Below are 57,671 nucleotides of genomic sequence, written 5' to 3' on the forward strand. Positions count from 1 at the left end.
AGGATTTCCTGTTTACCGTCTATGGTATTTGCCTGCCAATGCTAAACCTGACACGTAGGAAAGGATACGACATCGAACGATATTATCTTACCAATACCAATGATAGAGACAAGGAAGCGGCGAATCATATCATCGAATTTCAGTATCTCATTCCTATCCAGCATTAGCGTTGTAATTCATCCAGTGCGGGCGTATCCAGATGTGTGATATCGCCTGCCGTTTCTACAATCCAGCCCGACGCTAGCCACGGACTGTGCTGATAATCCACTCTGGACAGAGAGCAATTTCGCAAGCGAAGACGACGTTCAGCATGTGCGGGCAATCCCAGTATTGTGCCAACCAAACATCCCAAAGCGATGCCATGACTGACTAACAACGGTCGGCTACCAACAGGCAGATTACGACAGCCCTCCAGAGCAGCCCTCATACGCACAGCCAGTTCATCCATAGATTCGCCTTTGGGGATACGTCCACCAGGTGTGCCATCAAGGACTTTCTTACGCCAGTTCTCTTCTTCCGATGTTAATGAATCAATATTTCTGCGTTCAAGAACCCCCATGTGCAATTCACGCAAACGTGGCTCCAGAATAATTTCACAACCACAAACCTCAGCAATGATTTCCGCCGTTCGACGTGTACGTCCAAGGTCACTGGTAATAATATGGGTAATACTTTCAGATTTTACTCTTTGCGCCACTAATCTGGCTTGATGTTCGCCTGTTTCAGTCAAAGGGCTGTCAGATTGTCCCTGAATACGACGTGCTGCGTTCCATTCAGACTCCCCATGCCGAACAAGATATACCTGTAACATTTTCATTTTCCGTTATACTGCGTAAATACTCGTTCAAAGGATAACTCATCTATTATGTATCACGTTATTGCTGCAACCACCAACCCTGCAAAAATTAAAGCCATTAGTCTCGCCTTTGATGATGTTTTTGGGCCAGGTACTTATCGGATCGAAGATATCAATGTAGACAGTAGCGTCCCACAACAACCTATTGGTAACACAGAAACCCGTACTGGCGCCCGTCAGCGTGTCATGGCGGCCAGACAAGTTCGCCCTGAAGCAGACTTTTGGGTAGGTGTGGAAGCGGGTATTGAAGACGATATGACATTTGCCTGGATGGTTGTGGAATATCAGCAAATTCGCGGAGAATCTCGTTCAGCCAGTCTGATGCTACCAGAGAAAATTCTTGATGGTATCCGCGAAGGTCGGGAATTAGGCCATGAAATGGCTTACCTTACAGGTATTGATAACATCAAGCAGAAAGATGGTGCAATTGGCTTTTTCACTGATGGCACCCTGACTCGTACCAGCGTGTACCACCAAGCTCTGATATTGGCTTTAGTGCCCGTACATCATGAAATGTATAAAGAGCTGAACGCCCGTTAAACAAACATTCCGCCTAGGCCGCAATTGGCGGCCTGCTATTTCAGTAATTGCTGTTCCAACCAAGCCTTAACATCGTTTGAGGCAAATTTCAGGCTATTAGAGCCGCGCGTAATCGTCGCAATACCCACTCCAAGTTCATTTTTCAGCTCACGCTGGCTCATTTTTCCACTCATCAACTCCTTGATAATGCGTACCCTGGTAGCCAGTGCTGTCCGTTCATCTGGTGTCAATAATAACTGCAAAATCGGATGCTGTAGATCTTCAGCAAAAGCCTGTTGGAGTAATGTCACGAAACATTGCCAATCTTCATGATCTTGCGGCGAAAGTGCTGGATCTGTCAGATGATTTGTCGTCATAATTAATCAGTCATCATACTATCTAACTAGTACAGCAGCATAACATAGTTTGCCATAAATCAATAACGCCTTTGCCATTCCGCGTTAGTCAGCACATTTGATGCTTTGCCCATGAAATGACTATAGAAAACATCATAAACCAAAACACTTTTGACATAATTGCGGGTCTCAGAAAATGGAATGCTTTCAATAAAGGCTATCGCATCGAGTCGCCCACCACTGTCAGATAACCAGCGATCTACCCGAGTTGGTCCGGCATTATAGCCAGCGCTGGCAAGTATCCGATTATTTCCAAAACGCTGATAAACCGATTCGAGATAAGCAGTACCGATTTCGATATTCGTCAGCGGGTTTATAAGTTGGCTACTGTTCATATATCCTTGGATTCCATTTTTCTTAACCGTATCCTCTGCCGTTTCTGGCATTACCTGCATCAACCCAATTGCCCCAACTGGCGAATTAGCTTGCGGATTCCAGGCACTTTCCTGGCGGGCTATCGCCATTGCATAACTTTGAGAAATTCCTTTATTTACAGTGAAGTGACTAAATTCCCGCAGCCATGCTAATGGAAAACGCTCTTCAAGGTAGTCCCACATTTTTCCGGTTATTGTCGCCTGTACACTAAGCGCTGCCCATTTTTGATTGAAAGCATAACGCGCCAGTTGCTGTTGTTTTAATTTAGCCTGGCTGGCGACCAGATAGCTCCACTCTATGCGAGCAAGATTATCCATTTGCCAATATATCAATTCCCTGACTCTCTGCACTTCAGGTATTGAAGCAATGGCAGCATCTGGCTTTTTTGCGATACTTATCGTCAGCGGATAGTTGACATTCAGTTTTTGCGCAGCAGCCATTGGATAAAAACCACGGCCTTCTATCAGCTTACGTAGTATCGCTTCACCTTCACTTTTATTACCCTGTGCCAATAGAATGTTGGCTCGCCAATAACGCCATTCCCCTTTGCCCTGGTCCTCTAACGGCAGCAATTTTATCCATTGAGCCAAACCACGCTTATCTGCATGACCCAATGCCAACCGAACACGACGCTCAAGCAATGCAACAGATTGACTACCGCGGATCGCATCATCACGCCACTTTTCCTGTTCATCGCTCACATCCCCCATTAACTGCCAGGCAACAATATCTTTCAACCGCTGACGTTCACTTGCATTCATCTTTTGCACTCTGACAATTGATGGAATGATCGCTCTTGCCTGCTCCGGATCTTGACGAGCGAAACGCGAGAAAGCCGCTAAAGTAGCTACACGGGTAAAATCAGTCGGCCCGGTATGATTAGCAAAATCCGCCACGGTAGCCGGATCATTCTGCAACTTAATCAGGTCTTCACTGATACTTTTGTATCCCAGTGGCAATTGTTTAGCGAGGTAACTGACCAGTGACGTATTCCCCGCTTTTAACGCGAGACTAATACGCTGTAATATCAGTTTCACTGATAAATGACCAGTTTGCTGCCAAACATCAAATAACTTATCGCAACTGGCTGGTAAAGAACGCCCATTCAACCAAATTTCTTTTGCTCCCTGCCAGGCAACCTGTTCCTCACCTGTAGACCATTTAGCAAAATAGTAATGACAGCGAGCTGTAATAGATTTCGGTGCTGTAGGAGTGAACGCCAGTATCCCACGCCACTCTTCGCGGCGTGCAAGCTCATTGATAAAACGGGATGGTAAAGAACGTGCAGGGGGCAGATTAGGGTAACGATCAATAAAATCACGGATCTGCGTTGGTGTGACAAGTGCCAAATCCTGAGTCAGCTCCCGGTATTCTAGATAAGGATAAAGAGGATAGTCTTTCAATGTCGGCATCAGCCTCGCGATTTCATCCCTATCACTGACATTCCACGCTTGCTTAATCTGCTGATATCTCTGCCGCTGATTTTCCAGAGAATCAGCATTTGCTGCTACAGAGATAAAAATCAACCCTATAGCCATCGCAAGGTATTGCCACTTAGCCATTATCACGTTCCTCTGGGAGATAAAATCAAACAGGTTAATATTACGAATGCATAAACACCATAATAATATAATTACCACCTCTTACCACATTAATTTTCCATATGATGAGATATATAAACACATATTCATAATAGGTTAGTTTTTTATATAATAAATTGATTCGCTTTAACAAACTCAACCTAGGATCATTTTATTCGAGCAATTGGGTTATAGAGTTTATTGACTTAAATCGGGTAAACTGTGATAAATCGTGCTCAGACGAGCATAAATAACCTAACTTGATATAATCAAATACCAACACGCCCTGTTCATGCGACTTGCTTCGCAAAACAGGCACTATAACAATCAGAGATAGCGAGGCTTATAGCAACGTGGCTCAATATGTCTACACCATGCATCGGGTCGGTAAAATTGTTCCCCCGAAACGTCATATCCTGAAAAATATCTCCTTAAGTTTCTTTCCGGGAGCAAAAATTGGTGTTCTTGGCCTTAATGGCGCCGGTAAATCGACCTTACTGCGTATTATGGCTGGCATCGATAAAGACATCGAAGGAGAAGCTCGCCCACAATCAGGAATTAAAATTGGCTATCTACCGCAGGAACCTAAATTAAACCTTGAGTACACTGTCCGCGAAGCAGTGGAAGAAGCGGTTAGCGAGGTAAAACATGCGCTGACCCGTTTGGATGAAGTCTATGCAGCCTATGCTGATCCTGACGCCGATTTTGACAAACTGGCTAAAGAACAAGGTGAGCTGGAAGCAATTATTCAGTCCCACGATGGCCATAACCTTGATAACCAGCTTGAACGCGCCGCTGATGCCCTGCGTCTACCGCCGTGGGATGCAAAAATCGAGCATCTATCTGGAGGGGAACGCCGCCGTGTGGCAATTTGCCGCTTACTGCTGGAAAAACCCGACATGCTGCTACTGGACGAACCCACTAACCACCTTGACGCCGAATCTGTCGCATGGCTGGAACGCTTCCTGCACGATTACGAAGGTACCGTTGTTGCAATTACCCACGACCGTTACTTCCTTGATAACGTTGCCGGCTGGATTCTGGAACTTGATCGTGGTGAAGGCATTCCGTGGGAAGGTAACTACTCTTCATGGCTGGAACAGAAAGATGCTCGTCTGGCTCAAGAAGCCGCAACAGAAGCCGCACGCCGTAAATCCATTGAGAAAGAGCTGGAATGGGTTCGCCAAAATCCGAAAGGCCGTCAGGCAAAAGGTAAAGCACGTCTGGCCCGTTTTGAAGAATTAAATAGCGTTGAATACCAGAAACGTAACGAAACCAGCGAACTGTTCATTCCACCTGGGCCACGCCTGGGCGACAAAGTTCTGGAAGTGGAAAATCTAACCAAATCCTATGGCGACCGGGTTCTGATTGATAATCTGAACTTCTCTCTGCCCAAAGGGGCGATTGTTGGGATTATCGGGCCTAATGGTGCGGGTAAATCTACCCTGTTCCGTATGATCTCCAACCAGGAACAACCCGATTCCGGTACCATCACGTTAGGTGAAACCGTCAAACTCGCTTCTGTCGATCAGTTCCGTGACAACATGGATGATAAGAAAACCGTTTGGGAAGAGATCTCCGGCGGCCAGGATATCATGCGTATCGGTAACTTTGAGCTACCAAGTCGCGCCTATGTTGGCCGTTTTAACTTTAAAGGTGTTGATCAAGGCAAACGTGTCGGTGAATTGTCTGGTGGTGAAAGAGGACGGCTACATTTGGCTAAACTGCTGCAAGTCGGCGGTAACATGCTGTTGCTTGATGAACCAACCAACGATCTGGACATTGAAACTTTGCGCGCACTGGAAAACGCCTTGCTGGAGTTCCCAGGTTGTGCAATGGTTATTTCCCATGATCGTTGGTTCCTTGATCGTATCGCAACCCACATCATTGATTATCAAGATGAAGGTAAAGTCACTTTCTTTGAAGGTAACTTTAGTGAATACGAAGACTATAAGAAGCGGACTCTCGGAGCAGAAGCACTGGAACCGCATCGCATTAAATATAAGAGAATCAGCAAATAATCATATTGAAAATGGCCTGGTAACAGGCCGTTTTCCACTCAATTATTTAGATATAAACTCATAGTCTTATTCATTATGCTATGTGTAAGATAAGTATCATGGATAATCTTTCCTTCTTTCAAAGTAATAATACGATCTGCATGTTTAATAAGCCTATTATCCTGTGAAGCCACAACAACTGTACCTCTTTGGTTATAAGCAATAAAACTTAAGATATCAATAGCTGTTTGGCAGTCATAATTATTAAGATGACGGGTTGGCTCGTCAGCAAACAAATACCGAGGGCTTTTCACAATGGCACCAGCTATTGCCACCCGTTGTTTTTCATTATCACGTAATTCCTTGGGATATATATCTTTCTTGTGTTTCAGGCCAACAATATTGAGTGCCTTAGTTGCCCTGACTATTGCTTCCTGATGAGAGGTCGTGATTCCACAAGAGAGAGATAATAGCAAATTATCCAAGACCGTAAGTTCATTAGATAAATTAATTCTTTGAAAGATAAAACCACAATTTATCAAATGGAATCTATCTAACTCGAAGTTATTCATCCTCCCCAATTCATTATCAGCAATTAATATTTTTCCTCCGTCGAGAGGCAATAACCCAGAAATCATTGCCAGCAAAGTACTTTTTCCTGAACAAAGATCCCCATTAATCAAAGTAAATTCACCTGGGAAAATAGAAAGAGTGATGTCTGAAATCATTTTCTGGTTAGCTTTACTTTTCGAAAAACCATATGAAATATCAATGGCTTCAATCGTAGCAATTTGATTCAAATTCATTATCTCAGCATAATTAATAGTGTAAGAAATCTGGCATTATCAGTAACTCTTACAGCCAGAGCAATCCGTAAAAATACAGATATTCATCATTATAAGATTACACAAACGAGGGAAAATCATATAAGAAATATCTCAATTGAAAGTATATCAATATTTCTACCAGTGACTATTTCAAATGACTATCTGTATGCTAAAATCAAAATTTTACTAAACAAGATCAACCCATTCCTATCAACCATTCATTAGCAACAGGCCATTATCTTGTTTGTACAAATAAAAAAATAACATCAGACAAATAATTTTTTATAGATAAAAACACCTTAATATCATAACAACATGTTAAAATTAATATTTAATTACCATAATAACAATGATACTTCTAACATTAAATTATTAATAGAAAAATCAACCTTATCCTTATTCTCCAACCAATCAAAAACACAAAAAATTTTATTTAAAAATCAACAGGGAAGTATTTAATTATTAATCTTGTTTTTATTCAAGAAATAAATAATCAATAGAAGTATCAAAAATATTAATAGCTGTTATATATTTTATTACTTACAGGAAATAAAAATATCCAGCCACAATGCATATTGTGATTAGATATATATTTACTAATTTATCATATAAAATATTATATATACCCTATGGATTTCAAGATGCATCGCGACGGCAAGGGAGCGAATCCCCGGGAGCATAGATAACTATGTGACCGGGGTGAGTGAGCGCAGCCAACAAAGAGGCAACTTGAAAGATGACGGGTATAGATTTAATTATAAACGATTCAACTAACGTATCATTTAGGATTAGCCGCTAAAAGTTGCTGAATGAGTTCAATACAACGTAGGAAACGCTGATCATAATCGGGTGAATCCACATTGACATATTCAATATTATTACTTTTCAGCATATCCTCCAGCAGTTGCTGGAACTCTTTACGATCCTGCTCGCTGCCAAGGCTACGCAAACCGTCAGCAACCCAAGGGGTATTGTTTTCCAGTAGAATGACCAAATCAAATCGATATTCATCAATTAATGCCTGAACAAACGGGTGTTCACGTCCTTCATATCGCTTACAAAATGCTTGGGTAGTGACAAAATCGGTATCTATAAATGTAACCTTATTCGCATATTTTACAGCAAAATCAATATATTGGGCTTGTCCCAATGCAATCTTGTCATAGTCCGAATATTGTAGCGCCATCTCATCTCCCCCCAGATGAGAAAAAACATAATCACGACCATATTCCCAAGCACTTGTCGTATTAAAAATATTTGCCAATTTATTAACTAACGTAGATTTACCACTGGACTCTCCACCAAGAATCGCTACGGTACGAACAAAGAAAGGTTTCACTTCCGTAGGAATATATTCCCAATGACGGAATGGGTCTTGGCGAATATGCCGACCACTGATTTTCATAAACGAACGTTGTGGATCGATAAGAATTGTCTCAATTCCTAAATGTTCTTTATATCGGGGAGAATCCTGAGTTTCGCTGGAATATATATAAGTTGGATTAATGCCTTTTTTTGACATAAAGGCTTTCATGCCGTCACTCCACACATCCCAACCATGTGGATAGGACTCAATTCCCTGTTCATCAAAAGAATGAATATGAATATTTTTCTGATACTTAAACGTTTGGAGCAACCAGCGCAGACGATCACTCACCGTAGGTTGCTGAGACATGGAACTGCTCATAAACAGCTCCCGATCTCTCGGCTCATCATGGCAAAGGATAATATGCAACTCATCCACCTGACTACAGGCCCGTTGAATCAGATAGATATGCCCAGTATGCAATGGATAGAATTTGCCGAATACCACTCCAACAGTTTTATTTTGCACAGGATATTGCAACCTCAGATAGTGATGGAGAGCAGCCAATTTTTGGGCACTGGGACTTTTAATTTTGTCATTAATTAACTGGCTGAGATAACCTTTGGTCATACCACTTGCATCAGCAACCTGCTGCAACGTATAACCTGTCTGTTTAATCGCTTCTTTAAGGTAGTCAAATTGCCCCATATCTCCTCCCTGTTTAACCAAAATCTTCCATAACAGATAACGCATCCGCCAACTTTTTCACACCAAAAACTTCCATCGCTGGCAGCGCTTTTTTCGGCATATTGGCATAAGGCACTATCGCCCGTTTAAAACCATGTTTAGCGGCTTCGGATATGCGCTCCTGTCCACTGGGCACAGGACGGATTTCCCCTGCTAGCCCCACCTCTCCAAATACAACCAAATCACGGGGTAACGGCCGATCCCGAAAACTGGAGACTAAAGAGAGCAGTAAAGCGAGATCCGCGCTAGTTTCCGCAACTTTAACGCCACCCACAACATTCACAAACACATCCTGATCGGACATTTGCAAACCACCATGGCGATGAAGGACAGCCAACAGAATAGCCAACCGGTTTTGCTCCAAACCCACAGCCACCCGCCGTGGATTGGTCATCATAGAATGATCCACCAGCGCTTGAATCTCTACCAACAGAGGACGAGTCCCTTCCCACACCACCATGACAGAACTGCCAGCGGTAACTTCATCACCACGGCTCAGGAAAATCGCTGATGGGTTACTAACCTCACGCAATCCTTGTTCTGTCATGGCGAATACGCCAAGCTCATTAACGGCCCCAAACCGATTTTTATGACTGCGTAAAGTGCGAAAGCGGGAATCTGCTTCACCATCAAGCATCACTGAACAGTCAATACAGTGTTCCAACACCTTCGGACCCGCCAACGAGCCATCTTTGGTCACATGACCAACCATAACAATGGCAACACCACGAGTCTTAGCAAACCGAGTAAGATAAGCGGCAGTCTCTCTGACCTGAGCGACACTCCCCGGCGAAGATTGAATATCCGCCATATGCATCACTTGAATGGAGTCAATCACCATCAACTTTGGCTGCTCCTGCTCCGCAATCAGACAAATTTGTTCAATACTGGTTTCTGACAACATATTCAGATTATCAGCCGGCAATCCCAACCGGTGCGCACGCATTGCCACCTGTTGTAACGACTCTTCCCCAGTGACATATAAAGTTTTCATCTGTGCAGACAACTGACACATCGTCTGCAACAATAAGGTACTTTTCCCTGCTCCCGGATTACCGCCAATCAGAATCGCGCTACCGGGAACAACACCACCGCCAAGCACCCGATCGAACTCTTTAAATCCCGTAGAAAAACGAGGAAGTTCTTCCAGACTGATCTCTGATAATTTCTGAACCCTGCTGACACCAGCATCTCCCGCATAACCACTGAACCGCTCATTACGGGAGGAAGGTGCTGCGGCTAAGCGCACCTCCGTAATGGTATTCCAAGCATGACACGCACTACATTGCCCCTGCCAGCGCGGATAATCCGCCCCACACTCATTACAGACAAATGCCCGCTTTGCTGCTTTTGCCACTCTGCACTCCTAAAGATTCTATACCCGTCATCTTTCAAGTTGCCTCTTTGTTGGCTGCACTCACTCACCCCGGTCACATAGTTCTCTATGCTCCCGGGGATTCGCTCCCTTGCCGTCGCGATGCATCTTGAAATCCATAGGGTATATTAACGCTCTTCGTGTTTAAGACCGCCACTTAACACACACAATACTCCCATGAGATCAGCATGACGGATGGTCACTTTCGACTGTGCATAAACTTTCGGCTTAGCATGGTAAGCAATACCTAACCCTGCTTTGCGGATCATCTTCAAGTCATTAGCGCCGTCACCAATCGCGACAGTTTGCTCCAATGAGATATCCAGTTTTTTTGCCAGTTTCACCAATGTGGCAGCTTTATATTTAGCATCAACAACTGGTCCTATAACCTTACCTGTCAACTTACTATTTTTTATTTCTAACTGATTGGCTACCGCAGCCACCAAACGTAAATTCTGGCGCAAATGGTCAGCAAAATAGGTAAAACCACCCGATGCGATTGCCACATGCCAATCAAAAGATTGTAACTTACGCACCAGACTGGTCAGCCCCGGCATAAGTGGTAAATTTTCTACAACCTGTCGCAGAATATCAGCATCAGCCCCTGCCAACTGGGCAACTCGCTCCCGCAGACTATCAGAAAAATCCAGCTCTCCTTGCATTGCCCGCTCGGTAATCTCGGCTACTTTGTCACCTACGCCAGCCAAACGGGCAATTTCATCAATACATTCAATTTGAATTGCTGTTGAATCCATATCCATCACTAGCAAACCTGGTGACCGCAACCGTGGGATCTGCCCCAAAGGAACCACATCTAACCGACACTCATCAGCTAGCCGTTTAATACGAGCCGTCAAATTTCCGGCAATACGTACTACCTGATAATCATCAATACGCCATGAAGAAACGATGACAATAGCAGCACCAAGCCGATGTTGAAAATTACTAATACGTTGTTTATCCAGGCCACGGCCATATATCAACCAACCACTGTCACCCGCTCGGTAATCCAACGGCATAACTTCTTCACCACTTAACGAAAGCGGTAATCCCGGCCACTTATGGACCTCTTCCGGCAAATAGTGATAAGCCAGGTTATTAGACATTAATCCCTACTCCTGTAATCCCACATGATTTGACAGCAAAAAATTGTGCTTCAAACTATCCTCTCTGTACTGCATCTGGCAACATTGCGTTGACCAAAGCTTGGAAGAGATAACTATGATCAAAGCTAAATTAAAATTCCGACTGCATAAAACAGCTATCATCTTGATTTGCATTGCTTTATTAGTATTTCTAATGCAGGGTGTTTCTTATTTTAGCCGTTCTCACCAACAAGCCCAGATGGATCAATTTGAGGAATTGGCAAAAACCTTGGCAAAACAAGTCGCATTCAGCTTATCTGATTATATGGAGAGTGGCAGCAAAGATCTTAATAATGAGCGGATACTGGCTAATTTGCATCATCTAACGACAAACAGCCGCATACTTGATGCCAGTGTTTATCTTAACAATGGAACACAGGTTGCCCATAGTGGAGAGAACGTCTCGGTGCGGGATCGTCTATCTTTGGATGGTAAAAAAGCGGGCAGCTACTTTAACTACCAGATAGTCGTCCCCATCCCAGGAAAAGATGAGCCCAAAGGTTTTCTGCGCCTGACATTAGATACCCACAAATTGGCAACCGAGTCCAAGCAGGTGGATAACACGACTAATTTACTCCGGATCATGATCTTACTCGCTTTAGCAATTGGTTTTATTCTGGCACATAACCTATTGCAATTAACGCCAAGTCGATGGCAACAATCGCCTTATTTACTGACAGCCAACAGTAAATCAAGTGCAAATGAAGAAGAAGAGAAATAAGATGAAAATTTCTTACTAAATCATTTTGATATTTAAACTAATAGAGGCGGTTATTTCTACCATCCCATTATCTCAGTCACTTCGTAGATGGAATTAGGGCATGGCTCGGAACATTTAATTGTTGCTAGAGCCTCCTTTGCCAAGAAATTTCATAGCCGAATAAACACGCTGTAACTAATAAAAAATCATCAATCTTAACTGAAAGAAACAAGCTCTCCCATTATTTAATAACCAAAGTAATAGTTTATTATGTTACTTTAACTTCAATTACATAATAATATTATCAGTGACATATATCACATATTTACCAATATATAGAATTAAATTAGAGCATCTGGCAACGCCCACATAACCAATTAATTAATAAAGTATTTTTTATTATCGCTCATTTTATAACAAATCATATCCAATTGTTTTTATTGATAATTTATAACAATCCATATTTATGAATTATAGCATTAAGTAATATCTACATATTGATTGTTAAGTCAAATTCATGACTAATAGCGCCCCAAAAATTATATGAAGCGTGCGGGATGCCAAAGAATAATGAAAAAAAAGATTATTATTTTTACTAGTTTTCTTATTGTTACTACCGATGTTAAAGCCGCCGAAATTTCAGATCAGCAACTCATTCATCAACAAGAACGACAGAAAGCACTGGAAGCTCAATTAACACCACCACCGGCGGATATTCGTCTGTCTGTTCCTGAAACAGCAGTACCTTCTAAATTTCCTGACGATACGCCCTGCTTTCCCATTACGCATGTTGTTCTTGAAGGCACGGAACATTTTCCTCACTGGTTACCTTTAAAACGTTTAGCCCAACAGGGAGAAAACCAATGTCTGGGCACCCAGGGGATTAATATATTAATGACTCGGATACAAAACCGGTTAATTAATCATGGCTATGTCACTAGCAGAGTATTAGCTCCCAGTCAGGATCTTAATTCCAAGACATTAAAACTCATGATCATACCGGGCAAAATTGGGCATATTCGCTATACCGCTGAAAGTGGCAATTATATTCAACGGATAACCACATTTCCTCCCCGCGAAGGAGAGCTGCTTGACTTACGGGATATTGAGCAGGGATTAGAAAATTTACAACGTTTTCCTACCGTTCAAGCCAGTATGGAAATTGTACCAAATGAACAGTTAGGAGAAAGCGACATTGTGCTGAACTGGCGTCAGTCAAGACATTGGCGACTGGCTAGCTACCTGGACGATTCAGGTTCTAAAAGTACCGGGCGTTACCAAGGCGGATTAACTTTATATCTGGATAATCCTCTTGCGTTGAGTGATCTATTTTATATCTCCGGTGGACGCGATATTCGCTCCCCTTCCGGTCGCAGCAGCAAAAACTACACCCTCCACTACTCCCTACCGGTGGGATACTGGATGGCGGGCATCACTGCCAGTAATTACGATTACAACCAAAAAGTAGCCAGTCCAAATAAAGACAACAAATACAGCGGCGAAAGCAAAAACCTGAATATCCAACTCAGCCGACTCTTACATCGTAACGCCAATCAGAGAACCTCGATTAACGGTGAAATTTATCGCCGCACATCCAAGAGTTTTATTAATGACCAGAAAATCGACGTACAGAGCCGGGAAACGGCTGGCTGGAAATTAGGATTATCTCATCGTCACTACATTGGTAGAGCGACCCTGGATGCCGGAGTAACTTACCAACAGGGAACCCGCTGGTTTGGCGCTCAGCCCGCACCAGAAGAGGCCCGTGGTGAAGCCACTGCCTTACTTAAAACAACCCAGTTTTCTGCAGCACTTTCGGCACCATTTACCCTATTTTCTCAGCCATTCATCTACAAAACCCAGTACCTGCGCCAAATAAGCGCCAGAACGTTGACAACACAGGATCAATTTTCAATTGGCAACCGCTGGACAGTACGCGGGTTTGATGGTGAACGCACATTAAATGGAGATCATGGTTGGTACAGCCGTAACGAACTGGAATGGCAAACGCCACTGAATGGTCACTCCCTGTATATGGGCATGGATTATGGCGAAATTGGTGGGCCGGGAAATGAGCGGCGCCTGGGAAAACACCTGGCGGGTGGCGTTTTGGGCTGTCGCGGCAGTCTTAAAGGCGTGAGCTATGACCTGTTTGCCGGTATCCCGCTATCCAAACCGGATGGCTTTCAAACCTCATCAGTCACAACTGGATTCAGTTTGTACTGGCAGTACTAACTCAAAATAACAACGCAGCCAAAATTATCGCAGATAAAAAGTGTTAGTGGAGAAAAACAATGAACAAGCATCTGTATCGTATTATCTTTAACAAAGCCCGGAACATGTTGATGGTCGTGGCCGATATTGCAACTTCCGGGCAAGGTAGTACGGTACGCCACCGCAGTCGTCGGCAATTACCACAATGCCTTTGCCGGTTAACAGCGTTACGACTGAGTTTGTTATTGGCAACCGGCTGCATCTCCCTAACAGCGCAGGCCAATATTGTGGCCGACGGACAAGCACCGGGTAATCAGCAACCGACTATCCTGAACAGTGCAAACGGTACGCCACAAATCGATATTCAGACCCCTAACGCCGCGGGTATCTCGCGTAATACCTACAGCCAATTTGATATCGATAAACGAGGCGTCATCCTTAACAACAGTCACAACGCTGTCCAAACTCAACTAGGCGGTATGGTGGCAGGAAATCCGTGGCTTGCCAAAGCGGAAGCCAAAATCATTCTCAATGAAGTGAACAGCATTAACGCCAGTAAACTTAATGGCTGGATAGAAGTCGCCGGACAAAAAGCCGACGTGATTATTGCCAACCCGGCGGGCATCACCTGCAACGGTTGTGGATTCATTAACGCCCATCGCGCAACACTCACCACAGGACAGGCCATGATGGAACAAGGCCGACTGAAAGGCTTTGATATTGAGCGGGGAGAAGTGCGCATTGAAGAGCTGGGAATAGACAGTTCACAACAAAATTATACCGAAATTATTGCCCGCTCGGTGGTAATCAACGGCAAACTGCACGCGAAAGATCTAAAAATCACAACCGGACGTAATATCGTTGATGCTGCTCACCAGAACATTAAGAAAAAATCTGCTGACGGCAGCAAGAATCCATCATTTACGCTGGACGTAGCCGCACTCGGTGGCATGTACGCCAATAAAATCGTGCTGGTGGGTACCGAATTTGGTGTAGGGGTACGTAACGTCGGCCACATCGGAGCAATCGCCGGTGAAGTCCGCCTCACGGTTGATGGACGGATTGAGAATAGTGGCACAATTGCTGCACGAAGTCATACCACAATCAAAGCGGAGTCGATACAGAGTGCCAAAGGCAGTATTCTGGCCGCCGGAATTGATGATAAAGGGAAAGCCACGCTGCCCGGATCGCTGACACTGACCGCCAAACAGCAAATTCAGGCCAATGGACAAAACCTGGCGACCAATACTCTGGAAGTACAGAGTAAAAAAATTGATCTCAGCGGCAGCCAAACTTCTGCCAACAACATTCAACTCGCTGCCAATCAGCAAGAGATTAGCACCGCCAACGCTACAGTCACCGCTGACCGCTTTACAGCTAAAACACCCGGCCAATTCAACAATGACGGCGGCACACTGGTAGCACGAGAAATCAACTTAACGACTCCAGACTTATCCAACAAGCAGGGGAAAATTAATCAAACCGGCAAAGGAGAGCTGGTACTGAACACCCAAACACTGAGTAACCACAACGGGACCATTCTCAATGAGGGGAAACGGCTGGCTATCACCACAAACAATCTGGACAACCGTCATGGAAAAATCGCCAATAATGGGGATGATCTGAACCTAACCGTCCACAAGGAGGCGAACAACACGGAAGGGGGGACAATTCAACTCGCCGGTAAAGGTAAACTGTCACTCAACACCCATCAGTGGATAGGTGACGGAGGCGAGCTGCTCTCCAACGGTGAACTGGATATACAAGCCCACAACCTACAACTGAATAAAGAAGCAGTCACTACTGCCGACAAAATTACAATAAAAGCAGACACATTGAGCCATCAGAGTGGAGTAATGCAGCAACAGGGCAAGGACAAAATGTCCCTGACTGCTAATACGCTGGATAACCAAAATGGCGAGATTAAAGGCAATGGCAACCTGAAAATCAATGCCACTACCTTGGATAACAGCAAAGGCAAAATCATAGCAGCCAAACAAGGCAATTTGGAATTGACTGTTGATGACGCTCTGAATAACCAAGATGGACACTTTGAAGCCGGTCAAGATATCCAACTGACAGCAACACAACTTGATAACAGCCGGGGCAAAATCGTTGCAACCGGTGGCAGCACAGAACTGATCATTGGGAAAAACATTGAAAACGTTGACGGACGAATCGAAGCCAAAACGACGCTCACCACAAAAAGTCAGGCGTTGAATAACCATCAAGGATCATTACTGGCTCAACAGATAGACAGCCAAACCAAAGGGCATAAATTCACCAACACCGCGGGACAAGTTATTGCCCAAGAAAAACTCACCCTAAACAGCGGTGAACTGGATAACACGTCTGGTTTGTTACAATCTGGCAATGACATGATAGTCAATACTCATGGACAGAAACTGACTAACACTAAAGACACTAAAAATGGTGACGAAAAAGAGATCAAAAAAGGCACCATATTAAGCACTGGCAATCTGGAACTCCGTACAGGGGATATCAACAACACCGCCGGCATCATCTCTGCTAAAGGAAAAACCACCCTTAACGCCGGTAACGTTGACAATACCGACGGCCAACTCTTATCACAACAGATGGCGGAACTGACCACACAGGCATTAAATAACACTCGTGGACAGATCCAATCAGAGTCAAGCCTGTTGCTGGATACCCAAAACCAAGCCCTGACCAATACCGACAGTGGCAAAACTGGCGGTATTATTGCCAAAGACTCATTACGTATTTCCAGCGGTAAACTGACTAATGACTCGGGCGTTATCCTTGGTCATGGCATTCACATCAACACCCATGAACAACGGCTAAGCAACCAAAAAGGCACCATAGAGAGCAAGAAAAATCTGCAACTTGACAGTGGAGAACTCGACAGTACCAGTGGACAAATAAAATCTGATGGCAACATGACATTAGACACCCACGGGAAAAAGCTCACCACCGCAAAAAGCAGCGACACTGGTGGCGTGACCAGTAAGGGAACACTCACTTTAAAGACAGGCGAGATAGACAACCACGATGGCACCATCACTGGAACAGGGACGACAACGATAACGGGTAGAGAACTCCACAACCAACGAGGAAAACTGGTCAGCAAAACCAGCTCACTAACATTAACGGTAAACAACACTGACAACAGCGGTGGACTACTGCAATCCGCGGGTGATTTGACACTGGATACGCAAGGTGGGCTGCTAACCAACACCAACAGCGGCAAAGACCGAGGCATAATCAGCACAGGCAACATGAAGCTGACGACCCAAGGGGTTAACAATGATGCGGGCCTAATCCATGCGGGTAAGAACCTGATCCTTGACGGACAGAAGGGAGCGATAACCAACCGCAACAGCCAGCCTAATCAGGGTATCCGTAGCTCAGGAGACTTAACGCTGACGGCAAATGCTATTGATAACCATCAAGGATCTGTAGAAGCGGATAAACAACTCACCGTGACATCCGGGACCGTTGACAATACCGGAGGTCTGCTGAAATCCGGCTCAACTCTGTCACTCAACACCCAAAGCCAGAAACTGATTAACGCACAGAGCGGAGAAAAACGCGGTATCCGCAGCGGCAGTGATCTGATCCTAGAAGCCGGTGAAATTGACAACACCGCTGGCGTGATAGACTCACAAGGTGAAACCACGCTGACCAGCCAAAACCTCAACAACACCAGCGGTAAAATCCTCTCGCGGAAAAAAGCCGATCTGACAACACAAGCAGTCAACAACCAAAGCGGACGGATACAATCCGCAACCAGTCTGAAATTAGATACACAACAGCATGAACTCACTAACACTGATAACAGTAAAAACGGTGGGATTATCGCGGAAGATGCCCTGGAACTGACTACCGGTAAACTGATCAATGACCGTGGATCTATCCGTGGTGATGAAACCCACATTAACACCCATCAGCAAGCGCTAAACAATGTGGCTGGCGCCATCGCCAGTAAGAAAAATCTAAAAATCGATAGCGGAGAACTCAACAGTACTGGTGGAAGAATAGAGTCTGCTGGTGATATGACACTGGACACGCACGGAGAAAAACTGACCACCGCCAAAAGTGGTAAAACCGGTGGCGTTATCAGTCAAGGAACATTGACGCTGACCACTGGCGAGATCGATAACCAAGAGGGTTTTATCAAAGGTAGAGGAACAACCACCGTTACCGGTGGTGAGCTGAAAAACCAAGGCGGGACCCTCGCCAGTGAAACCAGCACACTCACATTGACCGTGAAAAAAACCGATAACAGCGGCGGCCTGTTGAAATCCGCAGGTGATCTGACACTCGATACACAAGGTGAGCTACTGACTAACCTCAACAGCGGTAAGACCGGAGGCATAATTAGTGCAGGCAATGTCAAGCTGACCGCTCAAGGCATCAATAATGAAGCAGGCTGGATCCATGCGGATAAAAACCTGACTCTAGATGTGCAACAAGGCACAATAACCAACCGCAACAGCCAGCCTAAACAGGGGATCTCAAGCCAGGGAAAATTGGCAATAACTGCGGGTACCCTCGATAACCAACAGGGAAGAGTTATCGCCGATAAGCAGCTCAACGTGACATCAACAGGAGCCGTTGATAATACCAGCGGTAAAATGGTCAGCCAGAATCAACAACTCACCATGAATACCGGTGAACTGAATAACACAAGTGGTTTGCTGCAATCCAAGACAACCCTTTCTCTTAACACCCACGGCCAAAAGCTGACTAATACGCAAAGCGGGGATGACCTTGGCATACTCAGCGGCAGTGACCTGACCCTGGAAGCTGGTGAAATTGATAACATCGCTGGCAAGATAGATTCCCAAGGCGAAACCACGTTAACTAGCCAAAACCTCAACAACACCGACGGTAAAATCCTCTCGAAAGGAAAAGCCGATCTGACAACACAAGCGGTCAACAACCAACGTGGGCTGATACAATCCGCAGCCAGTCTGAAATTAGATACACAACAGCATGAACTAACTAGCACTGATAGCGATGAAAACAGTGGGATCATCGCGGAAGATGCCCTGGAACTGACTACCGGTAAACTGATCAATGACCGCGGCAATATTCGTGGTAACGAAATCCACATTAACACCCATCTGCAAGCGCTAAACAATGTGGCTGGCGCCATATTCAGTAAGAAAAATCTAAAACTCGATAGCGGAGAACTCAACAGTACTGGTGGGAGAATAGAGTCTACCGGCGATATGACACTGGACACGCACGGAGAAAAACTGACCACCGCCAAAAGCGGTAAAACCGGCGGCGTTATCAGTAAAGGGACAATGACCCTGACCACCGGTGAAATTGACAACCAAGGCGGTGTGATTATCGCTACAGGAACAACGACTGTTACCGGTGGCGAACTGAAAAACCAAGGCGGAACACTTGCCAGCGAAAAAGACGCACTGACATTAACGGTAAACAAAACTGACAACAGCGACGGCTTACTGCAATCCGCCGGTGACCTGATACTGAATACGCAAGGTGGTCTGTTGACCAACATCAATAGCGGCAAAACCAGTGGCATAATCAGTGAGGGCAATGTCAGCCTGACCGCTCAAGGTATCAATAATGAAGCAGGCCGAATCCATGCTGATAAAAACCTAACCCTTGACGGGCAGAAGGGAACCATAACCAACCGTAACAGCCAACCTAAACAGGGGATCTCAAGCCTGGGAGAGTTGACAATAACTGCGGGAACCATCGATAACCAACAGGGAAGGATCATCGCCGATAAGCAGCTCAACGTGACATCAACAGGAAGTGCTAACAACACTGGCGGTAAAATGGTCAGCCAGCATCAACAATTGGCACTAAATACCGGCGAACTGAATAATGCCGGTGGCTTGCTGCAATCCAAAACAACGCTTTCACTCAATACCCACGGCCAAAAGCTGACTAATACGCAAAGCGGGAAGAAACACGGCATACTCAGCGGCAGTGACCTGACCTTGAAAGCTGGTGAAATTGATAACACCGCTGGCAAGATAGATTCCCAAGGCGAAACCTTGCTGACTAGCCAAAACCTCAACAATACCGACGGTAAAATCCTCTCGAAAGGAAAAGCCGATCTGACAACACAAGCAGTCAACAACCAAAGCGGATTGATACAATCCGAAACCAGCTTGAAATTAGATACCCAACAGCATGAACTAACCAACACCGATAGCGGTAAAAACGGCGGGATCGTTGCAAAAGATACTTTGGAACTGACTACCGGTAAACTGATCAATGATCGCGGCGATATCCGTGGTAACGAAACCCACATTAACACTCATCAGCAAGCGCTAAACAACTTGGCTGGCATCATATTCAGTAAGAAAAACCTGCAACTCGACAGTGGAGAACTCAACAGTACTGGCGGACGAATAGAGTCTACCGGCGATATGACACTGGACACCCACGGAGAAAAATTGACCACCGCCAAAAGCGGCGATACCAAAGGCGTTATCAGTAAAGGGACATTAACCCTCACCACCGGAGAAATCGACAACCAAGAGGGTTTTATCAAAGGTACAGGAACAACGATCGTTACCGGCGGTGAACTGAAAAACCAAGGCGGGATACTTGCCAGCGAAAAAGATGCGCTAACATTAACGGTGAAACAAACTGACAACAGCGGCGGCTTACTAAAATCTGCCGGTGACCTGACACTGAATACGCAAGGTGGCTTGTTCACCAACATCAACAGCGGCAAAAACAGAGGCGTAACCAGTACAGGCAATGTCAACCTGACCGCTCAAGGCATCAATAATGAAGCTGGTTTTATCCATGCAGGTAAAAATCTTCACCTTGATGGACTACAAGGCACAATAATCAACCGCAACAGCCAACCTAAACAAGGCATATCAAGCCAAGGAACGCTGACAATGACCGCAGGTGCCATCGATAACCATAAGGGAATTGTGGCTGCCAACCAACAACTTGAAGTGACATCATCAGGAACCGTTAATAACACTGACGGTAAAATAGTCAGCCAACATCAGCAACTCACCATGAATACCGGTGAACTGAATAACACTGGCGGCTTGCTGAAATCCCAAACAATCCTTTCGCTTAACACCCACGGCCAAAAGCTAACTAATACGCAAAGCGGAGATGACTTTGGCATACGCAGCGGCAGTGACTTGACCCTAGCAGCCGGTGAAATCGATAACACTGCTGGTGTGATAGGCTCAAAAGGTGAAACTACACTGACTAGCCAGGACCTCAAAAACGTCGGGGGTAAAATCCTCTCGCAGGGCAAGGCAGATCTAACGACGAAAGCAGTTAACAACCAACGAGGGCTGATACAATCCACTGCTAGCCTGAAACTGGATACCCAACAGCAAAAACTGACTAATACCGATAGCGGTGAACTTGATGGAATCATCGCGCAGGACAGCCTAAAACTGATTATAGGTGAACTCACCAATGATCTCGGCTATATCCGTGGTGATGAAACTCACATTGATACTCATAAACAGGCATTAAACAATCTAGCCGGTACCATATTCAGTAAGAAAAATCTGCAACTCGATAGTGGAGAACTTAACAGTACCAGCGGACGAATAGAGTCTACCGGCGATATGACGCTGGACACCCACGGAGAAAAATTGACCACTAGCAAAAGCGGTAAAACTGGTGGCGTTATCAGTAAAGGTACATTAACCCTAACTACCGGAGAAATCGACAACCAGGATGGTCTTATCAAAGGTACAGGAACAACGATGATTACTGGCGGTGAACTGAAAAACCAGGGCGGAATACTCTCTAGCGAAACCAGTGAGCTGACACTATCGGTGAACCAAACTGACAACAGTGGCGGTCTGTTGCAATCCAAAGGTAAGCTGACTCTCAATACACACGGCCATTCCCTGACTAATAACAATAGTGGTGATCAGGGCGGCATCCACAGCCAAGACGATATACTGATTACCAGTAGTGATTTACATAATCAGGCCGGCACAATTACCAGTCGTAAAATCGCAACCCTAAATACTGCTGCCGTGAATAACACCCAGGGCACTATTGTTGGCACTCAACAGATAAAACTGATCACCCAAGCATTCAACAACCAACAAGGCACCGTCCACTCTGATGGAAACCTGAGTCTCAACACCCAAGGCCAACGCTTGGATAACAACGGTGACAAAGATAAATCAGGTGAATTCTCTGCTCTGGGAGATTTGACGCTAGGTATCGGTGAGTTAAATAACGATATCGGTTTTATTGCCGCTGACGGCAAAACCAACATTACCAGCACCACCCTCACCAATAACAAGGGAAAAATTGTCGGCAACAGTGGACTGGACATTCATAGCCAGAAGCTTACCAACCACAATGGAACATTACAGTCAGCGAAAACCGTCAATATTGACACAAACGGGCAGCTACTGGACAACCAGCATGGCCGTATTACTGGCGATGACAACACTAACGTGACCAGCAGCAAACTGGATAATCAACACGGACATATTCAAGGCGGGAAGCTCACTATCAATACCGGGCAAGCCGATACAGATAACCAAGATGGTAAACTGTTGTCAACAGACACCATGAACCTGAATACCCAACAACTCGACAACCGCCGCGGACAAATCAAAGCCGTGGGAGACGCTAAACTCGATATCCAGACAAAAACCAACAACACCAGCGGCTTTATCCACAGTAATCAGAAACTGACACTGACCACCGCACAACTGATCAACCGAGAAACCAATTCCTCTGAGCAAGGGATTGAAGCCCAAAACCTGATAATTAAAGCTCAACAGGTGGATAACACCCAAGGCGCATTACGGGGAGCCAACCACCTGCGAACTAACATCAGCCAAAAGCTGAATAATACACAGGGGCTGATCTCTGGTGGCAAACAGCTCATTATCGAGGACGAAACACAGCAACTATCCATTGACAACCAACAAGGCACCCTGATTGCGGGTGAAAATGCCAACATCAAAGCAAGCACCTTAGGTGGTAGCGGACAGGTATCATCGCAAGGCGATATGGAGATCGCATTAAAACAGGATTTCCACAACACCGGTAATATCACTGCCAACGGTAATTTATCCCTAAAAACCGCTGGCAATATCACCAACGACAATACAATAAAAACTGGGCAAACATTACATCTGGAGGCCAAAAACCTCACTAACACCCAAGCAGCAGAAATCAGTGCCAAGAAAACCGAAGTCAGCGTCCGCGATACGCTGACCAACACTGGATTGATTGACGGCGAGCTCACCCATCTCACCACTAAGACACTGAACAATACCGGCACCGGACGTATTTACGGTGATCAAATAGCCCTCGAAACAGGTACTCTCAACAACACGGCGCAAGATGGCAAAGCCTCCGTCATTGCCGCCCGAGACCGAATGGATATCGCCACCGGGACGCTCAACAACCTTAATCATGCCCAAATTTACAGCGTGGGTGATATGCGCATTGGCGGACAACTGGATGAGAACCTAACGGCGACCAGTCAAGCAGGTAAACTCAAAAACCATGCGGCAACTATTGAAGCCGGCGGTAACCTAAGGATTGATGCCGCTATTATCCGCAATACCAACGATCGCCTAGTGACACATATCGTAGAAACGGAAAAATCCCAGCGTCATGAAGCAGTATTGAGCGGCCACACCACCCGCTATGACTGGTCACAAGTAGACACTTCCTACAGCAACAAATACGGCGTACATACCGCTGTTATGCCGGATGGTAGCAGCGATGATGAGTTTTACGAGTACCGATATACCCGTACCGTCAATGAAACCCAGATAAAAGAGAGTGACCCGGGTAAAATCCTGGCCGGGGGTAATATGACCCTGAACAGCACAATGCTAACCAACAACGACAGCCAAATCGTGGCAGGCGCAACACTGGGCGGTGATATTGACGAACTGCACAATAACTCCACCAAAGGAGAACGTATTATCACGGATGAAGGCAGCGAAATCCGCTGGTATGCCAAAAAGAAAAAACGTCGATTCAGAGGAACCAAAACCTCCCAAGGAAAAGACTGGGACGATTATAACCCGGCACCGATAACCGAAACTATCGACCTGAAAGCCTTGGCCTGGAAAGGCAATACCCGTCCTGACGCCACCGGCATAACGATAGGTGACAGGCAAGAAAGTAGTGTTCAGAGTGCACCTGTCGGAATTAGCCTGTTCTCAAGAATGGCAGAAGCGGGTAATGTCACGCTGACAAACGCCACTATTAACACCATCACACTCAGTACCCCGACACAAACTGACGACCGACCATTGCAGGTTAACGGCCTAGGAACTACTGTGGCTATCCCTACAGAGACCATCACACTACCTAGCAGGGATATACCGATTGATCGCCCATTACTTTCACCTACAGGCCAACAAACTGAGCAGGTATTATCGTCCAGCACAGTGGCATTACCAAACAGAGACGCACTCACTGGACACCCAACACTTTCACCTACAGGCCAACAGACTGAGCAAATATTATCGTCCGGCGCAGTGGCACTACCAGACAGAGATGCACTGACTGAACACCCAGTACTTCCACCAGTTCAACAAACTGAACGGGTACTACCTCCTGCCACTGTCACCCTACCAAACAGGGGTGCATTAGATGATCGCCCGCTGGTGTTACCAACAGGCCAACAATTTGAACTGACGCTACCGTCTGATACCGTCAAAGGTCAAAGCGTCGAACCCCTTATCCGTATCGTTGCTCCAGATACCCGCCTGCCGGACAACAGCCTGTTTGTCGTACAGCCGGGCAGTGACAGCCATTATTTAGTGGAGACCGACCCTAAATTCACCCAATACAAAAAGTGGCTGGGTACGGATTACATGCAACAACAGTTAACCCGTGACCCAGCACTGGCGCACAAACGCCTGGGAGATGGGTTCTACGAGCAGCGTCTGGTACGTGATCAAATTACCCAATTGACCGGTCAGCGTTATCTGGCCGGCCACAACAACGATGAAACCCAGTTTAAAGCGTTAATGGAAGCCGGCGTTGCTTTCAGCAAACAGCAACAACTTACCCCCGGCATCGCCTTAAGCCCATCGCAAATGGCGCTGCTCACCTCGGACATTATCTGGCTGACCAACCGGACCGTGACCCTGCCGAACGGCACAACGCAGGTGGTCACCGTGCCGCAGGTCTACGCTCGCGTGAATAAAGGCGACCTGACCGGTGACGGCGCCCTGCTCTCCGGTAAAAACGTGACAATAAATAGCCAAAAAGACATCACCAACAGCGGCACTATCCGCGGACGTGAAGTCACCCAACTGACGGCGAACAATCTGACCAATAGCGGCTTTATCCAAGGCGGCAGAGTGGATTTAACCGCCCGGCAGAATATCACCAACCTCGGCGGACAAATTCAGGGCCGAGACCGCGTTTCTGCACTGGCAAACCGGGATATCACCAGTGCCTCTACCCTGCGCGAAGATAATATTGACCGCTGGCTGGATCGGCCGGCTGGCATTTATGTCCAGAATGACAACGGCACCTTGTCGCTGAAAGCCCTGAACAACATCCGTCTCACTGCCAGTGAAGTAGATAATGCTGGCAAAGACGGTAAGACAGAGATAACGGCAGGCCTCGACCTGACTCTGGACACCCTGCGCACTCATCGCACAGAAAACAGTGACTGGGGGAGCGACAACTATCGCCATCTGACTCAGGAGCGTGACATTGGCAGCCAGATAACCACCGCGGGCAACCTAGCACTGCGAGCAGGTAACAACCTGAACGCTACCGCGGCTAATGTGAACGCCGGTCAACAACTCACCGCCCAAGCCGGGAACAACATCACTCTAGATGCTGGCACCGCTTCATCAGACCTGATAGAACACAGCAAACAGACCAGTAAAGGCTTACTCTCCAAATCCTCCGTCGAAACCCATGATGAGGTGCATGAACGTCGGGCGCAGAGCACCACGCTTAGTGGCGACAGCGTGACCGTACAAACCGGGAATGACCTGAATATCATCGGCAGTAACGTGGCAGGCACTCAGAATGTTAATCTGGCCGCAGGCAATCAGCTCACCATCACTACTGCGGATGAAGCCCGTCATGAAACTCACTTCAAACAAGAGAAAAAATCCGGCCTGATGGGCACCGGGGGTATCGGCTTCACCGTCGGCAAAGCCAGCCAAAAATCCACCACCGACATCGACAGTAACCTCAACAAAGGCAGCACCGTAGGTAGCAGCCAAGGTGATGTCACGCTCAACGCCGGAAAACAGCTCAACCTTCACGGCAGTGATGTGGTAGCGGGCCGCGATATGCAACTTTCCGGTCAAAACATTAACATCACCAGTGCGGAAAACAGTCACACTGCTATCACCAAAACCGAACAGAAACAAAGCGGTCTGACCGTAGCTCTGTCCGGCACCGCAGGCGGGGCCCTGAATTCCGCTGTTCAAACGGTTCAAGCCGCCAACAATGAAAGTGACAGCCGTATCAAAGCCTTACAAGGCACCAAAGCCGCTCTTAGCGGGGTACAGGCTGTTCAGGCAGCCCGTCTGGCCAACGCCAAAGGCGGTGACGACAAAGCCAATAACAATCTGATAGGGGTCAGCCTCTCCTACGGCAGCCAGTCCTCCCGGTCAGAACTGAAACAGCACCAGACCACTCAACAGGGCAGCAGCCTGATGACCGGGGATAACCTCACCCTCACCGCTGCCGGCACACCAGACCAGAACGGCGATATTCGCATTCAGGGCGGCCAGTTGCAGGCGGGCAAAGACCTGCAACTTAATGCCAGCCGGGATATCCAGCTCTCATCCAGCCAGAACACCGAACAGACCACCGGTAAAAACAGCAGTCGCGGAGGCTCACTGGGCGTCGGTTTCACTGCCGGACCGGGGGGCACGGGTATTAACCTCTCCGCCAGCGCCAACTACGGTAAAGGCAGTGAAAGCGGTAACGGCATCAGCCATAATGAAACTACGCTGGACGCAGGACAAACCGTCACTCTTAGCGCTGGCCGAGATGCCACGCTTAAGGGCGCTCAGGTCAGTGGTGAACAGATTACCGCCGACGTAAAACGCCACCTGACGCTCAGTAGCGAGCAGGACAGCAACCGCTACGATATGAAGCAACAAAATGTCAGTGCCGGCGTTAGTGCCACTATCGGCTCAGGTGGTTCATTGAACCTCAGCGCCAGCCGCGACAAAATCCACAGCAACTTTGATTCCGTACAGGAACAAACTGGACTGTTCGCTGGTAAAGGCGGATATCAAGTGAAAGTGGGGGAACACACCCAGCTTGACGGCGCAGTCATTGCCAGTACCGCAGACAAAGACAAAAACACCCTCGATACCGGTACTCTGGGTTTTGGCGATATAAAAAACAAAGCGGATTTTAAAACCGAACACCACAGCGTAAGTGTCAGCACCGGCGGTTCAGCAGGCGGCATGTTGCTCAGTAACATGGCCGCCAATACCCTGGGCGGCGCTAACCGGGAAGGCCATGCCCAAAGCACCACCCATGCCGCAGTCAGTGACGGCGCCCTGATTATCCGGGATAAAGACAGCCAGCAACAGGATATCACCACCCTGAGCCGGGATACCGACCATGCTAATAATGCTCTCAGTCCTATCTTTGACAAAGAGAAAGAGCAACAACGGCTGAAACAGGCCCAACTGATTGGCGAAATCAGTGCGCAGGTGATTGACATCGCCAGTACCGAAGGGGACATTATCGCCACCAAAGCCGCCCACGCTAAACTGGAGAATATCAGTGAACCGGACAGAAAAGCGGCCATTAAAGTACTGGAGGATAAAGGTGAAACCGACATCACCCCGAAACTCATTCAAGACCAGATTTACAAAACCGCCTATAATCAGGCATTGAATGAATCTGGCTTTGGCACCGGTGGGAAATACCACACCGCTCTACAGGCCGCCACTGCGGCCATTCAGGGACTCGCGGGCGGAAATATTGGTCAGGCGCTGGCGGGCGGCGCTTCCCCTTACCTGGCTGGCGTGATTAAAGACCTGACTACCGACCCGAAAACCCATCAAGTGGATGTCGTGAGCAATACTCTGGCCCATGCGATTCTGGGGGCAGTGGCCGCTGAAGTCAGTGGTAACAACGCGCTGGCCGGTGCGGCAGGCGCAGCGGGCGGTGAACTGGCTACCCGGGAACTGATGAAGCACATTCACAGCGAAAATGTTAAAGTCAGTGACTTAAGTGAAGAAGAAAAACAGACCATCAGCACCCTCTCCACTCTGGCAGCAGGTCTGGCAGGCGGCATTGCGGGAGACTCCACCGGCAGCGCCGTCACCGGTGCCCAGGCCGGGAAGAATGCGATTGAGAATAATGCGCTGGCCTCGCGAAATCTGGGGGATTGCCGCACGCTGTCACCGGCAGCGTGCGGCAAGGCCAAAGAACTGAGTCAGCGTATACTGGATAAAGGTCTGCCGTCAGTGGAGGACATGCGCGATAAACTGGCCTCATGTCAGGATGACAGTTGCCGTAAAGGGGTCTGGACGGAATATCGGCAGGCCAGTGATGCGACTATCAACACCCTGAAACAGATGGCGCTGAATGGCGAGTTGAGCCGTGAAGAACTGGCCTTTATCAACCATGAACTGGGTAAAGAACTGGCGGTCTCGGGCTATCGTGCCAATGATAAGATAGGCCGTTCAGAGCAGAGCAGCTGGCTAAATGGTGGCGGTGGGCCACTCTCCGGGTTCTTCAACACGGAATTGAGGCAGAAAGAGCTGGAGAACGCCGGATTATCTAAAGCGGATGCGGCGCAGTATGTGAAGGAAGAGCAGCGAAACCTGATGTTGCTGGAGACAGCGACGGGAATTATTGGGGCAAAAGCCAGTGATAAAATGCAGGCGAAGCCATCATCTGTACCGTCAATAAAAGGTTCGACTGATAACAAAGGCAGTAGCTCTGAACAACAGACTAATGAGCACAAAGTTATTGTTGTAGATAAAACAAAATATCCAGAATCAGCGAAGCATATTGAAGATGCTCAGAAAGCAGGGCATCCTAATGTATTGACGATTGATCGTGGAGGCGCTGCTCAGAGGAGAAGAGAATCCTTGAAAAATACTCCGCCAGTGAAAGGAGCAGATCGTGATGAATATCCTCCTGCCATGTTTAAAGAAGGTGGCTCGGGCGCTTCGGTTCGACCAATTACTCCTTCTGATAATAGAGGAGCTGGATCATGTATTGGTCAACAATGTCGCGGATTACCTAATGGTGCGACTGTAATTATAAAGACAGAAAAGCCAGAAAAATCAGGCAAAATAGAAACGGAGAAATAGAAAAATGTGGCCTTTAACTGACAAATTACTCTCAATTTGTAGTCATGATATTTCTTCGGTTAAATCAGAAAAATATATCGCTTCTAATTATGGTAAATCATTGGTAGATGAATTGAGCTATTTATTGACTAAAAAAAATGGATTTTATGGCTTTGAATCTGCATTACGCATTTTTCCATATGAAACGATAGGTGAAGAAATCGGCTTAATTGATTGGAACAACAGTAGGTTATGGATTAATTCGTACGAAGATATGGCTAAAGATGCTCTTTTCTTTGCAGAAGATATCTTTGGAAATCAGTTCTGTTTAAAAGATGATTGTATTCATACATTCGATCCTGAAACAGGATTATTTGATAAATTAGCCGAGAGTATAAATGAATGGAGTGGAATTATCTTGGAAGATTATGAAGTCTTAACTGGATATTCTTTGGCTCATGATTGGCAAAACATTTATGGCCCTATTCAATCTGGCCATCGTTTAGTCCCTAAAATTCCCTTTGTTTTAGGGGGAGAATATGAATTGGAAAATCTTTACTTAGCTCGGACATGCGAATCAATGAGAGCCAGAGCTGATTTGGCTCTACAAATACGGAATATTCCCGATGGGGCAAGCATTAAAATGGGCATAAAAGATTAAAAATCAGTTAACAAAAAGATCCCAGCGCTTGGACTGGGATCTTTTTTGGGCCGTCAGTTACTCTCAACGAGCCGGATAATCAACAGCCCGTGCTCAATGCTGACCTGCACCGGCTGCCCGGTCATAAAGCCCGCCTCTTCCAGCCAGTTGCCCTTAAGATGCAAACTGGGGTGCTGGCTGTAATAGCGGGTCATGCCAGTGTGGCGGTTGGTGTGACATCGGCTGATATAGCCGATTTTATAGCGGCGTTGCGCTTTCGAACTACCTGAATTTACATTAACCTGAAATTTGCTTAAGAAAGAAACTAAGCGCCTGAGGCACGATCAAAGTTTTTGTCAAAGAAAACAAAATTGTGGAGATCCTCAGGCATGTCTAATTTAGAAGAACTTGACTGCTGCGTCGATGACTTTTGCCAAAAATTTATTCCTTTCTGGCATCAACAGTTAATTGAAAATGGCTTACTCTCCAAATCCTCAGTCGAAACCCACGATGAAGTGCATGAACGCCGGGCACAGAGCACCACGCTTAGTGGCGACCGCATGACCGTACAGACCGGGAATAACCTCAACATCATCGGCAGCAACGTAGCCGGTACTCAGGATGTTAATCTGGCCGCAGGCAATCAGCTCAACCTTCACGGCAGTGATGTAGTAGCGGGCCGCGATACGCAACTTTCCGGCCAAAACATTAACATCACCAGTGCGGAAAACAGTCATACCGCTGTCACTAAAACCGAACAGAAACAAAGCGGCCTGACCGTGGCTCTGTCCGGCACCGCAGGCGGGGCCCTGAATTCCGCTGTTCAAACGGTTCAAGCCGCCAACAATGAAAGTGACAGCTGAATCAAAGCCTTACAAGGCACCAAAGCCGCTCTTAGCGGAGTACAGGCAGCCCGACTGGCCGATGCTAAAGTCGGTGACGACAAAGCCAATAACAATCTGGTTGGCGTCAACCTCTCCTACGGCAGCCAGTCCTCCCGGTCAGAACTGAAACAGCACCAGACCACTCAACAGGGCAGCAGCCTGATGACCGGGGATAATCTCACCCTCACCGCTTCCGGTACTCCAGACCAGAACGGCGATATCCGTATTCAGGGCGGCCAGTTGCAGGCGGGCAAAGACCTGCACCTCAATGCCAGCCGGGATATCCAGCTCTCATCCAGCCAAAACACCAAACAGACCACCGGCAAAAACAGCAGTCGCGGCAGCTCACTGGGCGTCGATTTGACTGCCGGACCGGGAGGCACGGGTATTAATCTCTCCGTCAGTACCAACCGCAGTAAAGGCGGCTATCAAGTGAAAGTGGGTGAACATACTCAGCTTGACGGCTCAGTCATTGCCAGTACCGCAGACAAAGACACCCTCGATACCGGCACTCTGAGCTTTGGCGACATTCAGAACAAAGCGGATTTTAAAACCGAACACCATAGCGTGAATATCAGCACTGCCGTTTCTGCCAACCATTGCCCACTTACCCCCGCTATCTCCGAGACTGACGGGCAATCCGCCCACGGTTTGCCCCTTCACTTCCCTCTTCCGGGCTTAACGGGGATTATCGGATGTCCGCAGGAACTGGATAGCCATAACGAGTCCAACATACAAAATAGATGAACGCCCCACAAGCGTCGGGACTTCGGTGCGTTGCCGGGTTGTCAGGCAGTATCGTACCGCCTGCAATACCTGAAAGTTGAACAGGTTACACCACGCGGCTAATGACACCTGAGTCCAGAACTTTACCCGATTCAGGCCATTTAATTTTGAGCGGGAATCTCAGGTTGCTGACAAACCTATTTAAAATACTGGGTGTTATCATTGCATAAATAAGGATAAAAGGTCTGGCAGATTAATCAGCCAGAAAGGTGATAACAATTGGACAGGTATTTAAGCGTTAATCAAGCACGAAAATAGTTTAAATCAGATCGTAAACCAGACTGATTAAAACAGTGTAAAGCCGTCTAATTCAGCATATTTTTCAGTTTTACATAAAAGAATAATAACACTGCAATTAATCAGATTCGTATGCTGTTAAATCATTCATTTTAATTTTTTCATGATCGATTATTTAACTATTTTATGGCAAAGTTGATTAACCGTTGAAAATGTTATTAAAGTCGGCTCCTTTGGGAAAATAGATTATCTGATTAAATTATTCATACGATTATCTTCCATTTTTCACTGATAGCTTTATGCTATACAGGTCTTAAACTACTATTAAAAGTCATTTTTTAATCTCCGGTTTTAATCGGCATAAAGTTTTAACCGTTATTTTTATCCTTTCCGCATTCTATTTTTACTGGCTCGGTTTTACTGGTAATCCTAAGTGGCTTTTATAAACCAGCCCATAAATAATCTAACAATATTAAAGATATCTCTTGATGTTTTCTCGGATAAACCCTCCTTTTTCAAAGCCTAAATCCTACCAAATTAACCGTTTTACCTCTCTTTTATTGCATTATTTTTATAGCTTACGCCTTAAAATGACGGTGAGAAAACATCTAACTTTCAGTTCATTAAAAAACTTTCTCTGTCGTACTCATTTTTTAACCTTTCCTTTAATGGTTAATGGATTTCGATTAAATGTCATTAACCATTCTGCCAAAAGTGTAATTTGTCATGTTAAGTCAACCTATTATATAAAATTTCAACCTCTCTACATTCGTACTTTTAAATGGTTATGGTAGTAAACAAACTACTTTTAGTCATTCTGTAGCTTTTAAAAAGCTGGCATTAATGGGGTATCTGTTTTTTTACCCCTTAGCTGACTAATCACCGATAAAAAGGATTTTACGATCGCTAGAAAAGATTTAATGAATGGTATTTACGTTTTATAGCCCCTATTTATCCTCTCCATTCTCATTAAATTGGCATTCAGTTTTCTCGTTTTTCTTTTTCCTATATTTTATTTTTTAGGTTTAAAACCAAAGAAGGTAATAGATTGGCTAATGGTATTAAGATTAAAGCCCATTTTTTAAATCATTTTCAAGACCCCGTTAATCCTGTTAAATGTTTTGAATCAGTTCAGAGATATGTAAACACTAAGGTTTTTTCAAAAGTTAATTGATAATGGTGAAAATACTTACGAAAATAGCTCATTATTTTTTCCTTAATTAAATGAAAATCACAGAAAACAGAAAAAATTTTATAAACCATGCTAATAATCGTCATTTTTAAATCTCCCCCCGTTAAATACGCACTCACACATTGACTATTATGCAATCAAGATATAATGTTTAAATATTCAACCAAACGTGTTTTCATGGCAAAACAAAACGTAATAGAAATAAGGTTAAATCTACGTATAAGTTAAAAATTTAAAGATACGGTAAAAACCGCAGCGTCTGTTTTTAATACCGAATATGACTAGTTTTATTAATACAAACAGTAAGTAAAGAGGCTTCATACACTGAATAACCGTTTCATCTTGTGCTTTAAATCTATTAGATTTCAATTTCGTATAGTAATCCGCTTCAACATTATCTATTCCCTTTTCTCTCATAGGCTTAAATGCATCCCATGTCGTGTTTTTAGTTTCACCCTCAACCAATATACTGGTTTTAGATCCATCATCTAATGAATTGAGAACCAAATAGTTTTTATTTTTATCCAATGCATTAAAATCTTTAGTAGAGGAATAAGTTAATTCTTTTAGTTCAAATATTTCCTTAATCTCTTTTTCCAAAAACATTTTAGATTTACTATCAGCAGAATGCTTTGGAATTCTAGCATCTATTAATACCAGAGGATGTGATAAATTTTTATTAACAGTAATAAAGTCATGAAATATATAATCAGCTTTAAAATACCTTTCATTAAAAGAAATCTCTGCGTGATTTAATAGTTCTTTTATTTTTTGTATAATCAAGTTCTGAACATAATTTTTACTATTTCGATATCCTTTCATAAATCGCATGAATTTTTTATTAGAATATTCATTGGTATTAATATTATCTGTGATCTGAAAATTATTTTCTTTAGTCCTAAATAACAATTGAGTTTCTTCTGTATTGAATGAATCCACTTTTTTTTCAATTCTAAAGACCTTTCTATGTAAATTTATGACTAACTCTTTTTGACAAAAGAAATGAAAATGTGGATAAAAATCATCAATTATATTCCTTCGTTGCTCTGCTGATAAGTAAATTCGTGAATTATAAAAAACAGGTTCTATTTCATAATTCTCTTCAAGCTCTTTAAGAAAAATTCTTTTAATATGCAATCCTATAATCGCAGAAAAAACATTGCATAAAAAATTGCTATTTTCTTCAAATTTATCAATAAACCCTTTTATGTCATATTCCTAGTCGGAAAGATAAAAAAAGTGAACTGCTTTATTATTCCAAAATCTATCATAAAACACTTTTTCTGATAGATTTAAATTCAGTTTTTTCCTTATGATTTTTTGTATTTCTTTATCTACTTTAGTATAGAAATCTTTGTCGCTCTCACCCTCCTCTTTAACAAAACCCTTTTGGCCGTGAGTAATATATAATCCACTACCATCATCTACTTCAAATAGCTTCTCTATATTACCAGAAATACCCCCGTCAATGTCTAAAATATTAGTTTTAGCTACAGGAGAAACACTAGAACAGTCATTAGCAATATCAACTAATTTTATCATTCTCAACCACCTTGCAATAAGTTTAAAATCTGTTTATTAATACGAACTTCTTTAACTAACTCACTTCCTGAACCTATACGAAAATCTTGATCATAATCTTGCTTTTTGTTTTCATACCCAAAGTATTCTTTAAATAAGTTAAGATAATAAATTTTACTATCTGGAGATATTTCTTGTTCAAGATTTAATGGGTTATTTTCCATACGAGTATTTAAGTATACGAACTTAACTGATTCATATTTATGAACAATATAACTTAAAATAGTTCCAGCTTTTCTTTGAGCATTATCATGTGTTTTTAAAGATTGATATCTTTTATCTAAAGTAGATGACCAATTTTTTGTATCAACACAAATTAAATGCTTATCCACCTCAATATAAAAATCAAACAACTCATAGGCTTTTTTTCCTATTTTTTCACTCAATAATTCAGGTTCTATTGGCTGACAATTATGTAATCTAGCCAAAAGTAGGGTAAATAAATACTCACCAATATTCCCTTTGAGCAATGGAATAAAAAAGGGATGTGGAATGCAATCTTTAAACACATTCTTGTTTAGAATTGCAATTTCTTTTAAAAGATGTGTGACATACTCATCTTTTCTACCACCAATTAGATTACCAATACCTGAAAATATCCATTCTTTAGGATGATATATGGAATAGCCATGCTCAATATCAGTTAACGTTACTAACCCATCTTCAAGATTTTTAATACTTAACTTCAACTGTGGAGCAGTAGATATATCAATATATAATGCATTAACCGCATCCATCATTTCCTGGTAGTTTTGAACATGAGGATTTGATTTCAGTTTTTTTACATAGTCTGATGGCGATATCAAACTTTCAATAGATCGAAACTGTTCATTAAATATAATCGCTTCAACATTATCTTCCCTTGCAACTGAGAGCACCTTTGGAACAAAATCTTCAAAAAACTTTTTAAGTAAAACCGAATTTCGAGCTATTTCTTTCTCAAATTATTTTCTCTCTTCACACGATTTAAAACTACACATCATTCTTTCTTTTTCGCATAGCTGCATAAAATGATGATTTAATAAAGACATACTCTCTAATATCGGACGATTTTTTTTAATTCGAGTAAATTGATTAAACAGAACCATTCCATCCTCTACAGCACTATCCGGGATAAATATCTCTGTGTTCATCTTCGTATCTTTACGCTCAACACGACCAATAGCTTGCATTAAATCTTTTAGTTTAGCAATCATATGTTCACGCATTAAGAATTGGTAATCTTCACCACTTGATAAATTGATGTCAAAATCCTTTAAAAATTTTTCTTCATCTGAATCAGAACATTGTTTCATTAAAAGCAGATAGTTTTGCAACGAGTGAAATGTCCTATCATTTGTTTTTTCATCCTTAATGATTGAACTCCAGAATGGTGTACTCGTTAATACTAAACGCTCAAAATCTTCCTCAAATAAATTCTCCTCTTCCCCCGGATAAGTAAGAAAATAATTTAACCCTGTACCGGCACTTTTATAAGAGGAGAGTAATACAACTTTCGTATTTTCATCCTTTATATGGGTGAAGTCTCTAATATTACACTCTTTACGTAATTCCGCATCAAACAAAATCACGCGGATCTTAGGTTTATTTGCAAAAGGTAAATACTCAAATATTTTCCATGAATTATGAATTTTTTTGATATTCTTAATCTTTACTTCTGAGCCGGAAAAATATTTTTTCAATTTACGCTGAAAACGATTACTCAATGCCAAACTCATCGTATGCTTCCCTTGATAAGCAGCAAGGAGCATAGAACAAAGCTGACGTTCGAACTCTATCTTTTGGTAGTTATTTAAACTATTTTTAAAGTTTTTATCCAAACCGTAAAGCTCGTTCCTAAGAAAATCAAATTTTATTTTAAAACTCTCATTAAAATCTTTACAAAAATCAAATAAAGGGAGATCTGAATTAAATACACCAAAGTCAATAGTTCTCAGTTCCGCTCGTTTATCCCGCAGAGAAGTCAACAAGGCAATATCAGCACCACTTCGCTCAATGATTTGAATATCTAAGTTATTTGGTTTACCAGAGCAAAATCGCCGTAAGAAACTACGATTATATTGCCCTGAATAGGTTTCAGCAAAACCTGTCGTTGCACTGAGACAAATTACGCTATTCCTTGTGTTATAGAGACTACGGAGTAAAGCCACTTCGGGCTGCTCTTTAATAAGATCAAGAGTAAAATTTATATACGTGAGATTACTTAATGCCTCGTCTTGAAACTCTAACTCTTTCATCCGCTCTATGGTAAATACTGTTTTAGACTGAAAATATGTATAGAAGTAAGAAATCAACATTTCTTCCGACGCAGGATGATCAAACATTTGTTTCAGTTCATTCCTGATTTTTCCTGCTTTCTGTATAAACTTATACATCAAAAAATTTTGACTACTATCTCCCGCCTGCTTAAGTGATTTAGCAAATTGTGAGCGACTGGAAATCTTCGCAGCAGCAGCCAATACGACCATCGCAAGTTGATAAGTATCATGAAGAGAAGGATTTTTATCTCGACTATCGGTAGAATAATATAACTGACAACCACCTCCTCTATGTACAAATTCAATTTTCACCTTCTTTAGTGATTCTTCAATAAATATCCCCGCCGCAAGCAGCGGGGTATTAAAATATGAAATCACCCGCTTCGCATCGTTCAGTTTTTATTTATTCGTCGCAAGCGACGGGGAATTCAACCCTGAGAGATTAAAAAAACGTTTAGGAGAAAAACTAAATACATTTCTTGTAATATTAATGACTTGCTCAATATCATCACTCTTAATTTGAACAAAATCGATATTGCCAGAAAAAAGTTTAAGTAAAGACTCTAAGTTTTGTTCAATAGTGCCTTCTAAAGATAGCTCGCAATTCTTTTCCAAATACTCCTTGATATCATGAATAAATTCATTTTTCTCAGAGAAAAAAGGTAAATATGGCATCTTAGCAACATCAATATCTTTCACTTGTTGTAATAGACGGTAAGTCACCGCAAAAACATGAACAAGTTGTACTTTGTTATCAATTAAATTCACACTGCGCGACTTTGAGAAAACTCGATAAGCCTCATGTTCTTCATCAATCACTAATGTAAAACTGATATTGTATTTTCTAAAATAGTTTTCATCGTCGATCTTGAAAAACTCTGTCTTTAAATATTCAATTTGTTCTGCAACAGGAGATTCTAAAAAAGCACTTAATGTACTGGCTGTGAGTTTCTTTTTTCCACCAATTAAGTAATCAAAAGGCATCGATTTTACAATATATTTACCTGCCTTATTTATCCGTGGCATTTTAATCGGTCTGTCAAATTTGCTAGTCGTTGCCAGCAGAATACAAGGCGAAACCATCGCTGCTGCCATAGGTATACAATGAAAGATAATTTCTTTACGCAACTGCTCAATCTTGCTCTCTACTCGCATAATAGCAGGTAGATTAACTGCCAATTCTTGTTGGTTTAAAGCGGCCTCCGATAACTGATCAAGCGCCCTCGTTAAATTAGATTTATACTTTTGAAGCTGATCTTCGTAATCCTGAATAAGATCAAATTCATCACCCTGCTGTTTTTGTCTTAAAATTTGCTTTTCAATACTATCTATCATTCTAACAATAACAGCTAAATTATTGGCTTTCGATGCCAACTGTGATTTTTTCGCTCTTTTTTCCCATGTTAAATAACGTGTTCTATTCTCAATAATTTCTCCGTTGCAATCTTCAACCCAGTTTACAAAGTTCAAGTCTCTCAGATCTTCCTGACCATAAAGGCCAAGAAATTCGATGCCTTTTTTCTTCGCCTTTTTAATCAGTTTCTTGTCAAAATCAATCTGTGCTTTCTGGGGAGTAACAAATAGAAAATTGGTAAAATCACTGTTTTTCACATTAACAGTAACTGATTCAATGTAACGGCTAAGTACTCCATAGCTCTTACCAAAACCCGTTCCGTCATTTGAAAATACCAGTTCCGGACTATTATTTTGATATACGCTATAGAGTTCAGATAATTGAGCTCTCAATGTATTAATTTCATCTTTAAGATGCTGTGGGGCTCTCCTATTCGCTAAGTAATTAGCAAGGGTGGGTTGTTCTGACTTACGACTTATGCCACATGGCTGATATTCTCCATCTAAGAGAATAATCAATTTTTGGTGATACAATTCTTGTATAATGTTTCTTTTCGATCGATTTAATTGCAGGGAAAAGTGAGCAACAACATCATTTACCAACCACCCCGCCTCAAAAAGCTGATTGGCTTTTAAAAATACCTCTTTATCTTTCTTTGCCAGCGCTTTATAAGATACACATAATGTAAAATCGTCTTTAGATGCTGTTTTGTCTCTCATCGGCAAAGCAACTTTACGTGCCTTATCTCTACTCCTTTGATATAGGAATCCCATCTTTGCAAGCTCAAACATAATGGCAGTAGCTGTCGCTTCATCATGTTTAAGATCTTGTCTAATTTCCTCCAAAATTGGAGCATGTTCATCAACAACACTATCTAACTGCTTAAATAACTCCAATTTCTTATAAGCGATATCAAAAAGTTTTTCTTTTAAGGTTTCAGACCACCTCATTCATAAAATCTCTTTTGTTTTATTTTTGTACGATCAAACTCTACACAAAATACATATGATTTACCAGAGTAAAAACAGAAGACAGGAAGATGTTATTTTAAAATTACAACAGAAACTCCAAGAAACAAGATGAAAATAGCCATTATCTTGTTCATGGAATATTTTTGAAACCTGAATACTTCTTAGATTAATAACTAAGTTATCAATATATAAATTGCCGATAAAAAATCATAGAACCTGTAAATTAAATGATTTTATTTACTTCACACTTTAATAAATCAGGAAATCTAAACGTCTATACTTCTTCACATCTAAAACAAAACTAATATATTCCTTTTGGCTATATATGGTTGCTATTCATTCTTTCAAACAAATACATATACAGAGTTATCCTCCATAACTATCTGAATACAACGGATTATCTGGAGATGATATGACCACATCACGCTCTGTTCTCAATATGATTGGCAATACCCCGTTGCTGGAGTTAACGCATCTGAATACCGGTCAATGTCAATTATTTATTAAGCTGGAGAATCAAAATCCCGGTGGCTCTATTAAAGATCGCGTCGCTCTTTCCATGATCGAACAGGCGGAAGAACAGGGATTGCTTCAATCTGGTGGTACGATTATTGAAGCTACGGCTGGTAATACCGGCATCGGATTGGCACTAGTCGCCGCCTTGAAAGGCTATAAATTGATTCTGGTCGTTCCAGATAAGATGAGCCGGGAAAAGGTGTTTCATCTGCGTGCACTGGGTACCGATGTACGTCTTACCCGTTCTGATGTCAGTAAAGGTCATCCAGAGTATTATCAAGACTATGCCCTACGTCTGGCGCAGGAGATTCCCGGTGCTTATTATATCGATCAGTTCAATAATCCCGCTAATTCAGCAGCACACACTACCTCTACCGGACCGGAAATCTGGCAACAAATGGACCACAATGTCGATGCAGTGGTGCTCGGTGTCGGGTCAGGCGGTACGCTTGGCGGCTTGAGCCACTATTTTGCTCAAGTTTCGCCGGAAACGGAGTTTGTTCTGGCAGATCCAAATGGTTCTATTCTGGTGGACTATATTGAACACGGCAAATATGGCGAAGCCGGAAGCTGGCAGGTAGAAGGCATCGGCGAAGATTTTATCCCTCCTCTGGGCGATTTTAGTCGAGTGCACCACGCATACCGTGTCAGTGATGCAGAGGCTTTTTCCAGTGCCCGTGATCTGTTGCTAAAGGAAGGTGTTCTGGCTGGCTCTTCCAGCGGAACTTTGCTCGCCGCTGCACTGCGCTATTGCCGTGCGCAAACCACTCCCAAACGTGTGGTTACGCTAGCATGTGACAGTGGAAACAAGTATCTGTCAAAAATGTTTAACGATTATTGGATGCTGGAACAGGGATTCAAATCGCGTGTGCAACAGCACGATCTCAGCGACTATATTACTTACCGCTATCAGGATGGCGCTACGGTTTTTATATCGCCAGAAGATACATTGAAAACCGCGCATACCCGCATGCGATTATATGAAATTTCGCAATTACCGGTGCTGAAAGGAGAACAAGTCGTTGGCATTATCGACGAGTGGGATTTGATGCACACCGTGCAGGCTGATCCACATAATTTCAGCCTGCCCGTTAGCCACGCCATGACTCATCAGGTGAAAACGCTGGATAAAAACGCTTCTCTGCAACAATTGATGGCAACTTTCGACGCCGGACATGTGGCGCTGATCGTCAATAATGACCATTTTCTTGGGCTGGTAACTCGCACAGATGTGCTGAACGCATGGCGTCAGCAACTTAATTGATTTTTAGGAATAACTCTATGACCAAGTTTGATACTAAAACTGTTCACGCTGGCTACACTCCGGATCACACTGGCGCGGTAATGCCGGCAATTTATGCAACATCAACTTACGCCCAATCAGCCCCCGGCCAGCACTCTGGTTATGAATATTCCCGCAGTGGCAATCCGACACGTGATGCTCTGGAAAGCGCGATAGCCGAACTGGAAAACGGTAGCCGAGGCTACGCTTTTAGTTCGGGGCTGGCTGCCAGTTCTACGGTGCTAGAACTTTTGGATAAGGATAGCCATTTGGTGGCAGTCGATGATCTGTACGGTGGCACCTATCGGCTACTCGAAAAAGTACGTAGCCGCACTGCCGGTTTGCGTGTCACTTATGTGGAAGCCAATGACATTGCCGGCCTTGAAGCCGCTATTCGTCCCGACACAAAAATGATTTGGGTGGAAACCCCCACCAATCCCTTGCTGAAACTGGCCGATCTGACGGCTATCGCACAAATAGCGCAACGCCACAGTATTATTAGTGTGGCAGATAACACTTTCGCCTCACCGTATCTCCAGCGCCCACTTGATCTGGGATTTGATGTCGTCGTGCACTCCGCTACTAAATATTTAAACGGCCACTCTGATGTGATCGCCGGGCTGGCAGTGGTCGGAAAAAATGCAGAACTAGCAGAAAAACTGGGTTTTCTGCAAAACTCTATAGGTGGTGTACTCGATCCATTTAGTAGTTTCCTGGTGCTGCGCGGAATGCGGACACTTGCCCTGCGTATGCAACGCCACATTGACAGTGCATCAAAGATCGCACATTGGCTGGAGCAACAGCCTCAGATCAAAACCGTCTTCTATCCCGGCCTCGCTTCCCATCCACAGCATGAATTGGCGAAACGTCAAATGAAGGGCTTTGGCGGTATGATTTCTGTTCACTTAAAAGGTGATGATGATTATGCCCGCCGGTTAATTCAAGAGCTAAAACTATTTACATTGGCAGAAAGTCTGGGCGGGGTGGAGAGTCTGATCAGCCAACCATTTAGTATGACTCACGCGTCTATTCCATTAGAAAAACGCCTTGCTTCTGGGATCACACCACAGTTGGTACGTATTTCTGTGGGTATAGAGGATGCCGAAGATCTCATCGCTGATTTAGCTCAGGCGTTGGAAAAAGCCGCGCAATAAAAGAGCTATGCCAGCCAATTTTTTCAACTGGCTGGCATTTAAATAAAAAGCGGCTCTTTTTATGCAATCAAAAGTAAATGTAGAACCAGAATTATTTATCACCCAACAGAACGGATTCCAATGCGATTTCAATCATTTCATTGAAAGTCGTCTGGCGTTCCTCGGCAGTCAGTTTTTCATGAGTACGAATGTGGTCAGAGACAGTACAGATAGTCAGCGCTTTTGCGCCATATTCAGCCGCAACACCGTAAAAACCCGCAGCTTCCATTTCTACGCCCAGAATGCCATATTGCTCCATTACATCGAACAGTTGTGGATCGGGTGTATAGAACAGCTCAACCGAGAAGATGTTACCTACACGTACATTGATGTTTTTTGCTTTAGCAGCATCAACAGCGTTACGGACCAGATCGAAATCAGCAATCGCCGCAAAATCGTGATCTTTAAAACGTATACGGTTAACCTTGGAATCAGTACATGCCCCCATGCCAATAATTACGTCACGCAATTGAACATCTTGACGTACTGAACCACAGGAACCTACACGGATAAGGACTTTAGCGCCAAAATCAGTGATCAGCTCTTTCGCATAGATAGAGCAGGATGGGATACCCATACCATGCCCCATCACAGAAATCGGGCGGCCTTTATAAGTACCGGTAAACCCCAACATACCGCGTACATCGTTTACCTGCCGCACATTTTCCAGAAAAGTTTCAGCAATATATTTCGCACGTAATGGATCGCCAGGCATCAGAACAACATCTGCAAAATCACCCATCTCAGCATTAATATGAGGCGTGGCCATAATTAAATTCCTTATTTTTTTATTTAATGGTTATTTTAGTCATACATGGCTGCCCAAAAGCAGCCAGTAAGTAGGTTCAGAGCATTGATTTGCCATATTCCATTGGCGACAGTTCAAAATATTCAGCGACTGTCTGTCCAATATCAGCAAAAGTTTCACGATGCCCCAATGAACCAGGTTGTACTTTTGGTCCATAAATCAGCACCGGAATGTGCTCACGAGTGTGGTCAGTACCAGACCACGTTGGATCACAACCGTGGTCGGCGGTCAGGATTAAAATGTCATCATCTTTCACCCGTTTCAGCATTTCAGGCAGACGACGGTCAAACAGTTCCAATGCCGCCGCATAACCCGGAACATCACGACGATGACCATAAGAAGAGTCGAAATCGACAAAGTTAGTGAATACGATGGTGTTGTCACCCGCTTTTTCCATTTCCACCAGCGTTGCATCAAACAATGCATCAATGCCGGTCGCTTTTACTTTTTGCGTAATGCCGACGTTTGCATAGATATCGGCAATTTTACCGATAGAAATGACTTCGCCATTTTTCTCATCGACTAATTTTTTCAGCATGGTAGGAGCAGGCGGCTCTACAGCTAAGTCATGACGATTACCGGTACGCTGGAAATTACCCGCCTTGTCTCCAACAAATGGGCGCGCAATAACCCGGCCAATGTTGTAACCGCCATCAGTCAACTCTTCACGGGCGATTTCACACAGTTCATACAGGCGATCTAAACCGAAAGTCTCTTCGTGGCAAGCGATCTGGAATACCGAGTCAGCAGAGGTATAGAAAATCGGTTTACCCGTTTTCATATGTTCTTCACCCAACTTATCCAGAATAACCGTACCAGAAGAGTGGCAGTTACCGAGATAACCTGGCAGATTTGCGCGTTCTACCAGTTTATCCAACAATGCCTGCGGAAAGCTGTTCTCTTCATCTTTGAAGTAACCCCAGTCAAACAGCACCGGGACACCGGCAATTTCCCAGTGACCTGACGGTGTATCTTTACCGGAAGAGAGTTCACTGGCGTAAGCGTAAGCACCCATAATGTCCGCGTCTTTATCCAAACCGACAGGGAAAGTTCCACAGGACTCCTCAGTCGCTTTCCCCAAACCTAAACTGCTTAAGTTCGGCAAATACAGAGGCCCTTTGCGACCAACATCAGCATCACCACGGGCACATGCTTCGGCAATGTGCCCCAAGGTGTTAGATCCTTTATCACCAAATTTTTCGGCATCTTCACTGGCGCCAATGCCAAAAGAATCCAATACCATGATGAATGTTCGTTTCATAAATTTTCTCCTGCGTCAAATCACACTATACCCGTTATCTTTCAAGCTGCCTCTTTGTTGGCTGCACTCGCTCACCCCGGTTACATAGTTTGCTATGCTCCCGGGGATTCACTCCCTTGCCGTCGCGATGCATCTTGAAATCCATAGGGTATAACAATGCGAAAATGCCACCATTATCTAATAATAAGTATGGTTATTATTCGCCAATTTGGCGATAAACCATCGGTGCGGCTGGTTTGGCTTCTGTACCCAGAACGATAGCTTTACGTACTGCCTTTGCCACTTCCTGCCATTCATTCTCATTGTTGGCATGAATAATAGCTAAGGGTGTACCTACATTAACTTCTGAGCCCAGAGCAACGATATTGCTCAGCCCCACACTATAATCAATGCGATCTGTTGCCTTACGGCGCCCTCCCCCAAGGGAAACTACAGACATCCCTATAGCACGGGTATCCATATGCGTAATAAATCCATGCTGTTCAGCCAATATGGGTTTGCTGAAAACAGCCGTTGGCAAGTAACTGTCATAACGCTCAACAAAATCCGTCGGACCTTGTTGTGCAGCGACCATGCGACCAAAAATTTCGGCTGCTTTACCGTTATCTAAGACAGACTGGAGTCTATTGCGTGCATCTTCACGGTCTGTTGCCAAATGGCCGGATACCAGCATTTCAACACACAGTGCCATTGTAACTTCGAGTAAACGTGGATTGCGCTTTTCCCCCGTCAGAAAGCGAACAGCTTCACGAACTTCAAGCGCATTACCCGCACTGGATGCCAGAACCTGATTCATATCCGTCAACAACGCGGTAGTTTTACAACCCACGCCATTAGCCACGCTAACAATCGATTCCGCCAGTTGCTGCGACGCTTCATACGTTGACATAAACGCACCAGAACCCACTTTGACATCCATTACCAGTGCGTCCAAACCCTCAGCCAGTTTTTTGCCAAGGATAGAGGCGGTAATCAAGGGAATAGAATCCACCGTCGCGGTAATATCGCGAGTTGCATAGAAGCGTTTGTCTGCCGGCGCCAGCGAATGGGTCTGACCGATAATCGCCACACCAACATCCTGAATAATGTCACGAAAACGCCGCTCATCAGGAAAAATATCAAACCCTGGAATCGCTTCCAACTTGTCCAGCGTCCCGCCGGTATGACCTAAACCACGGCCGGAAATCATCGGCACATAGCCGCCACAGGCCGCCACCATCGGACCAAGCATTAGCGAAGTCACATCACCAACCCCACCGGTTGAATGCTTATCCACAATCGGGCCGTTCAAATTCAGGCTTTGCCAATTCAACACTGTCCCGGAGTCACGCATAGCCAATGTCAGGGCGACACGTTCTTCCATTACCATGTCCTGGAAGTGGATAGCCATCGCCAGCGCAGCAATTTGTCCCTCGGAAACGGTATTGTCACGTACGCCATTAACGAAGAAGCGGATCTCTTCTTCATTCAGTAGATGCCCATCACGCTTTTTACGGATAATTTCCTGTGTCAGAAACAAAGCATTCTCCTAATCATGATTAAAATCGGCAAAGATTCAGCGGCTACGCACTGATTGATACGGTACTCGATTATCAATAATTGCTGCTTTGCTCTTGATTCTGATGCCCCAGAGTGCTTAGCAAACTGCCTAACAAACTGGAAGCTCCAAAACGAAAATGACGGGCATCAGCCCATTTGTCACCCATGATATGATCAGCTAATGCCAGATATTGTGCAGCCTCTTCAGCGGTACGCACGCCACCAGCCGGTTTGAAACCAACCGTTTCACCCACACCCATCTCATGAATCACCTTCATCATGATTTCAGCACTTGCCAGTGTGGCATTAACCGGCACTTTACCTGTAGACGTTTTGATAAAATCAGCACCTGCGTTGATTGAAATTTCAGATGCCTTACGAATCAGAGATGCCCCTTTCAGTTCACCGGTTTCAATAATAACTTTTAGTAGCACATCCGCTACTGCACAGGCGGCTTTACACGCTTTTACCATGTCAAAACCGACTTGTTCATTACCGGCCATCAATGCACGGTATGGGAAAACCACATCGACCTCATCAGCGCCATAAGCGATAGCAGCACGGGTTTCAGCTAAAGCGATATCAATATCGTCATTGCCGTGTGGGAAGTTTGTCACTGTTGCAATACGGATTTCAGGCGTGCCCTGTTTACGTAACACTTTACGCGCCAGAGGAATAAAACGAGGGTAGATACAGATAGCCGCGGTATTACCTACCGAGCTTTTCGCCTGATGACAAAGTGCCGTCACTTTTTCATCTGTATCATTATCATTGAGTGTCGTTAAATCCATCAAACTCAGCGCACGTTGCGCTGCTGCGGTTAAATCGGTCATAAAACTCTCCAACGTTATTATCGCGGCTAGCTTCTGCTAGAGCCACACATGCTGTTAAACGATTGTTTGTTGGCGAGCGGACTTGATCCTTAAAGATGCCGCGATGATATGCCTACAGCGACAATTGAATTCCTTTTCACCGCACTATGCTCTCTTCGGCTTATGGTCCTTAATGCGAGCCACGCCTTGATCCTTGAAATTTGGCATATCTTATATTTGAACATTTCAACGTTCAAAAAATTGTGCCAAAAATCACACTAATTACATGTAATTTGCAAGATAATAATTTCAAATGTGATTTTTATCACATAAAACTATATTTATCATGGGATTTACCGGCAAATCCAACTTGCTTATCACCAAATAATACACGACAAAAAATATAACTCACGTCTAGTAAACAAAAAGTATGGAAGACGCTGCTTTTTCACCACGAATTAAAGATAAACCGGTAGGAAAATAGATTGCAGGCGGGATTATCCCACCTGCCTAATTTCAACAACGTTACAGAGCCAGGAAGAAGCCTGCGATAGTTGCACTCATTAAGTTGGATAGTGTGCCCGCGATAATGGCTTTCATCCCCAAACGAGCAACATCTCCGCGGCGGTTCGGTGCCATACCGCCCAGACCACCTAGCAGGATAGCAACGGAAGAAAGGTTAGCGAAACCACACAATGCGAAGGAGATAATTGCTTTAGTATGATCTGACAGAACCTGCAAGCCAGCAGCCGTAACTACATCATCCGGTTTCAAATAAGCGCCGAAGTTCATAAAGGCAACAAATTCGTTCACAACTATTTTTTGACCGATGAAAGAACCTGCTACCGTTGCTTCATTCCACGGAATACCAATCAGGTAAGCAATTGGCGCGAAGACCCAACCCAACACCAGTTCAAGAGAAAGTTGTGGATAATTAAACCAACCACCGATTCCACCGAGAATACCATTTAACAATGCAATAAGGGCAACAAACGCCAATAACATTGCACCGACGTTCAACGCTAATTGCATACCAGAAGCGGCACCAGAGGCGGCTGCATCAATGATGTTAGCAGGACGTTCCTCTTCAGCGACCAGTGACATTGCATCAACAGTGTCATGTGGCTTTTCAGTTTCAGGCACCATCAATTTCGCGAACAACAGGCCACCTGGCGCCGCCATAAAGGAAGCCGCAATCAGATATTCCAAAGGTACGCCCATTGATGCATAACCGGCCAATACCGAACCCGCAACGGATGCCAGACCACCACACATTACCGCAAACAGTTCAGATTGAGTCATGGTAGCAATATAAGGGCGAACAACCAGTGGCGCCTCAGTTTGGCCTACGAAAATATTCGCTGTCGCAGACAAAGATTCCGTACGTGAAGTTCCGAGAATTTTTTGCAGGCCACCACCCAATACTTTGATAACTAGCTGCATAACACCAATGTAGTACAACACAGCAATCAATGAAGAGAAGAAAACAATAATAGGCAGTACACGCAGGGCGAAAACAAATCCCCCGCCGCCAAACAGTTCAAACATTTTGGGGGAAACTAATCCACCAAAAATAAAATCCATTCCTTGCTGACCGTACTGGATAACACTAGAAACTCCCTCAGACATACCCATTAATATTTTCTTACCTGCGGGAACATAAAGTACGAAAGCACCGATAGCGATCTGAATCAAAAAGGCACCAAGGACAGTACGAAGTTTAATAGCACGATAATTACTGGAAAAGAGTACTGCGATCAAGATCAGCACTACCATCCCGACCAGGCTCATAAAGAGTTGCATTGGAAGAATCCCTGTTCACTTAATAATAAATTAAATATGTCAGTTGAACGTAAATCGCTCACTGACGCTGAGTCGGCGCTGATTATACTCAGTCATCGGAATGAACAAGCTATTGACATCACAAATATCTACTGAAAAAAGCAATAAAAAAATGATAAATGTGATGTAAATCACACAAATTACAAAAATAATCTGCAACAGATAATCTAATATCGGAATGGCAAAATAATCAACAATTAAGAAATAATTATCAGGTAAATGCAATTAAAGTGTGGTGCTTATGATCCGCAGGCAACAACTCTGTCATATATATTTACATCTATAGATAAGCAGAGAAGCAATGTTTCAAAAATAAATCTAAGAAAATAAGCCTATGTCTAAATTACGAGTAATTCCTCTATGGAGATAACAATTTACTCCTGAGTAACAATCAAACAATTGTGCAAAAACAATTAACTCCATAGTATCCAACCTGTAACGGTTAATAAATTTCCGTTAACGTCCTAAATACTAATATTTAGTTATTTTTCTACTGCATTTCAACTATACAAAATGGACAAGAATTATTATTATTAAAGTCAAGACAGGGAATAGAAGACCTATTATACCTTTAAGTAAATGAAAATAATGAAAACGAATATTCTAGAAGAACGTTTGAGAGAATTTTTAAAACATCGACTCGCAAACTCTAATGATAACGCTCATGATATTGGTCATCTGATCCGTGTTGCAAATAACGCGAAAAGAATCATGGAGAAAGAAGGAGGTGAGCCTTTAGTTATCATTGCCTCAAGTTACTTACATGACATCGTGTCATTACCAAAGAATCATCCAGAAAAAAAACAATCCTCAAAACTTGCAGCACAGGAAGCTGTAAAAATTCTATCTATTGAATTTCCAGAGTTCCCAAAAGAACTTTATGATGCGGTAAAACACGCAATTATAACCCACAGCTATAGCGCAGCCTTACCCCCAGAAACAATAGAAGCTAAAATACTCCAAGACGCAGACCGATTGGATGCATTAGGAGCCATTGGACTCGCCAGAGTATTTTATATAGCAGGTATGCTCGGTCAGGGACTTTTTCAGCATGATGATCCCTTTGCACTTAATCGCCCCTTGGATGACAAATCTTATGCAATCGATCACTTTCAGACAAAGTTATTTAAACTGCCCGAAAAAATGAATACCACAGAGGGTAAGAAGATCGCACAATTGAATGCCCAATATTTGGTGGACTTTTTGAGCAAACTATCGAGCGAAATTAAAGGTGATTTAATTGATACGGATGAATTTATAAAGGATTTTTTCAACGAAAATTAATTGCAAATATTATACCCTTGGAGCTTTGCATCTTAATTCATCATCGATTTATCCAGTTTCAGTTAACTGCATCTTTGCCAATAGTAGTTAAAATCACTTTGCAAATCATATAGCTAATCCAAATAACTCAATACTGTTATGATAAAGTTGGTTAGCAATCTCATCTGGAGCTTCGCGACGAAGCTCACATAACGAAGCAAACACTCCGGCAATTTTTTCCGGCCGGTTAGGTTCTCCCTGAAAACCGAAAAGTGGCATATCCGGAGCATCGGTTTCCAGCACCAGAGACGTTAACGGGAGTTCAGCCATTACGCGACGTGTTTTCTGCGCTCTTTCATAAGTAATGGTTCCCCCTACCCCAAGGTAATATCCCAAACCGATAAAAGCCTCCGCCTGCGATAAGCTACCCGCAAATCCGTGTACTACACCGGTACGGGGAAGGTTGATTCTTCTTAGGATCGCTGCCAGTTGATCATGGCTTTTTCGGGAATGAAGGATAACCGGTAATTCATACTGTTTTGCTAACCGCAATTGAGCGCATAATAGCGCTTTCTGTTTTTCAAATTGGGGTTCAGTCATATAGAGATCGAGCCCAATCTCCCCAACCGCCACCAACTTTTCGTGTTTCTGTTTTAGAAATTGTTCCAGATCCGCAAGATGCGCTTCCTGATGTTGATCGATATAAATAGGATGCAAACCCAATGCAGCATAAATCTCAGGATAAGAACAAGCCAATTCAGATACCTGTTGCAAATTTGCACTACTAATAGCGGGGACAATAATTCTATCCACGCCAATCTGTACCGCCCGTTGCAGGCTCTGCTGTTCATCATCACGAAACGGAGGGAAATCAAAATGGCAGTGGGTATCAATGAACATGAAGCTATCCGTTATTTATCTGTTCTGACGATAGAAAAATTGAAAGCATACTGAATATCAATACCATTTTTGACGAAAGTTGTGTAGATACCTATGCCGATAGGACGAGGAGCCGTCACCCGGCAAAAGACCAGAAATGCCCCGATCAATTCAAGTCTGATTATTTTCAGGCTGAAACTGTTACGGGGTTTCTTTACCGCTATGATTAAATTAATTTTTTATTCCTACATTAATAAAAATTAAGCTTAACATAATAAGCTTTCACGCTATAAAGTCATGCCTCCATCAGTTAACAACTCTTACCAAATAGTGAAAATGATTCTAAATACCTAAGATAGATGATGAACTAGCCTATCATCATAAATTATTTTTCATTTTTATAACACTTTTGCTATCAGCACCTTGGATGAAATTTCTCATACTGGTCGTTTTGTTTATCTCTGTATTACCTGAATTGAACCAGCAATAAACAAACAGAAACAAAAGGAATATTTATGAATTGTCACACCAAGAAAGCTAGCTCGATTTTCGAAACTAACCTTCCAAGATGTTCTAATTCTAAGCCATGTAATGGTGACTGTTATGCAAAGTAAAATATCATTTTTATCAGGTATATCTGAACAGCCCCTGCTTGACGCTGGTTATCAAAACGCGCTAGTTGCCAATCTGAGTGACATCATTGTGCATCTGAATTACATCATTCGAGACGCATAAATTTTTTTTCTTTGTCGATCACAGGTCTCTCCCTATTAGGGGCCTGTTGTAAGGAGTACTTTATGCAGGATTCACCAGAAGTATCGATTACAACGCTATCACTTCCCAAAGGTGGCGGTGCTATCAATGGTATGGGAGAAGCGCTAAGTGCTGCCGGCCCTGATGGAATGACCACTCTATCTCTGCCATTGCCCCTTTCGACCGGCAGAGGGACTGCGCCTAGATTATCGCTGATTTACAGCAGCAGTGCAGGTAACGGGCCTTTCGGTATCGGCTGGCAATGTGGCGTCATGACTATTAGCCGACGCACCCAACATGGCATTCCACAATACGGTAATGACGACACGTTCTTATCCCCACAAGGCGAAGTCATGAATATTGCCATGAATGACCAAGGGCAGCCAGATATCCGTCAAGGCGTTAAGACGCTGCAAGGCGTGACCTTGCCAATCTCCTATACCGTGACTCGCTATCAAGCCCGCCAGATCCAAGATTTCAGCAGAATCGAATATTGGCAACCTACTTCCGGTCAAGAAAGGCGAGCTTTCTGGCTGATATCGTCACCGGACGGCCAACTGCACATCTTAGGGAAAACCGCACAGGCTTGTCTGGCAAACCCGCAAAATGATCAACAAATCGCCCAGTGGTTGCTGGAAGAAACCGTGACACCAACCGGTGAACATGTCAGCTATCAATACCGGGCCGAAGATGAAGCCGATTGTGACGACAATGAAAAAACCGCTCATCCCAATGCAACCGCACAGCGCTATCTGGTACAGGTGAACTACGGTAACATCAAACCACAAGCCAGCCTGTTCGTACTGGATAACACACCTCCGACACCGGAAGAGTGGCTGTTTCATCTGGTCTTTGACCACGGTGAACGCGATACTTCACTTCATACCGTGCCGAAATGGGATGCAGGTACAGCACAATGGCCTGTACGCCGGGATATCTTCTCTCGCTATGAATACGGTTTTGAAGTGCGTACTCGCCGCTTATGTCAACAAGTACTGATGTTTCACCGTACCGCGCTAATGGCCGGAGAAGCCGGTACCCATGACGCCCCGGAACTGGTTGGACGCCTAATACTGGACTACGATAGAGATGCCAGCGTCACTACATTGATTGCCGCCCGCCAATTGAGTCACGAACAGGACGGCAGCCCAATCACCCTGCCACCTTTAGAATTAGCCTGGCAGCGGTTCGACCTAGAGAAGATGCCAACATGGCAACGTTTTGATGCATTAGATAATTTTAACTCGCAGCAACGTTATCAATTGGTTGATCTGCGGGGAGAAGGGTTGCCGGGTATGCTGTACCAAGAACGCGGCGCTTGGTGGTATAAAGCGCCGCAACGTCAGGAAGACGGAGACAGTAATGCCATCACTTACGGCAAAATCGCCCCACTGCCTACCCTACCCAGTTTGCAGGATAATGCCTCATTGATGGATATCAACGGAGACGGCCAACTGGATTGGGTAGTCACCGCCTCCGGTATTCGCGGATACCATAGCCAGCAACCCGATGGAAAATGGACGCACTTTACGCCAATCAATGCCTTACCAGTGGAATATTTTCATCCAAGCGTCCAATTCGCTGACCTTACCGGGGCAGGCTTATCCGATTTAGTGTTAATCGGGCCGAAAAGCGTGCGTCTGTACGCCAACCAGCGAAACGGCTGGCGTAAAGGACAAGATGTCCCACAATCCACAGGTATCACTCTGCCCGTTACTGGAACCGACGCCCGCAAACTGGTGGCTTTCAGCGATATGCTCGGTTCCGGTCAACAACATCTGGTGGAAATTAGAGCTAATCGTGTTACCTGTTGGCCGAATCTGGGACATGGCCGTTTCGGTCAACCACTGACCCTGCCAGGATTTAGCCAGCCCGAAACTAGCTTCAATCCCGAACGGCTATTTTTGGCGGATATCGACGGCTCCGGCACCACTGACATTATCTATGCGCAATCCAGCTCTTTGCTCATTTATCTCAACCAAAGTGGTAATCAGTTTGATGCCCCGCTGACGTTAGCTTTGCCAGAAGGCGTACAATTTGACAACACTTGCCAACTCCAAGTCGCCGATATTCAGGGATTAGGGATAGCCAGTCTGATCCTGACAGTGCCACATATGGTGCCACATCACTGGCATTGTGATTTGTCGTTAACCAAACCTTGGTTGCTAAATGTGATGAACAATAACCGGGGCGCACATCATACTCTACATTATCGTAGCTCCGCGCAATTCTGGTTGGATGAGAAATTACAGCTCACCAAAGCAGGCAAATCCCCGGCCTGTTACCTGCCGTTTCCAATGCATCTGCTGTGGTATACCGAAATTCAGGATGAAATCAGCGGTAACCGGCTCACCAGTGAAGTCAGTTACCGCCACGGTGTCTGGGATGGTAAAGAGCGGGAATTCAGAGGATTTGGTTGTATCAAACAGACAGATACCACAACATTTTCTCACGGCACCGCCCCCGAACAAGCGGCACCGTCACTGAGTATTAGCTGGTTCGCCACCGGGATAGATGAAGTAGACAGCCAATTAGCCACAGAATATTGGCAGGCAGACACCCAAGCTTATAGCGGATTTGAAACCCGTTATACCATCTGGGACAACACTAACCAGACAGATCAAGCATTCACCCCCAATGAGACACAACGTAACTGGCTAACGCGGGCACTTAAAGGCCAACTGCTACGCACCGAGCTCTATGGCCTAGACGGAACGGATAATCAAACGGTGCCTTATACCGTCAGTGAATCACGCTATCAGGTACGCTCTATTCCCGTAGAGAAAGAAACCGAATTATCTGCCTGGATTACCGCCATTGAAAATCGCAGCTACCACTATGAACGTATCATCAGTGATCCACAGCTCAGCCAAAGTATCTGGCTGCAACACGATATCTTTGGTCAATCACTGCAAAGTGTCGATATTGCCTGGCCTCGCCGCGAAAAACCGGCAGAAACCCCCTACCCGCCAACCCTGCCGGAAACACTATTCGACAGTAGCTATGATGATCAGCAACAACAATTACGTCTGGTGAGGCAAAAAAATAGCTGGCATCACCTGACTGACGGAGAAAACTGGCGATTAGGTTTACCAAATGCACAACGCCGTGATGTTTATACTTATGACCGGACCAAAATTCCGGCCGAAGGGATCTCTCTTGAAGTCTTGCTGAAAGCCGATGGCCTGCTAGCAGATGAAAAAGCGGCCGTTTATCTGGGGCAACAACAGACGTTTTACACCGCCGGTCAAGCGGAAGTCACTCTAGAAAAGCCCACGTTACAAGCACTGGTCGCGTTCCAAGAAACCGCCATGATGGATGATACCTCATTACAGGCGTATGAGGGCGTGATTGAAGAACAGGCGTTGCATACCACACTGATACAGGCCGGTTATCAGCAAGTCGCGCGGTTATTTAATACTGGATCAGAAAGCCCGGTATGGGTGGCACGGCAAGGCTATACCGATTACGGTGATGCCACACAGTTCTGGCGGCCTCAAACTCAGCGTAACTCGTTGCTGACAGGGAAAACCACACTGACCTGGGATACCCATCGTTGTGTAATAATTCAGACTCAGGATGCCGCTGGATTAACGACGCAAGCCCGTTACGATTATCGTTTCCTTACGCCAGTACAACTGATAGATATTAATGATAATCAACATATTGTGACATTGGATGCACTAGGTCGCGTGACCACCAGCCGGTTCTGGGGTACGGAGGCAGGGCAGACCACAGGCTACTCCAACCAGCCCTTTACACCACCGGACTCCGTAGATAAAGCGCTAGCGTTAACAGGAGTACTCCCCGTTGCCCAATGTTTAGTCTATGCCGTTGATAGCTGGATGCCGCTGTTATCTTTGTCTCAGCTTTCTCAGTCACCAGAAGAAGCAGAAGCGCTATGGGCGCAACTGCGTGCCGCTCATATGGTTACCGAAGATGGGAAAGTGTGTGCGCTAGGCGGGAAACGGGGAATAGTCCATCAGAACCTAACGATTCAACTCATCTCGCTATTGGCAAGTATTCCCCGTTTACCTCCACATGTACTGGGGATCACCACTGACCGCTACGATAACGATCCTCAACAACAGCACCAACAGACGGTGAGTTTTAGTGATGGTTTTGGCCGGTTACTCCAGAGTTCAGCCCGTCATGAGCCCGGTGATGCCTGGCAACGTAAAGAGGACGGTGGGCTGGTTGTGGATGCAAATGGCGTTCTGGTCAGTGCCGCTACAGACACCCGATGGGCTGTTTCTGGCCGCACAGAATACGACGACAAAGGCCAACCTGTGCGTACCTATCAACCCTATTTTCTGAATGACTGGCGCTATGTTAGTGATGACAGCGCACGAGATGATCTGTTTGCCGATACCCATCTTTATGATCCACTGGGACGGGAATACAAGGTCATCACCGCTAAGAAATATTTGCGAGAAAAACTGTACACTCCGTGGTTTATTGTCAGCGAGGATGAAAACGATACAGCATCAAGAAACACATAATTTTATCCGTTGCCCCGCAGTATATTGCGGGGCAATATCTAATCAATTATGAAGATTCAGCATTTCCGTTAAATATTAACGTCAATGTTCTTTCTTGGTAAAAGCCGGAACAGGATCAGGTGTCGGAACAGAGCTATCGCAATTATAATGCTCTCCTGTCAGCCCTATTTTTTTGCAAGCCGTAGACAAAAGAGCATTAGGTGTCGCCCACTCATCTTTCCAGTCACTACCGTCATAACGTTCATTCTTAAATAGATCCCACATTATAAGGCCCGTTTTACCATATTTGATCGTACCATCTAATATGCTGTTAAGAGCGCTCTTCGTCAGCGGTAAATTACCGGTTGCGGGTTTACCAACTTCAAACCCAACCGTAATAGGCGGCAAAACCAATAATTTTTGCGGTTGAATTGATGCCTGAGCGTAGTTACGCGCCCCTTTTAGTTTGACATGGAAGGTAACAACTTCATTGCCTGATTTAAGCCAGTTAATATATTGACCATAATAATACTTAACCTGCCCAGGAAGGTCACAAGGAATATATGTTTCACCTCCCCCAATAAATCCACAATCTTTTTCACTTAAATCATAGGTCATTACACCAATATAACTGAGTCGATTGATCAGATTGGGGTAACTCAGCGCGGTATTGTAAATCAAACCATAGAGATTGCCTCCCCACCAAGCACCACCATAAATATCACTATTCCTCGCATTAGTTCCCCAGTTAGCGGACATATTCGGGATACCTCCCGTTGCAGGACCTGCGGTACTTAGCTTAAGTGATGGTTTAACTGCATTAATTGAAGTATAAAAAGACTTTAAAATAGCAGCGAATTTATCCACGGTTGCCGGCATTGCACGGGGAATTTTCTCTGCGCCAGGAACAATATTCATTGACGCATCATAAACATAACTGCCTAGTCCCTTTGCTATTAAAGTTGATGTAATAAGGGTTTCACTGTTATTAGGAGGAACCTTGATTGAGTCAGGCGTTAATTTCCAGCTTTTTGCATTAATATCAGCGTGCCAGAATTCTTCATAATCCACATCAATTCCGGCTACACCTAAATCGGCCGCCAAATTAACAATATTTCTATATGCCTTATCTGCGGCTTTACCCGTAATAGTACTGTCAAATCGAGGAATTTTAGTCAGTGGATTGGGGAAAATATCATAAACTGCACCGGGTTCATTACCACAAGCATCCTTTTTGCCGGCAGTTATATCATAAATTTTCGGATAACAACTAAAATTCCATCCACCTATAGCAATATAAGTACTCACTCCATGAGATTTTAAATCAGCGATAACACCTTTTAATGCCACAAAATCAGCCCTGGCATTTTCAGCTTCTTTCGTGCTAATACTTTGACCAGAAGTACAGATATAACCAAACAATCCTGAACATTTCAGACTGTTTTTCTCATAGTTAACAAAACTAGGCTGGACAAAAGACAATACCAGCATATTAAAGTTACTCTTGTTCTTATAAATATCTCTACTTAATTTTTTAAAGTTATCAAGACTGGCATAATATTCTTTAGTATCAACCTGCGCAGCAGGCCCACTCAGATAATATGCAGATATTTTAGGATTGGCGGCAATAACATTTCCTGACATGAAAAAGAATAATATAGAGCTTGCTAATAAACGTCGGTTTAATTTGTATTTAGACATATATCTATCTCCACTTGGTTAACATTACTTTTCCGATTACAGTCAATGAGTTATAATGACACTTCATTGCCTTTTCATCATGAACGGTATAAGTTTTTCCCTAATAGAGCGTTAATATGTT

Annotated in this window: 33 protein-coding genes (1 of these 33 cut by a window edge); 13 read left to right on the top strand and 20 right to left on the bottom strand. The window is 44.2% G+C overall.

What is annotated here, in order from left to right:
- On the top strand, nucleotides 1–167 hold the final stretch of the coding sequence (gene robA / locus ACGF5R_RS01830) for an MDR efflux pump AcrAB transcriptional activator RobA (RefSeq protein WP_036777055.1). Its footprint begins 709 nt before the window's first position; only the last 167 of its 876 coding nucleotides appear in the window; its start codon lies beyond the left edge, outside the window; it ends in the stop codon at nucleotides 165–167.
- Here robA and gpmB read toward each other — a convergent pair.
- On the bottom strand, nucleotides 164–811 hold the full coding sequence (gene gpmB / locus ACGF5R_RS01835) for a 2,3-diphosphoglycerate-dependent phosphoglycerate mutase GpmB (RefSeq protein ID WP_112876419.1): 648 nt from the start codon (nucleotides 809–811) through the stop codon (nucleotides 164–166). The two genes, robA and gpmB, sit on opposite strands and share 4 nt — an antisense overlap.
- Before the next feature lie 54 nt (nucleotides 812–865).
- Between gpmB and yjjX the strand changes: the two genes are divergently transcribed.
- Nucleotides 866–1,396: an inosine/xanthosine triphosphatase gene (gene yjjX / locus ACGF5R_RS01840; protein WP_387689460.1), complete on the top strand. Its 531-nt coding sequence runs from the start codon at nucleotides 866–868 to the stop codon at nucleotides 1,394–1,396.
- 35 nt (nucleotides 1,397–1,431) lie between these two features.
- Here yjjX and trpR read toward each other — a convergent pair whose 3' ends face one another.
- Together trpR and sltY are read right to left on the bottom strand one after the other, a co-directional pair.
- Nucleotides 1,432–1,752, bottom strand: a complete 321-nt coding sequence (gene trpR, locus ACGF5R_RS01845; RefSeq protein WP_214053857.1) for a trp operon repressor — start codon at nucleotides 1,750–1,752, stop codon at nucleotides 1,432–1,434.
- Nucleotides 1,753–1,811: 59 nt separating this feature from the next.
- Complete coding sequence (gene sltY / locus ACGF5R_RS01850) at nucleotides 1,812–3,728, bottom strand: murein transglycosylase (protein ID WP_387689464.1); 1,917 nt, start codon at nucleotides 3,726–3,728, stop codon at nucleotides 1,812–1,814.
- A 371-nt stretch (nucleotides 3,729–4,099) separates the two neighbouring features.
- On the opposite strand from sltY, the gene ettA reads away from it, so the two are divergent.
- On the top strand, nucleotides 4,100–5,767 hold the full coding sequence (gene ettA / locus ACGF5R_RS01855) for an energy-dependent translational throttle protein EttA (protein WP_112876416.1): 1,668 nt from the start codon (nucleotides 4,100–4,102) through the stop codon (nucleotides 5,765–5,767).
- A gap of 38 nt (nucleotides 5,768–5,805) precedes the next feature.
- Here the strand turns inward: ettA and ACGF5R_RS01860 are convergent, their stop codons facing one another.
- The 4 genes from ACGF5R_RS01860 to serB form a co-directional block, all read right to left on the bottom strand.
- Entirely contained in the window at nucleotides 5,806–6,552 is a 747-nt protein-coding gene (locus tag ACGF5R_RS01860; protein ID WP_262980524.1) for an ABC transporter ATP-binding protein, read from the bottom strand.
- Nucleotides 6,553–7,351: 799 nt separating this feature from the next.
- A complete protein-coding gene (gene nadR / locus ACGF5R_RS01865) occupies nucleotides 7,352–8,587 on the bottom strand; it encodes a multifunctional transcriptional regulator/nicotinamide-nucleotide adenylyltransferase/ribosylnicotinamide kinase NadR (protein ID WP_112876513.1) in 1,236 nt (411 codons plus the stop codon).
- Nucleotides 8,588–8,600: 13 nt separating this feature from the next.
- Entirely contained in the window at nucleotides 8,601–9,983 is a 1,383-nt protein-coding gene (radA, locus tag ACGF5R_RS01870; RefSeq protein ID WP_112876414.1) for a DNA repair protein RadA, read from the bottom strand.
- Between the two features lie 146 nt (nucleotides 9,984–10,129).
- Nucleotides 10,130–11,107 carry a phosphoserine phosphatase gene (serB, locus tag ACGF5R_RS01875; protein WP_112876413.1) on the bottom strand — a complete coding sequence of 326 codons (978 nt, stop codon included), beginning with the start codon at nucleotides 11,105–11,107 and terminating at the stop codon, nucleotides 10,130–10,132.
- 115 nt (nucleotides 11,108–11,222) lie between these two features.
- On the opposite strand from serB, the gene ACGF5R_RS01880 reads away from it, so the two are divergent.
- From ACGF5R_RS01880 to ACGF5R_RS01895, 4 genes are all read left to right on the top strand, one after another.
- Nucleotides 11,223–11,867 carry a YtjB family periplasmic protein gene (locus ACGF5R_RS01880; protein ID WP_112876412.1) on the top strand — a complete coding sequence of 215 codons (645 nt, stop codon included), beginning with the start codon at nucleotides 11,223–11,225 and terminating at the stop codon, nucleotides 11,865–11,867.
- Between the two features lie 549 nt (nucleotides 11,868–12,416).
- Nucleotides 12,417–14,081 (top strand): ShlB/FhaC/HecB family hemolysin secretion/activation protein, encoded by a 1,665-nt coding sequence (locus ACGF5R_RS01885; RefSeq protein ID WP_387689468.1) that lies wholly within the window; start codon nucleotides 12,417–12,419, stop codon nucleotides 14,079–14,081.
- 59 nt (nucleotides 14,082–14,140) lie between these two features.
- Nucleotides 14,141–29,338 (top strand): hemagglutinin repeat-containing protein, encoded by a 15,198-nt coding sequence (locus tag ACGF5R_RS01890; protein WP_387689471.1) that lies wholly within the window; start codon nucleotides 14,141–14,143, stop codon nucleotides 29,336–29,338.
- 4 nt (nucleotides 29,339–29,342) lie between these two features.
- Nucleotides 29,343–29,978, top strand: coding sequence for an SMI1/KNR4 family protein (locus ACGF5R_RS01895; protein WP_387689474.1), 636 nt, complete (start codon nucleotides 29,343–29,345; stop codon nucleotides 29,976–29,978).
- A gap of 53 nt (nucleotides 29,979–30,031) precedes the next feature.
- On the opposite strand, the gene ACGF5R_RS01900 is transcribed toward ACGF5R_RS01895, so the two are convergent.
- Complete coding sequence (locus tag ACGF5R_RS01900) at nucleotides 30,032–30,172, bottom strand: SymE family type I addiction module toxin (RefSeq protein WP_387689477.1); 141 nt, start codon at nucleotides 30,170–30,172, stop codon at nucleotides 30,032–30,034.
- A gap of 174 nt (nucleotides 30,173–30,346) precedes the next feature.
- Here ACGF5R_RS01900 and ACGF5R_RS01905 point away from each other — a divergent pair, with 174 nt between their 5' ends.
- Both ACGF5R_RS01905 and ACGF5R_RS01910 read left to right on the top strand, forming a co-directional pair.
- Complete coding sequence (locus ACGF5R_RS01905; protein ID WP_387689480.1) at nucleotides 30,347–30,820, top strand: hemagglutinin repeat-containing protein; 474 nt, start codon at nucleotides 30,347–30,349, stop codon at nucleotides 30,818–30,820.
- A 96-nt stretch (nucleotides 30,821–30,916) separates the two neighbouring features.
- The gene (locus ACGF5R_RS01910) at nucleotides 30,917–31,588 is read left to right on the top strand and encodes a hemagglutinin repeat-containing protein (protein ID WP_387689540.1); all 672 of its coding nucleotides are present in this window, start codon (nucleotides 30,917–30,919) and stop codon (nucleotides 31,586–31,588) included.
- 1,681 nt (nucleotides 31,589–33,269) lie between these two features.
- Here the strand turns inward: ACGF5R_RS01910 and ACGF5R_RS01915 are convergent.
- The 5 genes from ACGF5R_RS01915 to ACGF5R_RS01935 form a co-directional block, all read right to left on the bottom strand.
- A complete protein-coding gene (locus ACGF5R_RS01915) occupies nucleotides 33,270–34,193 on the bottom strand; it encodes a hypothetical protein (protein WP_387689483.1) in 924 nt (307 codons plus the stop codon).
- An 81-nt stretch (nucleotides 34,194–34,274) separates the two neighbouring features.
- Nucleotides 34,275–34,598, bottom strand: a complete 324-nt coding sequence (locus ACGF5R_RS01920) for a hypothetical protein (RefSeq protein WP_387689486.1) — start codon at nucleotides 34,596–34,598, stop codon at nucleotides 34,275–34,277.
- 2 nt (nucleotides 34,599–34,600) lie between these two features.
- A complete protein-coding gene (locus tag ACGF5R_RS01925; protein ID WP_387689489.1) occupies nucleotides 34,601–35,515 on the bottom strand; it encodes a hypothetical protein in 915 nt (304 codons plus the stop codon).
- A gap of 66 nt (nucleotides 35,516–35,581) precedes the next feature.
- Nucleotides 35,582–37,273, bottom strand: coding sequence for a hypothetical protein (locus ACGF5R_RS01930; protein ID WP_387689492.1), 1,692 nt, complete (start codon nucleotides 37,271–37,273; stop codon nucleotides 35,582–35,584).
- Between the two features lie 21 nt (nucleotides 37,274–37,294).
- Complete coding sequence (locus ACGF5R_RS01935; RefSeq protein ID WP_387689495.1) at nucleotides 37,295–39,199, bottom strand: hypothetical protein; 1,905 nt, start codon at nucleotides 39,197–39,199, stop codon at nucleotides 37,295–37,297.
- A gap of 433 nt (nucleotides 39,200–39,632) precedes the next feature.
- Here ACGF5R_RS01935 and ACGF5R_RS01940 point away from each other — a divergent pair, with 433 nt between their 5' ends.
- Nucleotides 39,633–41,000, top strand: a complete 1,368-nt coding sequence (locus ACGF5R_RS01940) for a cystathionine beta-synthase (protein WP_112879073.1) — start codon at nucleotides 39,633–39,635, stop codon at nucleotides 40,998–41,000.
- 17 nt (nucleotides 41,001–41,017) lie between these two features.
- A complete protein-coding gene (locus tag ACGF5R_RS01945) occupies nucleotides 41,018–42,172 on the top strand; it encodes a trans-sulfuration enzyme family protein (protein ID WP_387689498.1) in 1,155 nt (384 codons plus the stop codon).
- Nucleotides 42,173–42,263: 91 nt separating this feature from the next.
- Here the strand turns inward: ACGF5R_RS01945 and deoD are convergent, their stop codons facing one another.
- The 5 genes from deoD to ACGF5R_RS01970 form a co-directional block, all read right to left on the bottom strand.
- Nucleotides 42,264–42,980: a purine-nucleoside phosphorylase gene (gene deoD, locus ACGF5R_RS01950; RefSeq protein WP_036811781.1), complete on the bottom strand. Its 717-nt coding sequence runs from the start codon at nucleotides 42,978–42,980 to the stop codon at nucleotides 42,264–42,266.
- 76 nt (nucleotides 42,981–43,056) lie between these two features.
- Complete coding sequence (gene deoB / locus ACGF5R_RS01955; RefSeq protein WP_387689501.1) at nucleotides 43,057–44,280, bottom strand: phosphopentomutase; 1,224 nt, start codon at nucleotides 44,278–44,280, stop codon at nucleotides 43,057–43,059.
- A 196-nt stretch (nucleotides 44,281–44,476) separates the two neighbouring features.
- Nucleotides 44,477–45,799, bottom strand: a complete 1,323-nt coding sequence (gene deoA, locus ACGF5R_RS01960) for a thymidine phosphorylase (protein ID WP_387689504.1) — start codon at nucleotides 45,797–45,799, stop codon at nucleotides 44,477–44,479.
- 73 nt (nucleotides 45,800–45,872) lie between these two features.
- Nucleotides 45,873–46,652, bottom strand: coding sequence for a deoxyribose-phosphate aldolase (gene deoC, locus ACGF5R_RS01965; RefSeq protein WP_387689507.1), 780 nt, complete (start codon nucleotides 46,650–46,652; stop codon nucleotides 45,873–45,875).
- A 504-nt stretch (nucleotides 46,653–47,156) separates the two neighbouring features.
- Nucleotides 47,157–48,422 carry a NupC/NupG family nucleoside CNT transporter gene (locus ACGF5R_RS01970; protein WP_192881044.1) on the bottom strand — a complete coding sequence of 422 codons (1,266 nt, stop codon included), beginning with the start codon at nucleotides 48,420–48,422 and terminating at the stop codon, nucleotides 47,157–47,159.
- A 639-nt stretch (nucleotides 48,423–49,061) separates the two neighbouring features.
- On the opposite strand from ACGF5R_RS01970, the gene ACGF5R_RS01975 reads away from it, so the two are divergent.
- Nucleotides 49,062–49,757 carry a phosphohydrolase gene (locus tag ACGF5R_RS01975; protein WP_387689510.1) on the top strand — a complete coding sequence of 232 codons (696 nt, stop codon included), beginning with the start codon at nucleotides 49,062–49,064 and terminating at the stop codon, nucleotides 49,755–49,757.
- 105 nt (nucleotides 49,758–49,862) lie between these two features.
- Here the strand turns inward: ACGF5R_RS01975 and ACGF5R_RS01980 are convergent, their stop codons facing one another.
- Complete coding sequence (locus ACGF5R_RS01980) at nucleotides 49,863–50,636, bottom strand: TatD family hydrolase (protein WP_112879079.1); 774 nt, start codon at nucleotides 50,634–50,636, stop codon at nucleotides 49,863–49,865.
- 776 nt (nucleotides 50,637–51,412) lie between these two features.
- Here ACGF5R_RS01980 and tcaC point away from each other — a divergent pair.
- Nucleotides 51,413–55,870, top strand: a complete 4,458-nt coding sequence (gene tcaC, locus ACGF5R_RS01985; protein WP_387689513.1) for an insecticidal toxin complex protein TcaC — start codon at nucleotides 51,413–51,415, stop codon at nucleotides 55,868–55,870.
- Nucleotides 55,871–55,951: 81 nt separating this feature from the next.
- Here tcaC and ACGF5R_RS01990 read toward each other — a convergent pair whose 3' ends face one another.
- Nucleotides 55,952–57,550 carry a toxin gene (locus tag ACGF5R_RS01990; RefSeq protein WP_387689516.1) on the bottom strand — a complete coding sequence of 533 codons (1,599 nt, stop codon included), beginning with the start codon at nucleotides 57,548–57,550 and terminating at the stop codon, nucleotides 55,952–55,954.
- Nucleotides 57,551–57,671: the final 121 nt, after the last annotated feature.

Origin of the sequence: Photorhabdus sp. RM71S, from assembly GCF_042879355.1 — a bacterium.
In the GTDB taxonomy this organism is placed as follows: Bacteria; Pseudomonadota; Gammaproteobacteria; order Enterobacterales; family Enterobacteriaceae; genus Photorhabdus; species Photorhabdus kayaii.

Excerpts from the sequence above, each read along its gene's own strand:
- ACGF5R_RS01945 (WP_387689498.1), top strand. The coding sequence starts at position 41,018 with ATGACCAAGTTTGATACTAAAACTGTTCACGCTGGCTACACTCCGGAT.
- ACGF5R_RS01860 (WP_262980524.1), bottom strand. The coding sequence starts at position 6,552 with ATGAATTTGAATCAAATTGCTACGATTGAAGCCATTGATATTTCATAT.
- serB (WP_112876413.1), bottom strand. The coding sequence starts at position 11,107 with ATGTCTAATAACCTGGCTTATCACTATTTGCCGGAAGAGGTCCATAAG.
- ACGF5R_RS01935 (WP_387689495.1), bottom strand. The coding sequence starts at position 39,199 with ATGAGGTGGTCTGAAACCTTAAAAGAAAAACTTTTTGATATCGCTTAT.
- trpR (WP_214053857.1), bottom strand. The coding sequence starts at position 1,752 with ATGACGACAAATCATCTGACAGATCCAGCACTTTCGCCGCAAGATCAT.
- ACGF5R_RS01900 (WP_387689477.1), bottom strand. The coding sequence starts at position 30,172 with ATGACCCGCTATTACAGCCAGCACCCCAGTTTGCATCTTAAGGGCAAC.
- ACGF5R_RS01880 (WP_112876412.1), top strand. The coding sequence starts at position 11,223 with ATGATCAAAGCTAAATTAAAATTCCGACTGCATAAAACAGCTATCATC.
- ACGF5R_RS01990 (WP_387689516.1), bottom strand. The coding sequence starts at position 57,550 with ATGTCTAAATACAAATTAAACCGACGTTTATTAGCAAGCTCTATATTA.
- ACGF5R_RS01970 (WP_192881044.1), bottom strand. The coding sequence starts at position 48,422 with ATGAGCCTGGTCGGGATGGTAGTGCTGATCTTGATCGCAGTACTCTTT.
- deoC (WP_387689507.1), bottom strand. The coding sequence starts at position 46,652 with ATGACCGATTTAACCGCAGCAGCGCAACGTGCGCTGAGTTTGATGGAT.
- ACGF5R_RS01895 (WP_387689474.1), top strand. The coding sequence starts at position 29,343 with ATGTGGCCTTTAACTGACAAATTACTCTCAATTTGTAGTCATGATATT.
- ACGF5R_RS01885 (WP_387689468.1), top strand. The coding sequence starts at position 12,417 with ATGAAAAAAAAGATTATTATTTTTACTAGTTTTCTTATTGTTACTACC.
- ACGF5R_RS01890 (WP_387689471.1), top strand. The coding sequence starts at position 14,141 with ATGAACAAGCATCTGTATCGTATTATCTTTAACAAAGCCCGGAACATG.
- ACGF5R_RS01975 (WP_387689510.1), top strand. The coding sequence starts at position 49,062 with ATGAAAACGAATATTCTAGAAGAACGTTTGAGAGAATTTTTAAAACAT.
- yjjX (WP_387689460.1), top strand. The coding sequence starts at position 866 with ATGTATCACGTTATTGCTGCAACCACCAACCCTGCAAAAATTAAAGCC.
- gpmB (WP_112876419.1), bottom strand. The coding sequence starts at position 811 with ATGTTACAGGTATATCTTGTTCGGCATGGGGAGTCTGAATGGAACGCA.
- ACGF5R_RS01940 (WP_112879073.1), top strand. The coding sequence starts at position 39,633 with ATGACCACATCACGCTCTGTTCTCAATATGATTGGCAATACCCCGTTG.
- tcaC (WP_387689513.1), top strand. The coding sequence starts at position 51,413 with ATGCAGGATTCACCAGAAGTATCGATTACAACGCTATCACTTCCCAAA.
- deoD (WP_036811781.1), bottom strand. The coding sequence starts at position 42,980 with ATGGCCACGCCTCATATTAATGCTGAGATGGGTGATTTTGCAGATGTT.
- nadR (WP_112876513.1), bottom strand. The coding sequence starts at position 8,587 with ATGGGGCAATTTGACTACCTTAAAGAAGCGATTAAACAGACAGGTTAT.
- deoB (WP_387689501.1), bottom strand. The coding sequence starts at position 44,280 with ATGAAACGAACATTCATCATGGTATTGGATTCTTTTGGCATTGGCGCC.
- ACGF5R_RS01980 (WP_112879079.1), bottom strand. The coding sequence starts at position 50,636 with ATGTTCATTGATACCCACTGCCATTTTGATTTCCCTCCGTTTCGTGAT.
- ACGF5R_RS01905 (WP_387689480.1), top strand. The coding sequence starts at position 30,347 with ATGTCTAATTTAGAAGAACTTGACTGCTGCGTCGATGACTTTTGCCAA.
- ACGF5R_RS01920 (WP_387689486.1), bottom strand. The coding sequence starts at position 34,598 with ATGATAAAATTAGTTGATATTGCTAATGACTGTTCTAGTGTTTCTCCT.
- sltY (WP_387689464.1), bottom strand. The coding sequence starts at position 3,728 with ATGGCTAAGTGGCAATACCTTGCGATGGCTATAGGGTTGATTTTTATC.